Annotated in this window: 48 protein-coding genes, 1 tRNA gene, 1 other RNA gene and 2 pseudogenes (1 of these 52 cut by a window edge); 34 read left to right on the forward strand and 18 right to left on the reverse strand. The window is 72.4% G+C overall.

Annotated elements, in window-relative coordinates:
* From ACYVJ0_RS03045 to ACYVJ0_RS03060, 4 genes are all read left to right on the forward strand, one after another.
* A protein-coding gene (locus ACYVJ0_RS03045; RefSeq protein WP_460815989.1) for a heavy metal translocating P-type ATPase crosses the window boundary here: on the forward strand, window positions 1-405 show its end. 1,539 nt of this gene lie to the left of the window's left edge; 405 of the gene's 1,944 nt are visible here — the last part of the coding sequence; its start codon lies beyond the left edge, outside the window; its stop codon occupies window positions 403-405.
* A gap of 43 nt (window positions 406-448) precedes the next feature.
* Window positions 449-910: a DUF6153 family protein gene (locus ACYVJ0_RS03050; protein WP_460815912.1), complete on the forward strand. Its 462-nt coding sequence runs from the start codon at window positions 449-451 to the stop codon at window positions 908-910.
* Between the two features lie 69 nt (window positions 911-979).
* Entirely contained in the window at window positions 980-1,588 is a 609-nt protein-coding gene (locus ACYVJ0_RS03055) for a DUF305 domain-containing protein (RefSeq protein WP_460815914.1), read from the forward strand.
* Window positions 1,585-2,565, forward strand: coding sequence for a F510_1955 family glycosylhydrolase (locus tag ACYVJ0_RS03060; RefSeq protein ID WP_460815916.1), 981 nt, complete (start codon window positions 1,585-1,587; stop codon window positions 2,563-2,565). The genes ACYVJ0_RS03055 and ACYVJ0_RS03060 overlap by 4 nt, the downstream gene beginning before the upstream one ends.
* A gap of 32 nt (window positions 2,566-2,597) precedes the next feature.
* Here ACYVJ0_RS03060 and ACYVJ0_RS03065 read toward each other — a convergent pair.
* Window positions 2,598-2,705, reverse strand: a pseudogene (locus tag ACYVJ0_RS03065) (ATP-dependent DNA ligase); the annotation flags it as partial.
* 50 nt (window positions 2,706-2,755) lie between these two features.
* Window positions 2,756-3,982: an acyl-CoA dehydrogenase family protein gene (locus tag ACYVJ0_RS03070; protein WP_449853473.1), complete on the reverse strand. Its 1,227-nt coding sequence runs from the start codon at window positions 3,980-3,982 to the stop codon at window positions 2,756-2,758.
* Window positions 3,983-4,146: 164 nt separating this feature from the next.
* On the opposite strand from ACYVJ0_RS03070, the gene ACYVJ0_RS03075 reads away from it, so the two are divergent.
* The 3 genes from ACYVJ0_RS03075 (at window position 4,147) to sucD (ending at window position 6,601) form a co-directional block, all read left to right on the forward strand.
* Window positions 4,147-4,314, forward strand: a complete 168-nt coding sequence (locus ACYVJ0_RS03075) for a hypothetical protein (RefSeq protein ID WP_449853472.1) — start codon at window positions 4,147-4,149, stop codon at window positions 4,312-4,314.
* Window positions 4,315-4,504: 190 nt separating this feature from the next.
* Window positions 4,505-5,671 carry an ADP-forming succinate--CoA ligase subunit beta gene (gene sucC, locus ACYVJ0_RS03080; RefSeq protein WP_460815918.1) on the forward strand — a complete coding sequence of 389 codons (1,167 nt, stop codon included), beginning with the start codon at window positions 4,505-4,507 and terminating at the stop codon, window positions 5,669-5,671.
* Between the two features lie 27 nt (window positions 5,672-5,698).
* Window positions 5,699-6,601, forward strand: a complete 903-nt coding sequence (sucD, locus tag ACYVJ0_RS03085; protein ID WP_449853470.1) for a succinate--CoA ligase subunit alpha — start codon at window positions 5,699-5,701, stop codon at window positions 6,599-6,601.
* On the opposite strand, the gene ACYVJ0_RS03090 is transcribed toward sucD, so the two are convergent.
* The gene (locus ACYVJ0_RS03090) at window positions 6,585-7,124 is read right to left on the reverse strand and encodes a nitroreductase family deazaflavin-dependent oxidoreductase (protein WP_460815920.1); all 540 of its coding nucleotides are present in this window, start codon (window positions 7,122-7,124) and stop codon (window positions 6,585-6,587) included. The two genes, sucD and ACYVJ0_RS03090, sit on opposite strands and share 17 nt — an antisense overlap.
* 69 nt (window positions 7,125-7,193) lie before the next feature.
* Here ACYVJ0_RS03090 and ACYVJ0_RS03095 point away from each other — a divergent pair, with 69 nt between their 5' ends.
* Both ACYVJ0_RS03095 and ACYVJ0_RS03100 read left to right on the forward strand, forming a co-directional pair.
* The gene (locus tag ACYVJ0_RS03095; RefSeq protein ID WP_460815921.1) at window positions 7,194-7,634 is read left to right on the forward strand and encodes a nitroreductase family deazaflavin-dependent oxidoreductase; all 441 of its coding nucleotides are present in this window, start codon (window positions 7,194-7,196) and stop codon (window positions 7,632-7,634) included.
* A 71-nt stretch (window positions 7,635-7,705) separates the two neighbouring features.
* Window positions 7,706-9,007, forward strand: coding sequence for a cell division protein PerM (locus ACYVJ0_RS03100; RefSeq protein ID WP_449853467.1), 1,302 nt, complete (start codon window positions 7,706-7,708; stop codon window positions 9,005-9,007).
* Here ACYVJ0_RS03100 and ACYVJ0_RS03105 read toward each other — a convergent pair.
* Window positions 8,959-10,335, reverse strand: a complete 1,377-nt coding sequence (locus ACYVJ0_RS03105; protein ID WP_460815923.1) for an aminotransferase-like domain-containing protein — start codon at window positions 10,333-10,335, stop codon at window positions 8,959-8,961. The genes ACYVJ0_RS03100 and ACYVJ0_RS03105 overlap by 49 nt on opposite strands.
* Window positions 10,336-10,487: 152 nt before the next feature.
* On the opposite strand from ACYVJ0_RS03105, the gene ACYVJ0_RS03110 reads away from it, so the two are divergent.
* From ACYVJ0_RS03110 to ACYVJ0_RS03170, 13 genes are all read left to right on the forward strand, one after another.
* Window positions 10,488-11,336, forward strand: coding sequence for a nitrilase-related carbon-nitrogen hydrolase (locus ACYVJ0_RS03110; protein WP_460815925.1), 849 nt, complete (start codon window positions 10,488-10,490; stop codon window positions 11,334-11,336).
* Window positions 11,337-11,377: 41 nt separating this feature from the next.
* Window positions 11,378-12,814: a dihydropyrimidinase gene (gene hydA, locus ACYVJ0_RS03115; RefSeq protein WP_460815927.1), complete on the forward strand. Its 1,437-nt coding sequence runs from the start codon at window positions 11,378-11,380 to the stop codon at window positions 12,812-12,814.
* Between the two features lie 15 nt (window positions 12,815-12,829).
* A complete protein-coding gene (locus tag ACYVJ0_RS03120) occupies window positions 12,830-13,846 on the forward strand; it encodes a TIGR03842 family LLM class F420-dependent oxidoreductase (RefSeq protein ID WP_460815929.1) in 1,017 nt (338 codons plus the stop codon).
* On the forward strand, window positions 13,843-14,754 hold the full coding sequence (locus ACYVJ0_RS03125; RefSeq protein ID WP_449853462.1) for an ABC transporter permease: 912 nt from the start codon (window positions 13,843-13,845) through the stop codon (window positions 14,752-14,754). The genes ACYVJ0_RS03120 and ACYVJ0_RS03125 overlap by 4 nt, the downstream gene beginning before the upstream one ends.
* Window positions 14,751-15,584 (forward strand): ABC transporter ATP-binding protein, encoded by an 834-nt coding sequence (locus ACYVJ0_RS03130; protein WP_449853461.1) that lies wholly within the window; start codon window positions 14,751-14,753, stop codon window positions 15,582-15,584. Before ACYVJ0_RS03125 ends, ACYVJ0_RS03130 begins: the two co-directional genes overlap by 4 nt.
* Window positions 15,581-16,381 carry an ABC transporter permease gene (locus ACYVJ0_RS03135; protein ID WP_460815930.1) on the forward strand — a complete coding sequence of 267 codons (801 nt, stop codon included), beginning with the start codon at window positions 15,581-15,583 and terminating at the stop codon, window positions 16,379-16,381. Before ACYVJ0_RS03130 ends, ACYVJ0_RS03135 begins: the two co-directional genes overlap by 4 nt.
* An 83-nt stretch (window positions 16,382-16,464) precedes the next feature.
* Window positions 16,465-17,640, forward strand: a complete 1,176-nt coding sequence (locus tag ACYVJ0_RS03140; protein ID WP_460815932.1) for an ABC transporter substrate-binding protein — start codon at window positions 16,465-16,467, stop codon at window positions 17,638-17,640.
* Window positions 17,637-18,971, forward strand: coding sequence for an aminotransferase class III-fold pyridoxal phosphate-dependent enzyme (locus ACYVJ0_RS03145; RefSeq protein WP_460815934.1), 1,335 nt, complete (start codon window positions 17,637-17,639; stop codon window positions 18,969-18,971). Before ACYVJ0_RS03140 ends, ACYVJ0_RS03145 begins: the two co-directional genes overlap by 4 nt.
* A gap of 56 nt (window positions 18,972-19,027) precedes the next feature.
* On the forward strand, window positions 19,028-19,786 hold the full coding sequence (locus ACYVJ0_RS03150; protein WP_460815935.1) for an SDR family oxidoreductase: 759 nt from the start codon (window positions 19,028-19,030) through the stop codon (window positions 19,784-19,786).
* Window positions 19,787-19,842: 56 nt separating this feature from the next.
* Window positions 19,843-20,436: a phosphoribosylglycinamide formyltransferase gene (gene purN, locus ACYVJ0_RS03155; protein ID WP_460815937.1), complete on the forward strand. Its 594-nt coding sequence runs from the start codon at window positions 19,843-19,845 to the stop codon at window positions 20,434-20,436.
* Window positions 20,437-20,452: 16 nt separating this feature from the next.
* Window positions 20,453-22,060 (forward strand): bifunctional phosphoribosylaminoimidazolecarboxamide formyltransferase/IMP cyclohydrolase, encoded by a 1,608-nt coding sequence (gene purH, locus ACYVJ0_RS03160; RefSeq protein WP_460815939.1) that lies wholly within the window; start codon window positions 20,453-20,455, stop codon window positions 22,058-22,060.
* A 381-nt stretch (window positions 22,061-22,441) separates the two neighbouring features.
* Window positions 22,442-23,947, forward strand: coding sequence for an AlkA N-terminal domain-containing protein (locus tag ACYVJ0_RS03165; protein ID WP_460815941.1), 1,506 nt, complete (start codon window positions 22,442-22,444; stop codon window positions 23,945-23,947).
* Window positions 23,940-24,434, forward strand: a complete 495-nt coding sequence (locus ACYVJ0_RS03170) for a methylated-DNA--[protein]-cysteine S-methyltransferase (RefSeq protein ID WP_460815943.1) — start codon at window positions 23,940-23,942, stop codon at window positions 24,432-24,434. The genes ACYVJ0_RS03165 and ACYVJ0_RS03170 overlap by 8 nt, the downstream gene beginning before the upstream one ends.
* Before the next feature lie 16 nt (window positions 24,435-24,450).
* Here ACYVJ0_RS03170 and ACYVJ0_RS03175 read toward each other — a convergent pair whose 3' ends face one another.
* On the reverse strand, window positions 24,451-26,220 hold the full coding sequence (locus ACYVJ0_RS03175) for a gamma-glutamyltransferase family protein (protein ID WP_460815991.1): 1,770 nt from the start codon (window positions 26,218-26,220) through the stop codon (window positions 24,451-24,453).
* Between the two features lie 274 nt (window positions 26,221-26,494).
* Between ACYVJ0_RS03175 and ACYVJ0_RS03180 the strand changes: the two genes are divergently transcribed.
* Window positions 26,495-28,399: an ABC transporter ATP-binding protein gene (locus ACYVJ0_RS03180; RefSeq protein ID WP_460815944.1), complete on the forward strand. Its 1,905-nt coding sequence runs from the start codon at window positions 26,495-26,497 to the stop codon at window positions 28,397-28,399.
* The gene (locus ACYVJ0_RS03185) at window positions 28,396-30,210 is read left to right on the forward strand and encodes an ABC transporter ATP-binding protein (RefSeq protein WP_460815946.1); all 1,815 of its coding nucleotides are present in this window, start codon (window positions 28,396-28,398) and stop codon (window positions 30,208-30,210) included. Before ACYVJ0_RS03180 ends, ACYVJ0_RS03185 begins: the two co-directional genes overlap by 4 nt.
* A gap of 119 nt (window positions 30,211-30,329) precedes the next feature.
* On the opposite strand, the gene ACYVJ0_RS03190 is transcribed toward ACYVJ0_RS03185, so the two are convergent.
* The 5 genes and pseudogenes from ACYVJ0_RS03190 to ACYVJ0_RS03210 all read right to left on the reverse strand — a co-directional run bounded on the left by ACYVJ0_RS03190 (window position 30,330) and on the right by ACYVJ0_RS03210 (window position 34,838).
* On the reverse strand, window positions 30,330-30,782 hold the full coding sequence (locus ACYVJ0_RS03190) for a GNAT family N-acetyltransferase (protein ID WP_460815948.1): 453 nt from the start codon (window positions 30,780-30,782) through the stop codon (window positions 30,330-30,332).
* Between the two features lie 53 nt (window positions 30,783-30,835).
* The gene (locus ACYVJ0_RS03195) at window positions 30,836-32,296 is read right to left on the reverse strand and encodes a L,D-transpeptidase family protein (protein WP_460815949.1); all 1,461 of its coding nucleotides are present in this window, start codon (window positions 32,294-32,296) and stop codon (window positions 30,836-30,838) included.
* 163 nt (window positions 32,297-32,459) lie between these two features.
* Window positions 32,460-32,978, reverse strand: a pseudogene (locus ACYVJ0_RS03200) (glucosamine-6-phosphate deaminase); the annotation flags it as partial.
* 113 nt (window positions 32,979-33,091) lie between these two features.
* Window positions 33,092-34,453 carry an FAD-binding oxidoreductase gene (locus ACYVJ0_RS03205; protein WP_460815950.1) on the reverse strand — a complete coding sequence of 454 codons (1,362 nt, stop codon included), beginning with the start codon at window positions 34,451-34,453 and terminating at the stop codon, window positions 33,092-33,094.
* A gap of 10 nt (window positions 34,454-34,463) precedes the next feature.
* Complete coding sequence (locus ACYVJ0_RS03210; RefSeq protein ID WP_460815952.1) at window positions 34,464-34,838, reverse strand: YrdB family protein; 375 nt, start codon at window positions 34,836-34,838, stop codon at window positions 34,464-34,466.
* An 86-nt stretch (window positions 34,839-34,924) separates the two neighbouring features.
* On the opposite strand from ACYVJ0_RS03210, the gene ACYVJ0_RS03215 reads away from it, so the two are divergent.
* On the forward strand, window positions 34,925-35,413 hold the full coding sequence (locus ACYVJ0_RS03215) for a hypothetical protein (protein ID WP_460815954.1): 489 nt from the start codon (window positions 34,925-34,927) through the stop codon (window positions 35,411-35,413).
* Window positions 35,414-35,447: 34 nt separating this feature from the next.
* Here the strand turns inward: ACYVJ0_RS03215 and ACYVJ0_RS03220 are convergent, their stop codons facing one another.
* Complete coding sequence (locus tag ACYVJ0_RS03220) at window positions 35,448-35,744, reverse strand: hypothetical protein (RefSeq protein ID WP_460815956.1); 297 nt, start codon at window positions 35,742-35,744, stop codon at window positions 35,448-35,450.
* Between the two features lie 293 nt (window positions 35,745-36,037).
* Between ACYVJ0_RS03220 and ACYVJ0_RS03225 the strand changes: the two genes are divergently transcribed.
* A complete protein-coding gene (locus ACYVJ0_RS03225) occupies window positions 36,038-36,346 on the forward strand; it encodes a hypothetical protein (RefSeq protein ID WP_460815958.1) in 309 nt (102 codons plus the stop codon).
* A gap of 108 nt (window positions 36,347-36,454) precedes the next feature.
* Entirely contained in the window at window positions 36,455-38,533 is a 2,079-nt protein-coding gene (locus tag ACYVJ0_RS03230) for an intein-containing Rv2578c family radical SAM protein (protein WP_460815960.1), read from the forward strand.
* A gap of 121 nt (window positions 38,534-38,654) precedes the next feature.
* Here ACYVJ0_RS03230 and ACYVJ0_RS03235 read toward each other — a convergent pair.
* The 4 genes from ACYVJ0_RS03235 to ACYVJ0_RS03250 all read right to left on the reverse strand — a co-directional run bounded on the left by ACYVJ0_RS03235 (window position 38,655) and on the right by ACYVJ0_RS03250 (window position 43,329).
* Window positions 38,655-38,739 (reverse strand) — tRNA-Ser (locus ACYVJ0_RS03235).
* A gap of 29 nt (window positions 38,740-38,768) precedes the next feature.
* The gene (locus tag ACYVJ0_RS03240; protein ID WP_460815961.1) at window positions 38,769-41,081 is read right to left on the reverse strand and encodes a transglutaminase family protein; all 2,313 of its coding nucleotides are present in this window, start codon (window positions 41,079-41,081) and stop codon (window positions 38,769-38,771) included.
* Window positions 41,068-42,261, reverse strand: coding sequence for a DUF58 domain-containing protein (locus tag ACYVJ0_RS03245; protein ID WP_460815963.1), 1,194 nt, complete (start codon window positions 42,259-42,261; stop codon window positions 41,068-41,070). Before ACYVJ0_RS03245 ends, ACYVJ0_RS03240 begins: the two co-directional genes overlap by 14 nt.
* Window positions 42,262-42,321: 60 nt before the next feature.
* A complete protein-coding gene (locus tag ACYVJ0_RS03250; RefSeq protein WP_460815964.1) occupies window positions 42,322-43,329 on the reverse strand; it encodes an AAA family ATPase in 1,008 nt (335 codons plus the stop codon).
* 150 nt (window positions 43,330-43,479) lie between these two features.
* On the opposite strand from ACYVJ0_RS03250, the gene ffs reads away from it, so the two are divergent.
* Window positions 43,480-43,576, forward strand: an RNA gene (gene ffs / locus ACYVJ0_RS03255) — signal recognition particle sRNA small type.
* 21 nt (window positions 43,577-43,597) lie between these two features.
* Here the strand turns inward: ffs and ACYVJ0_RS03260 are convergent.
* The gene (locus ACYVJ0_RS03260; RefSeq protein ID WP_460815966.1) at window positions 43,598-44,395 is read right to left on the reverse strand and encodes an LLM class flavin-dependent oxidoreductase; all 798 of its coding nucleotides are present in this window, start codon (window positions 44,393-44,395) and stop codon (window positions 43,598-43,600) included.
* 49 nt (window positions 44,396-44,444) lie between these two features.
* Between ACYVJ0_RS03260 and ACYVJ0_RS03265 the strand changes: the two genes are divergently transcribed.
* Window positions 44,445-44,756, forward strand: a complete 312-nt coding sequence (locus ACYVJ0_RS03265) for a TfoX/Sxy family protein (protein WP_449854891.1) — start codon at window positions 44,445-44,447, stop codon at window positions 44,754-44,756.
* A gap of 19 nt (window positions 44,757-44,775) precedes the next feature.
* On the opposite strand, the gene ACYVJ0_RS03270 is transcribed toward ACYVJ0_RS03265, so the two are convergent.
* Window positions 44,776-45,378: a DedA family protein gene (locus tag ACYVJ0_RS03270; RefSeq protein WP_460815967.1), complete on the reverse strand. Its 603-nt coding sequence runs from the start codon at window positions 45,376-45,378 to the stop codon at window positions 44,776-44,778.
* Window positions 45,379-45,440: 62 nt separating this feature from the next.
* Window positions 45,441-45,743: a hypothetical protein gene (locus tag ACYVJ0_RS03275; protein ID WP_449854893.1), complete on the reverse strand. Its 303-nt coding sequence runs from the start codon at window positions 45,741-45,743 to the stop codon at window positions 45,441-45,443.
* A 119-nt stretch (window positions 45,744-45,862) separates the two neighbouring features.
* Between ACYVJ0_RS03275 and pta the strand changes: the two genes are divergently transcribed.
* The 5 genes from pta to ACYVJ0_RS03300 form a co-directional block, all read left to right on the forward strand.
* A complete protein-coding gene (gene pta / locus ACYVJ0_RS03280; protein ID WP_460815969.1) occupies window positions 45,863-47,986 on the forward strand; it encodes a phosphate acetyltransferase in 2,124 nt (707 codons plus the stop codon).
* Window position 47,987: 1 nt separating this feature from the next.
* Window positions 47,988-49,259, forward strand: a complete 1,272-nt coding sequence (locus ACYVJ0_RS03285; RefSeq protein WP_460815971.1) for an acetate/propionate family kinase — start codon at window positions 47,988-47,990, stop codon at window positions 49,257-49,259.
* 5 nt (window positions 49,260-49,264) lie between these two features.
* Window positions 49,265-49,990 (forward strand): HAD family hydrolase, encoded by a 726-nt coding sequence (locus ACYVJ0_RS03290; RefSeq protein WP_460815993.1) that lies wholly within the window; start codon window positions 49,265-49,267, stop codon window positions 49,988-49,990.
* 57 nt (window positions 49,991-50,047) lie between these two features.
* Window positions 50,048-52,579 (forward strand): glycoside hydrolase family 65 protein, encoded by a 2,532-nt coding sequence (locus ACYVJ0_RS03295; RefSeq protein WP_460815973.1) that lies wholly within the window; start codon window positions 50,048-50,050, stop codon window positions 52,577-52,579.
* A gap of 186 nt (window positions 52,580-52,765) precedes the next feature.
* Window positions 52,766-54,007, forward strand: a 1,242-nt coding sequence (locus tag ACYVJ0_RS03300) for a DNA polymerase III subunit gamma and tau (RefSeq protein ID WP_460815975.1), incomplete at its 3' end; no start/stop codon positions are given.

The following is a 54,007-nucleotide window of genomic DNA, read 5'->3' on the forward strand; positions in this document are numbered from 1 at the left end:
GAGGGTCGCAAGGTCGTGATGGTCGGCGACGGCGTCAACGACGCTCCCGCCCTCGCCCAGGCCGACGTGGGTGTAGCGATCGGTGCGGGCACCGACGTCGCGATCGCCTCCGCCGGTGTCATCCTCGCCAGCGACGACCCGCGATCGGTGCTGTCGGTGATGGAGCTGTCGCGGGCAAGCTACCGGAAGATGAAGCAGAACCTGTGGTGGGCTGCCGGTTACAACCTGATCGCCGTCCCGCTCGCCGCCGGGGTGCTCGCCCCGTTCGGGTTCGTGCTCCCGATGTCGGTCGGGGCGATCCTGATGTCGCTGTCGACGATCGTCGTCGCGCTGAACGCGCAGCTGTTGCGCCGGCTGGACATGCGCCCCGAGATCACCGCTGCAGCGGTCTTGCGTGGTGCCTGACAGGCGGGTTTCGTAGATTGTGAGCGGGAAGGGAGGTGCGCTGATGAGCGTGATGACGCTGCGCCAGGCGATGCATCCGAGCGCCACACTGGCGCGCACCTTCCTACTCACCGCCGCGGCCGTCATCGGGGTGCTGATTGGCCTCGTCGGCATGCACGTGCTCAGCAGCGGCAGCACCCACCACGCTCCCGTGGTGATCAGCGAGAGCGCGCACCATGGCGGTGAGCCCGCGATGGTTGACGTCGCGAGCCCGGACGCGGCTACAGCCGGTGATCATTCCGCGGCGGATCCCTGCGCTGAGGGCGACTGCGGGGGCGGCATGGACGCGATGGCGTTCATGGCGTGCGTGCTCGCCCTCCTCGCCGTCAGCATCGTCCTCGCCATTCGCCCCGGCCGGGTCGTCACCATTGCGCGCGCTCAGGCGCCGCCACATGCCACGGCGACGCTCACGGAGGCGCCGCCGGTTCCTCCCGATCTGAACGTCCTCTCCATCAGTCGCACCTGAGGGTCATCTGCTGTCGCAGATCCCGTGCTTCGGCACGCCCCTCAACAACGACTTAGGAGACAGACCCTCATGAAGATCCGCACGATTGCATTCCACGCCGGCATCCTCGCGACCGCGCTCGTCCTGACCGGTTGCAGCGACACCGGTGGCTCCGATATGGAAGGCATGGACCACGGCAACGGCACCAGCAGCTCGCCCAGCGCCTCCGCTGAGGCCAGTGGCGCGGTGTTCAACGACGCGGACGTGACGTTCGCGATGGAGATGGTCATGCACCACCAGCAGGCCATAGAGATGTCCGACACTCTGCTGGCCAAGGACGGGGTTCACCCGGACGTCGTCGCGCTTGCCGAGCGCATCAAGGCCGCTCAGGGCCCGGAGATCGAGACCATGAACCAGTGGCTCGAAGACTGGGGCCAGGACACCGACATGGGTGGGATGGACCACGGCGGCGGCATGATGTCCGAAGAGGACATGGCCGCCCTCGAGGAAGCCGACGGCGAAAGCGCATCGAGCCTGTTCCTGGAGCAGATGATCATGCACCACCAGGGCGCGATCGACATGGCTCAGGCCCAGATCGACAACGGCCAGAACCCCGACGCCGTCGCCCTCGCGCAGAAGATTGTCGAGGACCAGACCGCCGAGATCACCGAGATGCAGGAGCTGCTCGCCCAGCTGTGAGCACCCGCCGCGCCGGTGGCCACCCCGTCCGGGTGGTCACCGGCTTCGCCCTGCCCAAACCATTCCGGAGATCTCCCATGCCTTTCACCCCCGCCATTCCCCGACGGCGCCTGGCCGCCTTCGCCGCCCTCGCCCTGACTGCGCCCCTCTTCACCGGCTGCGCTCTGATCCGAGCCGAGGACCCCGACCACGACACCAAGGTGGCCCTCGAGCACATCCACGGGCTCGCCTCCGACCCCGAGACGGGCGGTCTGCTCATCGCCAGCCACGGCGGCATCTACCAACTCGACGCCCTCACCCGCTCGGCGGAGCTCAGCGGACCGGTCGCCGGCAACGACTTCGACGCCATGGGGTTCACCGCCGTCGACGGTCAGCTCTATGCCTCCGGACACCCCGGGCCGAACAGCCCCGACCACTTCGCCGGCCAGAATCTCGGCCTCATCCGCTCCGACGACAACGCCCGCACCTGGACGAACGTCGCATTCACCGGTGAGGCCGACTTCCACGACCTCGCCATCAGCGAATCCGATCCGAATCGCATCTACGCGAACAACTTCGGCATCGTCTACCGCTCCGACGACGGCGGGCGCACCTGGAACGACGGAGTCGGCGTCGACGCACGCGACATGCTCGCCGACCCCGACGATTCCGACACCGTCTACGCGACCACTCCCGAAGGGCTCTATGTCAGCCGTGACGCGGGTGCGACGTTCGAGCTCGACGAGACTGCGCCGCGGATGGTTCTGATCGCGACGAACAGCCTGGGGCTACTGGTCGGCACCAGCTTCGATAACACACTCGTCTACCAGCTCCCCAGCGGCGAGTGGGCCACCGGAGGCGAGTACGAAGGTGTCGCCCAGGCCCTCACCGTCACGCCGGGCGACGAGATCGCCCTCGTCGACCAACGTGGCGTGGTCACGACACGTGACTTCGGTACCACCTGGGAAGAGATCTTCCGCCCGGAGCCGCACACTTGACGTCCAACCGGGCCTTCCCGGGTTCAGTGAAGGAACCCGTCCCACTTCGGCTCGAACAGCAGGCCGCCGGGGGGCTTCGCCGGATCCGGGATCGCCGGCACGGCCTTGGCGAGCATCGGCGCGGGGATGTCGTGGAGCATGCGCCCATCCTGCCGCCGGCGATGCCCCGTGACCAGGGGCGCCGGGTCGGTCAGGCGAAGGCGCCCATGCCCGTGAGGTCGCGGCCGATCAGCAGGGCCTGCACGCTCTCGGTGCCCTCGTAGGTGTGGATCGCCTCGATGTCGGCCATGTGCTGGATGACGCGGTTCTCGAGCAGGATGCCGTTGCCGCCCAGCACGTCGCGGGCGGTCTGCGCGATCCGGCGCGCAGCGCGGGTGTTGTGGTACTTCGCCAGCGACGCCTGGGTGGGCCGCAGGGCGCCGGACGCCTCGACGTCGGCCAGGCGGCGGCAGTACAGCTGCATGGCCGTGAGCTCGGCCAGCATCTGCGTGAGGCGCTCCTGCACCATCTGGAACCGCGCGAGCGGCTTGCCGAACTGCTCGCGCTGCGTCGAGTACGCCAGCGCGGCCTCGAAGCACGCCGTGGCGTGGCCGAGCGCCGACCAGGCCACGCCGGATCGGGTGGCGAACAGCACGCGCGAGGTGTCCTTGAACGAGTGCGCACCGGGCAGGCGGGCATCGCCCGGCACCCGCACGCCGTCGAGGCGGATGTGCGCCTGGTGGATCGCGCGCAGCGAGACCTTGCCCTCGATCACCGTGCCGGTGTAGCCGGGCGCGTCCTGCTCCACGAGGAAGCAGCCGACCTGGCCGTGGTCGGTATCGGTCTCGTCGTCGATCCGCGCCCACACGAACGTGATGCCGCCCGAGGCGCCGTTGCCGATCCACTTCTTCGCGCCCGAGATCACCCAGTCGCCGCCGTCGCGTCGCGCCACCGTCTCGAGCGACGTGGAGTCGGATCCGTGCACCGGCTCGGTGAGCGCGAAGGACCCGAGCACCCCTCCGGTGGCCAGCGGGCGCAGCCAGCGGTCCTTCTGCACGTCGCTGCCGTAGAAGACGAGGGTGCGCAGGGCCAGGCCGCCCTGCACCGCGAGGATCGTGCCGAGCGAGCCGTCGCCGCGCGAGAGCTCCATGTTCACCAGGCCGGCCGCGAGCGGCGACATCGGCGTGAGGTCGGGGTGCTCCACGCCGTCGCCGAGCAGGTGCAGCTCGCCCATCCGCGGCAGCACCTCCACGGGGTACTCGGCGCGGTCCCACGCCTGCGCCATCCGATCCGAGTACTCGCCGACGAGCGTGCGCGCGCGCTCCCACGCGTCGCGATCCGCGCCGGAGACGTCGGCGAAGACGGCGTAGTAGTCGGTGTCGAGGGGAGAGGTGACGTCGTACGGCTCGGTACGGTCGCCGGGAAGCTCGGTGGCCACGTTGCTCACTCCGTTCGGTCGGTGCCGGGCATTCCGCCCGTCGCAGGCATGCCCACACGGTAGGGCGCGGCGTGGGCGCGCGCACGCCGTTTGTGCGAATCCGACAGCCGGATGCCCCTGCGCGCGCACGGTAGGATCGTCGGAGACTTCCAGAAAGGCGCGCGATGTTCCTGATCAGCTGCATCCTCTTCCTCGCCGGCTTCGCGGCGTTCGCCGTCGCGTTCATGGTGCCCTCGTTCCAGGCCGTCGTCTTCGCGCTCGGCATCCTGCTCGTGTGCGCCGCCATGGCGCTGCCCATCCACGCGCGCTCCGGCGCCAAGGAACAGCGCTGACGCAGACCCTCCGAACGCACCCGCGCCCCACGGGGACGGGTGCGTTCGTCGTGTCGCCGCGGTGTCTGCGGCTGGTTCGCGGGTTCGGGCGCGTCGCGGCGGGATAGTACGCTGGGGTCTTGGTCGAGTTCGCTCGACGTCGAGACGTTTTCCACGCCTCTGGCCCTGTCGCCCACATAAGGATTGCAACGTGGATCTCTACGAGTACCAGGCTCGAGACCTTTTCGAGAAGTACGAGGTGCCGGTGCTCGCCGGCATCGTCGCCGACACCCCCGAGGAGGTGAAGGCAGCGGCGGAGAAGATCGGCGGAGTGGTCGTCGTCAAGGCCCAGGTGAAGACCGGCGGTCGCGGCAAGGCGGGCGGCGTCAAGGTCGCGAAGACCCCCGATGAGGCGTACGAGGCGGCCAAGGCGATCCTCGGCCTCGACATCAAGGGCCACGTCGTCAAGCGCGTCATGGTCGCCCAGGGCGCCGACATCGCCGAGGAGTTCTACTTCTCGGTGCTGCTGGACCGCGCGAACCGCTCGTACCTGTCGCTGTGCAGCGTCGAGGGCGGCATGGAGATCGAGCAGCTCGCCGTCGAGAAGCCCGAGGCGCTCGCGCGGGTCGAGGTCGACCCGCTGCAGGGCATCGACAAGGCCAAGGCCGTCGAGATCGCCCGCGCCGCGGACTTCCCCGAGGACCTCGTCGAGAAGGTCTCGGACGTCTTCGTCAAGCTCTACGACGTGTACAAGGGCGAGGACGCCACGCTCGTCGAGGTGAACCCGCTCGTCCGCACCGGCGCCGGCGACATCATCGCCCTCGACGGCAAGGTCACCCTCGACGACAACGGCACCGAGGTGCGCCACCCCGAGCACGAGGAGCTCGAGGACAAGGGCGCCGCCGATCCGCTCGAGGCCAAGGCCAAGGCGAACGGCCTCAACTACGTCAAGCTCGACGGCCAGGTGGGCATCATCGGCAACGGCGCGGGCCTGGTCATGTCGACCCTCGACGTCGTCGCCTACGCGGGCGAGAAGCACGGCGGCGTGAAGCCGGCCAACTTCCTCGACATCGGCGGCGGCGCGAACGCGCAGGTCATGGCCAACGGCCTCGACGTCATCCTCGGCGACGAGCAGGTCAAGAGCGTGTTCGTGAACGTCTTCGGCGGCATCACCTCGTGCGTGGCCGTCGCGGAGGGCATCGTGAAGGCCCTCGAGATCCTCGGCGACGCGGCCACCAAGCCGCTCGTCGTGCGCCTCGACGGCAACCAGGTCGAGGAGGGCCGCGCCATCCTCGCCGCCGCGAACCACCCGCTCGTCACCCTCGCCGCAGGCATGGACGAGGGCGCCGACAAGGCCGCCGAGCTGGCGAACGCCTGAGCCCCCGGATCGAAAAGGACTAGACAGATGTCGATCTACCTCAACAAGGACTCCAAGGTCATCGTCCAGGGCATCACCGGCGGCGAGGGCACCAAGCACACGGCGCTCATGCTCAAGGCGGGCACCAACATCGTCGGCGGCGTGAACGCGCGCAAGGCCGGCACCACCGTGACGCACGAGAAGCCGGGCGTCGGCGAGGTCGAGCTGCCGGTCTTCGGATCGGTCAAGGAGGCCATGGAGCAGACGGGCGCCGACGTGTCGGTCGCCTTCGTGCCGCCGGCCTTCACGAAGGCCGCGATGATCGAGGCCATCGACGCCGAGATCCCGCTGCTCGTCGTCATCACCGAGGGCGTGCCCGTCGGCGACACCGCCGAGGCCTGGGCGCACGCCAAGGCCAAGGGCAACAAGACGCGCATCATCGGGCCGAACTGCCCCGGCATCATCACGCCGGGCGAGGCGCTCGCGGGCATCACGCCGGCCAACATCACGGGCAAGGGCCCCATCGGCCTCGTGTCGAAGTCGGGCACGCTGACCTACCAGATGATGTTCGAGCTGAAGGACTTCGGCTTCTCGACCGCCATCGGCATCGGCGGCGACCCGGTCATCGGCACGACGCACATCGACGCGCTCGAGGCGTTCGAGAACGACCCCGAGACCAAGGCGATCGTCATGATCGGCGAGATCGGCGGCGACGCCGAGGAGCGCGCGGCCGAGTACATCAAGGCCAACGTCACCAAGCCGGTCGTCGGCTACGTCGCGGGCTTCACGGCCCCCGAGGGCAAGACGATGGGCCACGCCGGCGCGATCGTCTCGGGCTCGGCCGGTACCGCCGCCGCGAAGAAGGAGGCCCTCGAGGCCGCCGGCGTCAAGGTCGGCAAGACCCCCAGCGAGACCGCCGCGCTCATGCGCGAGATCATGCAGTCGCTGTAAGTCTCACTCGCACGAAGGCCTCGCCCGATCCGGGCGGGGCCTTCGTCGCGTCCGGGGGCGGTGCCCGCGCTCGCGCTCGCGCCGGGTCAGCCGACGGGCGTGATCGCGAACACCGGGTGAGCCGGCGCGATCGCCTCGAACGCCGCGAGGTCGGCGTCCGGGCCCGCCGCCACGTCGGGCGGACGATCGGCACCTGGCGCACGTACGCCTTCAGCACGGGGGCCGCGGCGCGGGTGTCGAGCTCCTCGGCGCGGACGCGCTCGACGCGCGAGCCGCGGTGCAGCGTCGCCTCCCCGGCCGCGCGCAGGTTGTGGACCCACCCGACCGGTCCGTACGGCGCGACGAGGTACCGGCGCCCGTTCACGAGGATCGGCGTCACGGGCACGGTGCGCGGCTCGCCCGTGGCGCGGCCGGCGACGGTGAGCGATGCCACGCCACCGGGCGCGAGTCCGCGCCGCCCGAGCGCGGCCATGATCCGGTCGATCCGTCGCCGCAGGGGAGTGAGCCGATAGGTGCCCGTCATGAGGTCAGGCTGGGGCCTCCGTCCGGCGGGGAGGAATCGGGTGCCTCGCATTCGTCCTACGCTGGAGTCATGCCGCTGAAGGGTGAGTACCTGCCGAGCACCGCCGAATGGGCTCGCACGCAGGCCGAGACATACGAAGCGACGAACGGTGCCGAGGCGAACACGCTGCGCGGGGTGCCGGTCATCGTGCTGACGACCGTGGGTGCCACGAGCGGCGGCCTGCGCAAGACCGCGCTCATGCGGGTCGAGCACGAGGGCCGCTACGCCGTCGTGGCGTCGAAGGGCGGGGCCCCGGAGCCGCCGCAGTGGTACTTCAACCTGCGCGCGAACCCGCACGTCGAGCTGCAGGACGGCGCGGTCAAGCGCGACTACCTCGCGCGCGAGCTCGACGGCGCCGAGTACGACGAGTGGTGGGAGCGCGCGGTCGCCGTGTGGCCCGACTACGCCGAGTACCAGAAGAAGACGGATCGCAGGATCGCCGTCTTCTTGCTCGAGCCCACCGAGGACTGACACCGGCCCGGACCGTTCCCGGCATGGGCGCAGGGGATCGGAGGCCGGGCGACCTAGGCTCGGTAGCGCCCATGCATCGCCTCCTCGTCGCCCTGCTCGCCGCGATCGACGCCGCCGTCGCGGCGGCCGTCGCCGTCGGCGTCGTGCTCGCGCCCCTCACGCTCCTGTGGATCTTCTCGTTCGGCGGCGGCGCCGACTGGCAGGCGCTGTGGCCGGCGACCGCGCGCATCTGGCAGCTGGGCATGCTCGTGCCCGTCGAGCTGACCCTCGGCGACGAGTTCCTCGCCGCCGCGTCGCTGCCGCAGGAGGCCGCGTCGTTCGCGGTCTCGCTCGCGCCCCTCGCCTTCGCCGGGTTCGTCGTGCTCTTCGCCGCCCGCTCGGGGGGCCGCGCGGTGGCGGCGGGCGCCTGGATCACCGGCACGGTCGCGGGGGCGGCGACCACGGCGCTCATCGCGGCGATCGTGCTGCTCACCTCCGACAACCCCGTGGCGGTCGTGCACCCGGCCCCCGCGGTGCTCTGGCCCACGCTGCTCTACGCCGCCGGCGCGCTCGGCGGCGTCATCGCCGAGGCCTGGCGGGAGGGCGACGGCGGACCGATCGATCGCGTGCACGACGTGCTGGACGGGCTCGCCGTGGCGTGGCGCGAGGTGCCCGCGCTCGCGGTCCGCGGGGCGGCGATCGTCGTCGTGGGGCTCCTCGGTGCCGCCGGTGTCGCGCTGGCACTGTCGGTCGTTCTCCGTGGCGGCGAGGTGGTCTCGCTCTTCGAGGCGGCGCACGTGGACGCGCTCGGTGCCACGGGCCTCACCCTCGCCCACCTCGCCTACCTGCCGACGGCGCTCGTCTGGGCGGCGTCCTGGATCGCCGGGCCCGGCTTCGCGGTCGGCGCCGGCACGACCGTCTCTCCCGTGAGCACGGATCTCGGTGTCGTCCCCGCGCTGCCGATCTTCGGGCTGCTGCCCGAGCACGGCGCGGCGCCGCTGCTGCTCGCCGCCCTCATCCCCGTGGCGCTCGGCGCGATCGCGGGATGGGCGGCTCGCGCACGCTTCGTCGTCGAGCTCGACGCCGCCGCGGCCGAGGAGGGCGGCGCCGGAGCGCGCGCCCCCGAGCCCGTGCTGCCGCGCCTGGTCGTGGCGCTCGGGATCGCGGTGCTGTCGGGGGCGGCCGCCGCGGCGCTGGCCGCGGCCGCGTCCGGCGCCATGGGCCCGGGGCGCCTGGCGGAGGCGGGACCGGAGCCGGGTGCCCTCGCGCTCGCCGTGGGCCTCGAGGCCGCGGTGGGCGCCGGGATCCTGCTGCTCGGCCCCCGACCCGAGCGGTGGCACGGCGACTACGACGAGGTCGCGGGCGCCGAGGCCGACGCCCTCGACACCGCCTGAGCGACCGCCTCGACGTCGGTCGTGATCATCCCCACGGTGACGCGGATGCGGTCACGGCCGTCGGTCGTCGTCGTGATCTGGTCGCGGAAGAACGCGCTTCCCGCCGCGACGCGAATGCCCTGCGCGGCGAGGCCGACGATCGCGGCCCTCTCGTCGTCGACGGGCACCCACGCATTGATGCCGTCGGCGATGGTCGTCCGCCCGACATCGCCCAGCGCGTCCGCGAAGCGCCGCTGCCGTGAGGCGTACGCGGACCGTGCCCGCGCGACCTCCGCGATCGACTCGCCATCCGTGAGCAGCTCGGCGAGCGCATGCTGGATGAGGCGCGGCACCCACCAGGGGCCGAGCGTGCGACGGCCCTCGATGCGGGCGATCAGCGCGGCCGGCCCGCTCAGCGCCGCGATGCGCAGATCGGGCCCGTGCGACTTCGAGAACGATCGCACGAGCACGGTCTGATCGGGCAGATGCCGGCCGAGCGTCACGGACTCCGCCTGCGCGATCGAGCCCGAATGATCGTCCTCGATCACCGTGATGTTCCGTCCCCGCGGGGAACGACGGATGACCTCCGCGAGCTCCTGGGCGCGATCGGCGGTCATGGACACGCCGGTGGGGTTGTGCGCACGGGGCTGCAGCAGGAGCACGCGGGGCCCGACCGACATCGCGTCGGCGAGCGCCGCCGGCACCACACCCTGCTCGTCGACCGCGACCGGCACGATCCCCAGATCGTGTGCGTCGAGCAGGTCGTAGAACGGCGGGAACGTCGGCTGCTCGACGACCACCCGGTCGCCGAAGCGCGTCAGCTGCTGCAGCGAGCGGTCGATGCCGTCGAGAGCGCCGCTGACGACGGTCAGCGCGTGCCCCTCGATCGGCCACCGCTCGCGCAGCAGGCGCTCGAGCCGTGGCAGCAGCGGGACGTCGTGGTAGCTGGCGGTCACCGCCTGCGGTGCGGCACGCGTGAAGGCGCGAGCGAGCTGCGGCAGCAGCAGCGGGTCGGGCGTGCCCCGCGAGAGATCGAGCCGCGTGGCGTGGACGTGTCCGGCGAGGCGGCGCGTGTGCGGGGCGACCTCGCGCGCGGTCGTGGCACGGATGAAGGTCCCCGCGCGCCCGCGGGAGACGATCGTTCCCGCCCCCGAGAGGGCGCGCCACGCGGTCGACACGGTCGCCGGGCTCACTCCCAGCGACCTCGCGACCTCGCGCACCGTCGGCAGGCGGTCGCCGGGGGCGAGCGTGCCGTCCGCGACGAGCCGCGCGAGCGAGGCGGCGATCCCGGACGGCGTGGGGCTCTCGATGCGCTGCGCGAGCGTTCCTGCCGTGGCGACGGGTGTCATGTGTCGATCCTGCAGCGGCACGCGGCCACGCTGCACGGGCAGGACCGCGAATTTACGGGGGAGGTGGAAAGCGAAATCTCAGAGAAATGTCCAAGCGCGACAGTGACGCAATCACGAGCCGGCAGACGGCGTCACACCGCGGAGGAGCCGAGATGACCACAGTTCGCGTCGCGATCAGCCAGACCACCTGGACGGGCGACAAGGCGTCCATGCTCGACAAGCACGAGCAGTTCGCTCGCGACGCCGCTGCCCAGGGCGCGCAGGCGATCGGCTTCCAGGAGCTGTTCTACGGTCCGTACTTCGGCATCACGCAGGATCAGAAGTACTACCGCTACGCCGAGTCCGCCGACGGGCCGATCGTGCAGCGCTTCGCGGATCTGGCCAAGGAGCTCGGCATCGTGACGGTCCTGCCGATCTACGAAGAGGCCATGGCCGGCGTGTACTACAACACGAGCGTTCTGGTCGACGCCGACGGGACGGTGCTCGGCAAATACCGCAAGCACCACATCCCGCACGTCGAGAAGTTCTGGGAGAAGTTCTACTTCCGTCCCGGCAACCTCGGCTACCCGGTCTTCGAGACGGCCATCGGCAAGGTCGGCATGTACATCTGCTACGACCGCCACTTCCCCGAGGGATGGCGGGAGCTGGGCCTGAACGGCGCCGACATCGTGTTCAACCCCAACGCGACCAAGCCGGGCCTGTCGAACCGGCTGTGGGAGATCGAGCAGCCGGCCGCCGCGGCCGCGAACGGCTACTTCGTGGCGGCGCCGAACCGCGTCGGTCGCGAGGACAACGAGTACGGCGACCTCGCCGTCGACTTCTACGGCAGGAGCCAGTTCGTCGACCCGCGTGGCAACCTCGTGGGCGACTACGGATCGTCCGAGCACGAGGAGCTGCTCGTGCGCGACCTGGACTTCGGGCTCATCCGCGAGGCGCGCGACAGCTGGCAGTTCTACCGCGACCGCCGCCCCGACTCGTACACCGCGATCCCCGCTCCCTGAGAGCCGCGGGCCAGGCAGCCGACACCTGACAGGAGCAACGCATGAGCACGACACTCATCACCGGTGGAACGGTGGTCAGCGCCACCGGCCGCGGCCTCGCCGACGTGCTGGTCGACGGCGAGCGGATCGTCGCGGTGCTGGAGCCCGGGTCTCAGATCGTCGGGGCGGATCTGACGCGCACGGTCGACAGGGTCATCGACGCGACGGGCAAGTACGTCATCCCCGGCGGGATCGACGCACACACGCACATGGAGATGCCCTTCGGCGGCACCTTCGCGAGCGACACGTTCGAGACCGGCACGCGTGCGGCGGCATGGGGAGGGACGACGAGCATCGTCGACTTCGTCGTGCAGTACCCCGACCAGAACATCCTCGATCAGTACCAGGCGTGGCAGGAGAAGGCCGCGGGGGAGTGCGCGATCGACTACGGCTTCCATCAGATCCTCTCCGACGTGCAGACGTCCTCGCTGCACGCCATGGACGAGCTGGTGGCCGAGGGCGTGACGAGCTTCAAGCTGTTCACGGCCTACAAGGGCGTGTTCCTCTCGGACGACGGCCAGATCCTCCGCGCGTTCCAGAAGGGCGCCGAGAACGGCGCCATGATGATGATGCACGCGGAGAACGGCTCGATCATCGACGTGCTGCAGCAGCAGGCGCTCGAGGCCGGGCACACCGGACCCGAGTGGCACGGCCTCACTCGTCCCTGGGAGACGGAGGAGGAGGCGACGCACCGCGTGATCATGATCTCGCGGCTCACCGGCGCGCCACTGTACGTCGTCCACGTGAGCGCGAAGCAGGCCGTGGAGCAGATCGCCGCGGCGCGGGACGCGGGCTACAACGTGTTCGGCGAGACCTGCCCTCAGTACCTCTACCTGTCGCTCGAGGAGCAGCTGGCCGCGAAGAGCGCGGAGTGGGGGGAGCTGGAGGGCGCCAAGTGGGTGTGCTCCACCCCGTTGCGGTCGCACCACGACGGCCACCAGGACGCCATGTGGCGCAGCCTGCGCACGAACGACATCCAGATGGTCTCGACCGACCACTGCCCGTTCTGCATGAAGGAGCAGAAGGAGATGGGGATCGGGAACTTCGCGAAGATCCCGAACGGCATCGGAAGCGTCGAGCACCGCATGGACCTGATGTACCAGGGCGTCGTGGAGGGGCGGATCACGCTGGAGCGCTGGGTCGAGATCACCTCGACCACGCCGGCGCGGATGTTCGGGATGTACGGGCGCAAGGGCGTCATCCAGCCCGGCGCCGACGCCGACATCGTCGTCTACGACCCCGATGGCCACACCTCGATCGGCGTGGGCAAGACGCACCACATGAACATGGACTACTCGGCCTGGGAGGGCTTCGAGATCGACGGCCATGTGGACCTCGTCATGTCGCGCGGCCAGGTGATCGTCGATGACAGGGGCTACATCGGCCGCAAGGGTCACGGCCGGTACATCAAGCGCGGCCTGAGCCAGTACCTGAGCTGAGCGGAGGCGACACACATGGATTTCGGAATCGTCCTGCAGAACGACCCGCCCGCGTCGCGCGTGGTCGACCTCGCCGTCCAGGCGGAGAACCACGGCTTCAGCCACGTCTGGACCTTCGACTCCCACCTGCTGTGGCAGGAGCCCTACGTCGTGTTCAGCCAGATCCTGGCCGCCACGCGCAAGGTGAAGGTGGGGCCCTTCGTCACCAACCCCGCCACCCGCGACTGGACGGTGACGGCCTCCCTCTACGCGACCCTCAACGAGATGTTCGGCAACCGCACGGTGTGCGGCATCGGGCGGGGCGACAGTGCGGTGCGCGTGCTGAACGGGCGGCCCTCCTCGCTGCAGGAGCTGCGCGAGGCGATCCACGTCATCCGCGAGCTCGCGAGCTCCCGCGCGGTGCAGCACAACGGCGCGACGCTGCGCTTCCCATGGTCCGTCGGCAGCGAGCTCGAGATGTGGGTCGCCGCGTACGGGCCCAAGGCGCTGCAGCTGACCGGCGAGGTGGGAGACGGGTACATCCTGCAGCTGGCCGACGTCGACATCGCGAAGTGGATGATCACGGCGGTGCGGGAGGCGGCCGAGCGGGCAGGCCGCGATCCCGACGCGATCACCTTCTGCGTCGCCGCGCCGTTCTACATCGGCGACGACATCGAGCACATGCGCAACCAGACCCGCTGGTTCGGCGGGATGGTCGGCAATCATGTGGCCGAGGTGGTGCGCCGCTACGGCGCCGACGGGGCCGTGCCGCAGGCGCTGACCGACTACATCGACAAGCGCGAGGGATACGACTACAACTCGCACGGCAGGGCCGGCAACGACCACGTCGACTTCGTGCCCGACGAGATCGTCGACCGATTCTGCGTGCTGGGCACGCCGGAGCAGCACATCGAGAAGCTCGAGCAGCTCCGCGAGGTCGGCGTGCACCAGTTCGCCGGATACCTCCAGCACGACAACAAGGAGGAGACGATCCGGGCCTACGGCGAGACGGTGATCCCGGCCATGCGGGAGAGGGTGCTGGCCAAGGTATGAGCGCCGTGTCGACGAGTTCTGCGCGTGTCCACCGCGGGCGCGGCGCCCGCGCGTGGGCGTGGGGCGCGGGCGGGATCATCCTGCTTGCCGCGCTGTGGGAGCTCTACCGGCTGACCGGGCCGGAAGACGGCGTCGTGATCGGCGGCGTGCGGGTGCTGCCGCGGGCGATCGACCTCGCGATGCCCCACGTGTGGGACATGGTGGCGCGACTGTTCGCCGGCGAGACGCGGGCCGCCACGGCCGACGCGCTGTGGTGGGCGGTCGCGCAGGCGTCGTTCGTGACGCTCGGCACCGCGGCCGCTGGTCTTGCCGTCGGCGTCGTGGTCGGCATGGGCTTCGCGCTGCTGATGCTCGCCTTCCGCGTGGCGCGCTGGGCGCTGCTGCCGTGGATCGTGCTCAGCCAGACGGTTCCCCTCATCGCCTTCGCGCCGCTCGTGCGTGCGTGGGGCTCGCGCATCGAGATCGGCGCGTTCGAGTGGCAGGACTGGATGAGCGTGGCCCTCATCGCGAGCTATCTGGCGTTCTTCCCGGTGGCCGTGGGGGCGCTGAGCGGGCTCGACGCCCCCGACCGGATCCATCTCGAGCTGATGCGGACATACGGCGTCGGGTGGTGGCGCACGCTGCTCGCGCTGCGCCTGCCCGCCGCCGTCCCGCACCTGCTCACGGCGCTGCGCCTCGCGGCGGCGAACGCCATCGTGGGGGCCGTCGTCGCCGAGGTCTCGACCGGCGCGCGCGACGGCATCGGCCGCATGGTGGTCCAGTTCGCGGGTCAGGCCTCGTCCGATCCGCCCAAGGCCTGGGCACCCATCTTCGGTGCCGTGGCACTGGGCCTCCTCGCCGCCGGCTCGGTCGCGCTCGCCGGCTGGCTCCTCAAGGACTATCGACGCGTGGAGGTGTCGTCCCGATGACGACCGAACAGCACCCTGGGACGTCGGCGGTCGCGATCGCCGGCGTCGACAAGATCTTCGCCACCCGCTCGGGCACGGTGCACGCACTCAGCGGGGTGGACCTCGCCATCGCGCCGGGCGAGTTCGTCTCGCTGATCGGGCCATCGGGATGCGGCAAGTCCACGCTGCTGCGGCTGATCGCCGATCTCGATCAGCCCACGAACGGATCCGTGGAGCTGTTCGGCAAGCCGGCGGCGAGGGCTCGCATCGATCAGGACTACGGCATCGCGTTCCAGCAGGCGGGCCTGCTGCCGTGGCGCACCGTCGCCGACAACATCGGACTGCCGCTGCAGCTGCACGGCTGGAGCGCATCGGACCGCCGCGAGCGTGTCGCGGAACTGCTCGAGATGGTCGGCCTGGCGGACTTCGCCGACCGCCACCCCGACCAGCTCTCCGGCGGCATGCAGCAGCGCGTGGCGATCGCCCGCGCGCTCGCCGAGAAGCCGCGGCTGCTGCTCATGGACGAGCCCTTCGGGGCGCTCGACGAGATGACCCGCGAGCGCATGCAGTCGGAGCTGCTGCGCATCTGCGCCGAGACGGGCGCGGCCGTGGTGTTCGTGACGCACTCGATCCCCGAGGCGGTGTACCTTTCCGACCGCGTCGTGGTGATGTCGCCTCGCCCCGGCCGCATCAGCGACGTCGTCTCGATGCGGCTGGTCGGCACGTCCGACCGCACCGAAGAGCTGCGCGAGGACGAGGGCTACTTCGAGATGATCACCGCCGTGCGCGAGGCGCTGCACGCGGGTGAGGGGCGCCCCGGTGCCCTGGCGCGCGGAGTGGAGACGCGATGACGGCATCCGTGATCGACGCGCCCCGGATCCGGGCGGCGGGCGGCGCCGCTCGGTGGGGTGTGGTCGCCGCTCCCGTGGCGCTGGGGCTGGCCGTGCTCGGCGTGTGGCAGCTGCTCGTCAGCGTCGTGGGCGTCGACGACTACCTGCTGCCCAGCCCCGGAGCCATCGCGGGCGAGTTCGTCGCGTTCCTGCCCTCGGTGCTCGAGGGCGCGCGCGTCACGGGGCTGAACGCGCTGCTCGGCCTCGTCGCCGGCTCGCTCGTGGCCGTGCTGCTGGCCGCCCTGGCCGCGGCCAGCCGCGCGATAGACGGCATGACGGCGCCCCTCGTGGCCGCTCTCGCGGTCGTGCCGATCGTCGCGCTGGCGCCGGTCCTGAACACCATGTTCGGCGCCGACAGTCAGCTGGGGCGCCAGGTGATCGCGGGCATCGCCGCGTTCACACCCGTGTTCCTGGGGACCCTGCGCGGGCTGCGGCAGGCGCTTCCGCTGCACCGCGACCTGATGCACGTCTTCGCCGCCACACCCGTGCAGGCCTTCCGCACGGTGACGCTGCCGACCGCGACCCCGCACATCCTCACCGGACTGCGCGTCGCGAGCTCGCTGTCCGTGATCTCGGCGCTCGTCGCCGAGTACTTCGGAGGCCCGCGCGGCGGCCTCGGCGGCCTCATCTCGACCTACGCCGCGCAGAGCGCGTACGCGCGGAGCTGGGCATTCGTCGTCGGCGCCATCCTGCTGGGCGTGCTGTTCTATCTCGTCACGAGCGGCCTCGAACGGCTCGCGCGCCGTCACCGGCACTGAATCTTCGCCACCGGCGAAAGCACCACCGCACCAACCGAGCATCACCCGCCTCTCTCGCAGAGAACCATCTCGGAAGGAACACCATGAACCACAGCACACCCGCTTCCCACAGAGCCTCGACCCGACGTCGTCTGCTCGCCTTCGCCTCGATCGGTGCGGCCGCATCGCTCATCCTCTCCGGCTGCGCGTCGGGGCCGGATGAGGCCGCTGGCGGGGGCGACGGCGAGGAGCTGACGCCCGTGACCCTGCAGCTGCAGTGGCTCGCGCAGGCGCAGTTCGCCGGCTACTACGCCGCGCTCGAGCAGGGCTTCTTCGAAGAGGAGGGCCTCGACGTCGAGATCGTCGAGTCGGGCGGCGACATCGTTCCGCAGGACGCGCTCGTCGCCGGCGACGTCGACTACGCGATCGCGTGGGTGCCGAAGGTGCTCGGATCCATCGAGCAGGGCGCCGATGTCACCAACGTCGCGCAGATCTTCCAGCGCTCGGGCACCCTCCAGGTCGCGTGGGCGGACTCCGGCATCGACTCCGTCGCCGACTTCGAGGGCCGCCGCATCGGCTCCTGGGGCTTCGGCAACGAATGGGAGATCTTCGCGGCGATGGCGGCCGAGGGGCTCGATGCGTCGAGCGTCGAGATCATCACCCAGTCCTTCGACATGAACGCGTTCCTGCAGGGCGACATCGACGCCGCGCAGGCGATGACCTACAACGAGTACGCGCTGCTCCTCGAGACGGTGAACCCGGACACGGGGGAGCTCTACCAGCCCGAGGACTTCAACGTCATCGCGTACGAGGACACCGAGGGAGCGATGCTGCAGGACGCGATCTGGGCAGACACCGAGCGGCTCGAGAACGACGAGGAGTACGCCGAGACGACGGTCGCCTTCCTGCGCGCCGTGATCAAGGGCTGGGCCTACGCCCGCGACAACGCCGAGGAGGCGGCGCAGCTCACCGTGGACGCCGGCTCCGCCTGGCCGATCGGGCACGAGACGTGGATGGCGAACGAGACGAACAAGCTGATCTGGCCCGCCGAGAACGGCATCGGATACATCGATCCGGCCGCGTGGGACGCGACGGTGGAGGGAGCCCTCCGTGCCGTCAATGAGCAGGGTGCCCGCCTCATCACGGAGGAGCCGCCCGCGACGGCCTATGACAACACCTACATCGAGCAGGCGATCGCCGAGCTCGAGGAGGAGGGGATCGACGTGCGCGGCGAGTCGTACACGCCGCTCGAGGTGACCCCGACCGAGGGCGGCGAATGAGCAACGGCATCACCGAGGTCGCGGGCTCGCTCACGCAGCGAGCCCGCGACCTGGACCAGGGCGTCTTCCACTCCTGGGCGGCACAGGCGGCCTCGCCCGGCTTCGTGGTCGCGGGCGGCGAGGGCACGAGGGTCTGGGATCACGACGGCAACGAGTACCTCGACTTCTCCAGCCAGCTGGTGAACGTCAACATCGGCTACGGGCACCCGAAGGTCGTCGCGGCGATCCAGCGGCAGGCCGAGACCCTCGCGACGATCGGGCCCGCGACGGTCAACCTCACGCGCGGCGAGGCCGCGGCGCGGATCCTCGAGAAGGCCGGAGGCTCGTTCGAGAAGGTGTTCTTCACGAACGGGGGCGCCGACGCCAACGAGAACGCCATCAGGATGGCACGGCTGTTCACCGGACGCGACAAAGTGCTGAGCCGCTATCGCAGCTATCACGGCAACACGGGAGCGGCGATCGTGGCGACGGGCGACTGGCGGCGGGTGCCCAACGAGTACGCGCGGGGCCACGTGCACTTCTTCGGCCCGTACGCGTACCGCAGTGAGTTCTGGGCCGATACCGAGGGGCAGGAGTGCGAGCGGGCGCTGCACCACCTCGAGCGCGTGATCCAGCTGGAGGGCGCCGACTCGATCGCGGCGATCCTGCTCGAGGGCATCCCCGGCACGGCGGGGGTGCTCGTGCCCCCGCCCGGCTACCTCGCCGGCGTGAGGGAGCTGTGCGACCGCTACGGCATCGTGATGATCCTCGACGAGGTGATGTCGGGCTTCGGCCGGGCCGGAGAGTGGCTCTCGTGGCACAGCGAGCGCACCAACCCGACGGGCGTCACCCCCGACATCGTGACCTTCGCCAAGGGTGTCAACTCCGGCTACGTCCCTGTCGGCGGGGTGCTGCCCAGCCCGCGCATCGCGCACCACTTCGACGAGCGCGTCTTCCCCGGCGGCCTGACCTACTCCGGCCACCCGCTCGCGGCGGCGTCGATCGTCGCCGCGATCGACGCGATGACAGAGGAGCGGGTCATCGAGAACGCCCGCTGGGTCGGCGAGGCGCACATCGGGCCGGGGCTGGCGGCGCTCGCCGCGAAGCACGCCGTCATCGGCGAGGTGCGCGGCCTGGGCGTCTTCTGGGCCGTCGAGCTCGTCGCCGACGCCGCGACGCGCGAGCCGGTGAGCGCCGGGGTCATGGCGGCGGTGAAGGCCGGGCTCCTCGCGCGCGGCGTCATCGGCTTCTTCGCCGACAATCGTGTCCACGTCGTCCCGCCGTGCACCGTGCGGCCCGAGGAGGTCGGGCGGTACCTCGCCGCGCTCGACGAGACCCTCACCGCGCTCTGATCCGCCCGCCGAAGCCCCTCTCCGTTTCCCCACCGCACCTTCCGGAAAGGCCTGCCGTGACCACCAGCACCACCACACACCCCCTCCGCGCCCTCGTCACGGGCGCCTCCAGCGGAATCGGCGCCGCCACCGTCCGCCGCCTGCGGGCGGAGGGGTGGGACGTCATCGCGTCGGCACGCCGCCGGGAGCGCCTCGAGGCGCTCGCGGCGGAGACGGGCTGCGACATCGTCGTCGCCGATCAGACCGACCAGGCCTCGATCGATGCGCTGCGCGATCACGTCGTGGGCGGTGGGGCTCTGCACGCTCTCGTCAACAACGCCGGCAACGCGTTCGGGCTCGAGCCCGTCGAAACCGGTGAGCTCGACAAGTGGCGCCGGATGTACGAGCTGAACGTCCTCGGCACGCTGCGCGTGACGCAGGCACTGCTCCCGGCTCTGCGCGCCTCCGGACGGGGCGATCTGCTGACGATCACATCGACCGCCGCGCACGGCGAGTACCCGGGCGGAGCCGGATACACGGGTGCCAAGCACGCCGAGCGGCAGATGGTGAAGACCCTCCGGCTCGAGCTCGCGGGCGAACCGATCCGCGTGATCGAGATCGCCCCGGGCAACGTGGAGACGGAGTTCTCGCTCGTCCGCTTCGACGGTGACGTCGATCGGGCGGCCGCGGTGTACTCCGGGTACGACCCGCTCGTCGCGGACGACATCGCCGACGCGGTTGCGTGGACGCTGACGCGCCCGCACCACGTCAATGTGGACACCATGATCATCCGCCCCCGCGCGCAGGTCTCCACGACGCAGATCGCGCGCATCTGACGGTGCCCACGACGTCCCGGATCGGGCGATCCGCGCCGTCGCACTAGACTCGGAGGGTGCTCACGGTCGCCGTCCTCATCTCGGGCACCGGGTCGAATCTCAGGGCCCTGCTGGAGGCCGCGAGCGAGCCCGACTACCCGGCCCGCGTCGTCGTGGTCGGCGCCGACCGACCCGCCGACGGTCTGGAGCACGCCGCCGACTTCGGCATCCCCACCTTCACGGTGCCGTTCCGCGCGTTCGAGTCCCGCGAGGAGTGGGGTGCCGAGCTCGCCGCGCAGCTGCGGGCGTGGAAGCCCGACCTTGTCGTGCTGAGCGGCCTCATGCGGCTGCTGCCGGCCGCCGTCGTGGCCGAGTTCGCCCCGAACGTCATCAACACGCACCCCGCCTACCTGCCCGAGTTCCCCGGCGCCCACGGCGTGCGCGACGCGCTCGCCGCCGGGGCGGAGCAGACCGGCGCGAGCGTGATCGTCGTCGACGAGGGCGTCGACAGCGGCCCGATCCTCGCCCAGGAGCGCGTGCCCGTGCTGCCGGGCGACACCGAGGCGTCGCTGCACGATCGCATCAAGCCCGTCGAGCGCCGCCTGCTCATCGACGTCGTCCGCCGCATCGCCACCGGCGAGCTGGACCTCCGCACCCCCGCCTCGTCCTGATCCGAAGGAGCACCTCATGGCCGGCCCCCGTCACGACCCCTCGCTCTACCGCGAACGCGATGTGGTCCCCATCCGCCGGGCCCTCGTGTCGGTCAGCGACAAGACCGGCCTGATCGAGCTGGCCGCCGCGCTCGCCGAGGCGGGCGTCGAGATCGTGTCCACCGGATCGACCGCGGCCATGATCCGCGACGCCGGTCACGAGGTCACCGACGCGGCCACCGTGACGGGCTTCCCGGAGATGCTCGACGGGCGCGTCAAGACGCTGCACCCCCACGTGCACGGCGGCCTGCTGGCCGACCTGCGCCTCGAGCACCACGAGACGCAGCTGGCCGAGTTCGGCATCGCGCCGTTCGAGCTCGTCGTCGTGAACCTGTACCCGTTCGTCCAGACCGTCGCCTCCGGCGCGCAGGGCGACGACGTCGTCGAGCAGATCGACATCGGCGGCCCCGCCATGGTGCGCGCGTCGGCGAAGAACTTCGCCAACGTCGCGATCGTCGTAGGCCCGGAGGCGTACCCCTCGATCATCGAGGCGCTCGGCCGCGGCGGCACCACGCTGAGCGAGCGTCGGGAGCTCGCCGCCCGAGCCTTCGCCCACACCGCGACCTACGACACGGCCGTGGCGCAGTGGTTCGCCGAGGAGACGATGTCGGGCCAGAACGAGCTGCCCGAGCACCTCACGATCCAGGTCGAGAAGATCAGCGACCTGCGCTACGGCGAGAACTCCCACCAGCGCGCTGCCATCTACTCCCGCGCCGACGGCCACGGCATCGCCCAGGCCACGCAGCTGCAGGGCAAGGAGATGTCGTACAACAACTACGTCGACGCCGACGCCGCCCTGCGCGCCGCGTACGACATGGTCAAGCCCGCCGTGGCCATCATGAAGCACGCCAACCCGTGCGGCCTGGCGATCGCCGATCCGAAGGCCATCGACGCCATCGCCTCGGCCCACCTGCGCGCGCACGAGTGCGACCCGCTCTCGGCGTTCGGCGGCGTCATCGCCGCCAACCGCCCCGTCACGCTGAAGATGGCCGAGAACCTGCGCGACATCTTCACCGAGGTCATCGTCGCGCCCGGCTTCGAGCCCGCGGCCCTCGAGGTGTTCAAGGAGAAGAAGAACCTGCGCCTGCTGCAGCTGCCGGAGGACTGGTCGCAGGAGCGGATGGACGTGCGCCTCGTCTCGGGCGGCCTGCTGCTGCAGGACGCCGACCTGTTCGATCGCGACATCGCGTCGATCGCCGAGCGCTGGGAGCTCGTTGCGGGCGAGCGACCGGACGACATCCCGGTCGACGACCTCGTGTTCGCCTGGAAGGCGTGCCGCGCCGTCAAGTCGAACGCGATCGTGCTCGCCCAGAACGCCGCCACCGTCGGCATCGGCATGGGTCAGGTGAACCGCGTCGACTCGTGCAAGCTCGCGGTCGAGCGCGCGGGCGACCGCGCCGCCGGATCGATCGCCGCGTCCGACGCCTTCTTCCCGTTCTCGGACGGGCCCGAGGTGCTCATGAACGCCGGCGTGCGCGTCATCATCCAGCCGGGCGGATCGGTCCGCGACGAGGAGACGATCGCGCTGGCCAAGGAGCGCGGCGTCGCCATGTACTTCACGGGCGAGCGGCACTTCTTCCACTGAATTTTTCAGAAGCGTCTGCGCCGCTCGGGCAGTTCTTTTCAGAAGCGTCTGCGCGCGCTCGGGCACCCGCTGCGCGGGTGCCGCTCGCGTGCTCGCACCGGCGCTCGCGCGCCGGCGGGGCGGCGCTTCGCGCCGCGGTGCGGCCGCATGAGCGGCCGCACGCTCGCGCTTCGCGCTCGCACAGAGATCGGTTGCTGGAGGGGCTTGCTGACTGGTTGAACTCACCGGTTGAAGTCATCGGTTGACCCCATCCGTTGAACCCATCGGTTGCTGAGCGGAGCGGCGGAGCCGCGGAGATGAAGCGACCACCGCAGCCCGGGCTCCGGCGGCCGTGGCCGATTTCCGCTAGGGGCGGTTCAGTGGGCGTGACAGGCTGGGGGCATGGCACTGGCGATGACCTTCGATGAGCGGTACCGCGCGATCGACGCGCGCGACGCGCGCTTCGACGGCCAGTTCGTCACCGCGGTGCGCTCCACCGGCATCTACTGCCGCCCGAGCTGCCCCGCGCGCACCCCGAAGCCGGGCAACGTCACGTTCTACCCGACGAGCGCCGCCGCGCACGAGGCGGGCTACCGGGCGTGCAAGCGCTGCCTGCCCGAGGCCGCGCCCGGGTCGCCCGAGTGGAACCTGCGCGGCGACGTCGCCGCCCGCGCCATGCGGCTCATCGCCGACGGCGTCGTGGAGCGCGAGGGCGTCGCGGGGCTCGCGGCGCGGCTGGGCTACTCGAGCCGCCACCTCTCGCGGCTGCTGACCGCCGAGCTCGGCGCGGGCCCGCTCGCCCTGGCCCGCGCCCACCGCGCCCACACCGCGCGGCTGCTGCTCGTGGGCACCGACCTGTCGGCCACCGCTGTGGCGTTCTCGGCCGGATTCGCGAGCGTGCGGCAGTTCAACGACACGATCCGCGAGGTGTTCGCGATGACGCCGCTCGAGCTGCGCGCCCGCCGCCGCGGACCGGCGGCCGCGGGCATCGACCTCGCCCTGCCGCTGCGCGAGCCGTTCGATGCCGCGGGGCTGTTCGCGTGGATGCGCGTGCGCGCGCTGCCCGGCATGGAGGAGGCCGACGAGGCGTCCTTCGCCAGGGCCGTGCGCCTGCCCGGCGGCGCCGCCTGGTTCCGGCTGCGCATGGACGGGCCGCGGCTGCGGCTGCACGCCCGGCTGCAGCACCCGGGCGATCTCGCCGCGCTCGTGGCGCGCGTGCGGCGGCTGTTCGACCTCGACGCCGACCCGCAGGCCGTGGACGCCGCGCTCGCCGCGCATCCCGAGCTGGCCGCGCACGTCGCGGCCGTCCCGGGCATCCGGCTGCCCGGCGTCGCGGACCCGCACGAGCTGCTCATCCGCGCCATGATCGGCCAGCAGATCTCCGTTGCCGCCGCGCGCACTCACCTCACGCGGCTCGTCGACGCGCTGGGGGAGCGCGTGGAGCTCGGGGGCGAGACGCGCCTGCTGTTCCCGTCGATGGCGGCGATCGCCGAGCGCGGGCACGAGGTGCTGCGCGGTCCGGCGGCCCGCATCCGCGCGATCACGGGGGCCGCCGCGGCGCTGGCCTCGGGCGACCTGCGGGTGGGCGCCGCCGACGACGCGGCCGAGCAGCGGGCGGCGCTGCTCGCTCTGCCGGGCGTCGGGCCCTGGACGGCGGACTACGTGCGGATGCGCGTCACGGGCGACCCCGACGTGCTGCTGCCCGGCGACGTCGCCCTCCGCGCCGGGGCGGCCGCCGCGGGCCTTCCCGCCGATCCCGCCGGGCTCGTCGCGTGGGGATCGCGTGCCGCGCCCTGGCGCTCGTACCTGTCCATGCACCTGTGGCGTCTCGCCGCCGCCGCGAGCCCCGTCGCCGCGGCGCGGGCGACGCCCGATCCCGCCCTCCCGAAGGAGCCCGCCCATGCCTGACGCCCTGCTCGAGACGATCGAGACGCCCGACGGCCCGTTCACCATCGTCGCCGATGCCGACGGCGCGATCCTCGCCTCCGGATGGACGCCGGATGCCACGGCCGTCCTGGATCGGATCCACGCGGCGCTGCGACCGGCGACGGTGCGCGATGCCGAGACCGCGGCGGGCGACGCCGTGCGCGCGTACTACGACGGCGACCTGGCCGCGATCGACGAGGTCGCCGTGCGCCAGCGCGGCACCGCCCTGCAGGGACGGGGGTGGGACGCGCTGCGGCGGGTCCGGCCGGGTGAGCCGCTGAGCTACACGGCCTTCGCAACCGCCCTCGGCTCGCCGACCGCCGTGCGCGCCGCCGCCTCGATCTGCGCGCGCAACGCACCGGCGCTGTTCGTGCCGTGCCACCGGGTGCTGCGCGGCGACGGCTCCCTCGGCGGCTTCGCGTGGGGCCTGGAGGTGAAGCGCCGCCTGCTCGCCCGCGAGGCCGCCTGACGCCCGAGGGAACCCACTACCTCCCCACGGCGTAGCCGTAGCCGCCGCGCGGATTGGCGGCCGCGCCCAGCAGGCCCGTGGCCGGGTCGCGCGTGACGGCGGAGAGCCGGCCCTGGGTCCAGGGGCCCGTGACGGTCACGCGGTGCCCGCGGGCCTCGAGCGCGGCGATCGCCTCGGCGCCCAGGCGCTCCTCCACCACGGCGCCCGCCGGCTCCCACGTGCGCGGCCAGAACGATCCGTGGAACGACGTCGAGTGGATCGCGGGGGCGTCGATCGCCTGCTGCGGCGTGTACCCGCCCACGATCGTGCGCAGCAGATACAGCAGCTGCCACTGATCCTGCTGGTCGCCGCCCGGCGAGCCGAGCGCGGTCACGGCCGCGCCGTCGCGCAGCACGAGCGTGGGCGTGAGGGTGGTGCGCGGGCGTGCGCCGGGGCGCAACGTGGACGGCAGGCCCTCCTCGAGCCACGTCATCTGCAGGCGTGTGCCCAGGCAGAAGCCGAGGCCGGGGATCGTGGGCGACGACTGCAGCCAGCCGCCGGACGGCGTGGCCGAGACGATGTTGCCCCAGCGGTCGACGACGTCGATGTGGCACGTGTCGCCGCGCGTCTCGCCCGTGGGCGACACGTGCGGCTCGCCCGCGCGATCCTGCGCCATGGTCGGCTCGCCGAACGCGCCCTCCGCGCGCCCGGTGGGCGGCGTGTACGTCTCGCGCAGCGGCGGGATCGCCGGGGCCTCGTCGAGTCCGGGCCGCACCTCGCCCGAGGCGGCCTCGCCGATGAGCGCGCGGCGCTCGGCGGCGTACTCGGCCGACAGCAGCGTCCGCAGCCGCTCGGCCTCGATGCCGTCCCCGAAGTGCGCGTCGCGGTCGGCGAAGGCGAGCTTGGTCGCCTCGAGGATCGTGTGCGCCCCGTCCGGGTTCGAGGGGTCGAGCAGCTCGTCGTCGAGCGGCTCCAGGATGTTCAGGATCTGCAGCAGCGCCGGCCCCTGCGTCCACGGCCCGGCCTTCGCGATCGTGTGCCCGCGGAACGACCCGGTCACGGCCTCCTCGTACGAGGCCGAGAACGCCGCCATGTCGTCGGCGGTGAGCACGCCCGCGTGGTCGGTGCCGGGGGAGTGGCGGTGCGGCGTGCGCACGAACTCGTCGATCGCCCGGGCGACGAAGCCCTCCCTCCACTCGCGCCGGACCGCGTCGATCCGCTCCTCGCGGGTCGCGGCGCCCGCGCCCGCCGCCACGAGGCGCTCGAGTACGCCGGCCCACGCCGGGTTGCGCACGATCGCCCCCGCCGCGGGCACCTCGCCGTCGGGCAGCCACAGCTCGGCCGACGAGGGCCAGTGCTCGCGGAACAGGCCCTCGACGGTGGCGATCGCCGCCGCCGCGCCCTTGGCGAGCGGGTGCCCGTCGCGCGCGTAGTCGATGGCGAAGGCCAGCACGTCGGCCGCCTCCCACGTGCCGTGGTCGCGCAGCAGGAGCAGCCACGCATCGACCGCGCCGGGCACGGCGGCGGCCAGCGCGCCGGCTCCCGGCACCAGCTCCAGGCCCTCGGAGAGGAAGTGCTCGCGCGTGGCGCCCGCGGGCGCGGGGCCCTGCCCCATGAGCACGACGGGGTGGCCGGGCTCTTCCCCGGTCGCGAACATCGCCACGAGGTCGCCGCCGGGGCCGTTCAGGTGGGGCTCGACCACGTGCAGCACGAAGGCGCCGGCCACCGCGGCGTCGAAGGCGTTGCCGCCGCGCTCCAGCACCGCCATCGCGGCCGAGCTGGCGAGGTAGTGCGTCGACCCCACCATCCCGAAGCTCCCCGCCAGATCCGGGCGGGTGGTGAACGGCGACGGCGCGGTATAGGTCACTTCGGCTCCCTTCGGTCGCGGCGTGCGACACATGGATCCACCCTACGGTCGGCCCGGCGGCCCCGATCCCGGTCCCGTTCGGCGGCGCGGTGGCCGAGTGTTGCAGTCGCCGATCGCGAGGTCATAGTCTGAAGGGCTGTCGCAATCGCGACCCGGGTGCCGCCCTTCACGGGCGGCCCGTCTCGCGCCCCCGGCGCCTCTCACCTCGAGGATCATGTCTTCCACGCCTTCCCCCGAGCGCATCTCCACGCCGCGCGCCCTGGCGCGCCTGCTCACCTTCGCCAAGCCGGTGCTGCCGCGTCTGGGCCTCGGCGCGCTCAGCGCGCTGGGCGCCGCGGTCGCCGCCCTGATGATCCCGCTCGTGCTGGAGTGGGTCGTGGGCGGCCCGATCGCCTCGGGCGAGGTGAGCGCCATCGTGTTCGGCGCATCGCTCGTGCTGGGGCTCGGCCTCACCGAGGCCGCGCTCGTCTACCTGCGGCGCTGGCTCGTGCTCGGGCCGGCCACCTCCGTGGAGTTCTCCATGCGGCGCTCGTTCTACGACCGGCTGCAGCGCCTGCCGGTGGAGTTCCACGACCGCTGGCAGGGCGGGCAGCTGCTCAGCCGCATGATGCAGGATCTCGGACTCATCCGCCGTTGGATGGCGTTCGGGCTCATCATGCTCGTGGTCAACCTGCTGACGATCGTCATCGGCTACGTCCTGCTGTTCCAGTGGCACTGGATGCTCGGCGCGGTGTTCATCGTGACCGCGATCCCCATGTGGATCCAGGGGTTCCTCTTCGAGCGCACGTACGGATCGCTGTCGCGGCAGAGCCAGGACCAGCAGGGCGACCTCGCCACGAGCGTCGAGGAGAGCGTGCACGGCATCCGCGTGCTGAAGGCGTTCGGCCGCGGCGCGCACGCGCTGCGCAGCTTCACGCGGCAGGCCGAGAGCCTGCGCCAGACCGAGATGCGCAAGGCGCGCTCGATCGGCGTGATCGACTTCTGGCTCGTGCTCATGCCGGAGCTGTCGTTCGCCGCGAGCCTGCTCATCGGCATCTGGCTGGCCGCCGACGGGCAGGTCACGGTGCCGCAGCTCGTGGCGTTCTTCGCGATGGCCGCCACGCTGCGCTGGCCGCTCGAGTCGATCGGGTTCCTCTTCTCGTTCCTGCTCGATGCGCGCACCGCCACCGATCGCATCTTCGAGGTGTTCGACGCCCGCAACACGATCACCGATCCCGAGCAGCCGAAGACCATCGAGCGGGCACGCGGCGCCCTCGCGTTCGAGGGCGTGCACTTCCGGTACCAGGACGCCGGCGACGCCGAGCGCGACCTGCTGGACGGCATCGACCTGGCCCTCGAGCCCGGCGAGACGATGGCGCTCGTGGGGCTCACCGGTTCGGGCAAGACCACGCTCACGACGCTGCCGACCCGGCTCTACGACGTCACCGGCGGTCGCGTGACGCTCGACGGCGTCGACGTGCGCGAGCTGCGCCTCGCGGAGCTGCGCACCCACATCGCCACGGCGTTCGAAGACGCCACGCTCTTCTCGGCCACGGTGCGCGAGAACGTGCTGCTCGGCCGCGACGACCTCGACCCGGCCTCACCCGAGGCGGATGCCGTGCTGCGCGAGGCGCTGCAGGTGGCGCAGGCGTCGTTCGTCGACGACCTGCCCGAGGGCGTCGAGACGCAGATCGGCGAGGAGGGCCTCAGCCTCTCGGGCGGTCAGCGCCAGCGCCTCGCCCTGGCCCGCGCCGTCGCCGCCCGCCCCGCCGTGCTCGTGATGGACGATCCGCTGTCGGCGCTCGACGTCGAGACCGAGGAGCGCGTCCAGTCCGGGCTGCGTACCGTGCTCGACACGACGACGGCCCTCATCGTGGCGCACCGGCCCTCCACCGTCGCGCTCGCGGACCGCGTGGCGCTGCTCGAGGGCGGGCGCATCACGGCCGTCGGCACGCACTCCGAGCTGATGGCGCGCAGCGCGCACTACCGCTCCGTCATCTCGAGCTTCGAGCGCGAGGAGCGGGAGGAGCGGGAGCTCATGATGTCGCCCAACCCCACCTCGGAGCTCGACCTCATGGCCGTGCAGGAGGCGCTGTCCGAGCGAGAAGCCGGCGTGCCGGAGAAGGGAACCGAGCGATGAGCGCCACCGTGCACGGCGTCGGCGGCGAGGACCGCACCGACTACACCCGCGAGGAGTCCCGCGCCATCCGCCGCCGCTCGCTGCGGCTGCTGGGCTCGCTGCTCGCGCCGCTGAAGTGGCGCGTCGTCGGCGTCGCCGTCGTCGTGATCGCGCAGACGGCGCTGCGCGTGCTGGGCCCGGCGCTGCTGGGGCTCGGCGTGAGCACGGCACTGCCGGCCGTCACCGGCGAGGGCGACTGGACCGCGGCCTGGGCGATCGTCGGGCTGTATGTCGTCACGGCGGTCGCGGGCGCCGCGTTGCTCATGTGGTACGACGTGCTGACCGCGCGGGTGACGCAGAACGTGCTGCTCGACCTGCGCACGCGCATGTTCCGGCACACGCAGCTGCTCAGCCTGGAGTTCCACGAGACGTACACGTCGGGCCGGATCATCTCGCGGCAGACGAGCGATCTCGACACCATCCGCGAGCTGCTGGGAGGGGGCCTCACCGACCTCATCAACGGCGTGCTGTTCGGGCTGTTCACCTTCATCGCGCTGGCCGTCTTCGACTGGCAGTCCGGGATCATCCTGCTGATCGCGGGGATCCCGCTCGCGTTCCTGATGCGCTGGTTCTACCGGCGCTCGCAGGAGGCCTACCGGTACTCGCGCGTGGCCAGCGCCAAGCTCATCGTCAAGTTCGTCGAGACGATGACGGGCATCCGCGCCGGCAAGGCGTTCCGCGCCGAGGACCGCAACGAGGGGGAGTTCGGACGCCTGGCGGGCGACTACCGCGACGTGAACATGCGCTCGATCCGCCTGTTCGGCACGTTCGAGCCGGGCCTCATGGCCATCTCGGCCTTCGCCATCGCGCTCGTGGTGCTGTGGGGCGGGGTGCGCATCACGTGGGACCAGTTCAGCGTCGGAGCGCTGCTGACAGTCGTGCTCTACACGCGCAACTTCTTCCTGCCGCTGCAGGGCGTGGCGATGTTCCTGAACTCGTTCCAGTCGGCCGCGGCGGCGCTCGAGAAGGTGTCGGGCGTGCTCGAGGTGGAGCCGACCGTGCCCGATCCCGAGAACCCGCGCGCCCTCGAGCGCGCGCGGGGGCACCTGCTGCTCGACGACGTGACGTTCGCGTACGCGAACGGCCGCACGGTCCTGCCCGAGTTCACCCTCGACATCCCCGCCGGGCAGACCGTCGCGCTCGTCGGCACGACGGGCGCGGGCAAGTCGACGCTGGCGAAGCTCGTCTCGCGCTTCTACGACCCCAGCGCGGGGCGCATCACCCTCGACGGCATCGACCTGCGCGAGCTGGATCAGCGCGACCTGCGCCGCGCGATCGTCATGGTCACGCAGGAGGCGTACCTGTTCAGCGGCACGGTCGCCGACAACATCGCGCTCGGGCGGCCGGAGGCCTCGCTCGACGAGATCGTCGCGGCGGCCGAGGCGGTGGGAGCCGACGCGTTCATCCGCTCCCTGCCCGACGGCTACCACACGGACGTCAACAAGCGCGGCGGGCGCGTGTCGGCGGGGCAGCGTCAGCTCATCTCCTTCGCGCGCGCATTCCTCGCCGATCCGGCGGTGCTGATCCTCGATGAGGCGACCGCCTCGCTCGACATCCCGTCGGAGCGGATGATCCAGGACGCGCTGCAGACGCTGCTCGCCGACCGCACGGCCATCATCATCGCGCACCGGCTGTCGACCGTCGCGATCGCCGACCGCGTGCTCGTCATGGAGCACGGCCGGATCATCGAGGACGACACCCCGGACGACCTCATCGCGGGCACGGGCAAGTTCGCCCAGCTCCACGCGGCCTGGAAGCAGTCCCTGGTCTAGAACGGCGACGGAGTCTCGTGGGGGGAGGGGGATACGAGACCCCGCCGCCGGCTGGTGCCAGGGCGCGCGTCAGCGAGCGACCTGAAGCGGGATGGTGCGGAGAGGGGCGTCCGTGAGGCTCAGAAGCGGATCTCCGCGACCACCTCACCGTACTCGGTCTCGCCGACGGGGGAGAATCCGACACGGTGGAAGAAGGCCTCCGGCCCGCCCTCACCGGGCTCGTAGATCACGTTGATGTGGCTGAGGCCCCGGGAGCGCGCCTCGTCGATGAGCGACTCGACCGCGAAGCGGCCGATGCCGCGCCCCTGGTCGTCCGCGTCGACGTTGATGCGCCACAGCACCGAGTCGAAGTGGTCGACGGGCGCGTCGGGGTCGAAGTTGGCGCTGATGAAGCCCACGACCTCGTCGCCGTCGAGCACGACGCGCTGCCATGTCGTCCGCGGATCGAGCACCGTGGCGGCGATCCCGTACGAGACCGGCGCGAGGAACTGCTCCTGGCCCGGTCGCAGCGACAGGTTGTTGACCGCCACGATGGTCGCGGCGGAGAGCTCTTCGAGACGCAGGTCCGACATAACGACAGGCTAGGGCACGAACGACGGCCGCGGGTCGATGAGTTCGCTGGAAGTCAGTTCTGGACGGTGACCGGGGTGCCGACCTGCGCGAAGCGGTACATGTGCTCGGCGGCCGCGACCGTCATGTTGACGCAGCCGTGGCTCATGCGGGCGCCCGGCCCGAAGTTGCTGTGCCAGTACGTGCCGTGGAAGCCCTGGTCTCCGTTGTAGTAGGTGACCCACGGCACGTTGCCGGTGCAGTAGTCGAAGCGCCCGCCCGGCACGAAGTTGCCCTGGCTGTCGCACGATCCCATGTGCTGGATCGTGAGCTGCGCGTAGACGGAGTAGGTGCCGGTCTGCGTCTCGTAGGGTCCGCCCGTGCCGAGGGCGATGGGATAGGACGCCACGAGCTGGTCGTTCTCGTACAGGTAGGTCATGCCGTCGCTCTTGTCGACGAGGACGCGGCGGAACAGCTCCTGCGTCTGGAACGGCACGACCTCGCCCTGCAGCTCGAACGAGAGGTCGCCCTGCTCGAGCGAGGCGGCGATCTGCTCGGGCAGCCCGTCGGTGCTCGCGATCCCGAAGCCGTCCTGTCCCTCCTGGATCACGCGGAGGGCCTCGCCGGCGCCGTCGGTGACGACCTTCGCGTCGACGACGTCGCGGTTGACGCGGGCGGGGAGGTCGGCGATGGCCGCCTCGATCGCCGCCGTGTCGGCCTTGAGGACGAAGCCGCCGGTCTCCGGGTCGGCGTCGGGGACCACCCAGCTCGCGATCGTCGCCAGCGGGAGCTCCTCGGCGCGCGTCTCCTCGAGGTAGAAGCCCGCCGTCGCCGCCTGCTCGTTGAGCGATCCGGCGAACTCCTCGGCCGCCTCGGTCGTGACGGGCGCCGGCACCTCGGCGGCCTCGACCGAGACGGCGATCTGCTCGTCGCCGGAGGCGAGGGCGGCGGTGAGGTCCTCGGCGAGCGCGTCGAGGTCGGGGCCGGTGCCCGGCTCGGCGGGCACGGCGACGAAGGCCGCGCCGTCGAAGCTCACCTGCGCGTTGACCGGATCGGCGAACATCTCGGGCGCGACGCCCCTGAGGGCGTCGGCCGCGGCGTCGGCGTCGATCACGACGGCCGCGTCGGTCGGCTCGGGGTTCCAGGCGCCGACGTTCCACAGCGGGTGGTCGGCGAACGCCTGCTCGGCGGAGGCCTTCGCGTCGATCGAGGCGCCGACCTCGGCGCCGGTGAGCGTGACGCCCTCGACGGTGATCTCGGCGTCGGACACGCGCTTGGCGATGGCGTCGGCGGCCATGCCCACCGTGTGGAAGCCCACGGGGGCGCCGGCCACGACCACGCCGGGCGCGATGAGGATCGCGGCGGCGAACGCGGCGGCCGCGACGAGCAGACCGGCCGGGATGCCGATGCCGAGCCAGAGGCCCTTGCGGCTGCGGCGTGTCTGGGAATCGGTCGCGTCGTCCGAGACGCCGTCGATCGGCTGCTCGGCGTCGAGCGGCTGCTCGCTGTCGATCGGCTTGGTCGCCAGGTCGGTCATGTGTCCCCCTCGTGGTCCGCCGCCGCGCGTGGCGCGCGGAAGTGCACCGGTGGATCCATGGTAGGGCGGCATGTCTGCGCGACGGCAGGGGAAGGGATCACGAAATCGCGTCGATCCGGGCGTTCGGGCGCCCCGTACCCCGGACTGCCCGGGGGTCCGGTGGTCAGATGTGCTGCCACTCCGGCTTGTGGGCGTACGTGTAGCGGTAGTAGTCCGCGTGCCGCAGGCGGGAGGCGGCGGCCTCGTCGATCACGACGGTGGCGCGCGGGTGCAGCTGGATGGTCGAACCGGGCAGCGATGCCGTCAGCGGCCCCTCCACCGCCCCGGCGACGGCCTCCGCCTTGCCCTCGCCGAAGGCGAGCAGCACGAGCTGGCGTGCCTCGAGGATGGTGCCGAGCCCCTGCGTGATGCAGTGCGTCGGCACGTCGTCGATCGTGTCGAAGAAGCGCGCGTTGTCTTCGCGGGTCTGCTGCGTGAGCGTCTTCACGCGCGTGCGCGAGGCGAAGGACGATCCGGGCTCGTTGAACCCGATGTGCCCGTCGGTGCCGATGCCGAGCAGCTGCAGCTCGATTCCGCCCGCCGCCGCGATCGCCGCCTCGTATCGCTCCCCGGCGGTCTCGATGCCCTCGAGGGCGCCGCTGGGCACCTGCACGAGGGCGGGGTCGAGGCCCAGGGGCTCGACGCCAGCCGGCCTGAAGCGACCAGAGCATCTCTCTCGATGACGGCTGCGGTGGTCGCTTCATCTCCGCGTCCTTCGGCCGCTGAAGTTCAGCAACCGATCGGTGCGACGGAGAACTACCGCGTGAAGACCTTCCCGGGGTTGAGGATGCCCTGGGGGTCGAAGACGCGGGCGATCCCGCGCTGCAGCTCCCACTGATCCTCGCCCAGCTCGTCGGCCAGCCAGCGGGACTTCAGCACGCCGATGCCGTGCTCGCCCGTGAGGGTGCCGCCCAGGCGCAGCGCGGCGCGGAAGAGCTCGTCGGCCGCCCGCCAGATGAGGTCGGGCACCTGCGCGCCGGCGAAGACGAAGTTGGGGTGCAGGTTGCCGTCGCCCGCGTGCGCGACGGTGGGGATCGTGATGCCGTAGGCGCGCTCGATCCGCCCGATCTCCTCGAACATCTCGGGCAGGCGGCTGCGCGGCACGCAGACGTCCTCGATGAGGGTCGTGCCCATCGCGGCGAGCGAGGGGTGGAACGCGCGGCGGATCGCGAGCAGGCGCTCGCCCTCCGCGCGGTCGTGCGTGACGGCCACCGTGCCCCCGGCGCCGCGCAGCACCTCGGCGATCGCGTCGGCCTCGGCGCGCGCGGCCGGACCGTCGGTCTGCACGGTGAGCTGCGAGGCCCCGGGTGTGGGGCGCGGCAGGCCGAGGTGGGCGTGGATCGCCTCGAGCGAGGCGGCGTCGAGCAGCTCCATGATCGCCGGCTGGATGCCCGCCGACGTGACGGCCGACGAGCCCGCGGCGGCGGAGCGCACGTCCGGGAACGTCGCCGCGACCGTGCACACATCGCCGGGGACGAGGCGGCGCAGCTTGAGCGTCGCGCGGACGATGACGCCGAGCGTGCCCTCCGAGCCGATCAGCAGCGACGTGAGGTCGAGCCCGGTCACGCCCTTCACGCTGCGGTGGCCCATCGAGACGAGCCGGCCGTCGGCGAGGACGACGTCGAGCCCCAGCACCGCGTCGCGCACGACGCCGTACTTGGCGCACAGCAGACCGCCGGCGCCCGTGGCGATGTTGCCGCCGACCGTCGCGATGTCGCGGCTGGCCGGGTCGGGCGCCCACCACAGGCCGTGCTCGGCGAGCGCGGCGTTCAGCTCGGCGTTGAGGACGCCCGGCTCGACCACGGCGAGCAGGTCGTCGGGGCGCACCTCGACGATGCGCGTCATGTTCCGCACCGAGAGCGCGATCTCGCCCGCTCCGGCGTTCGCGGCGCCGGCCAGCCCCGTGCGGGCGCCCTGCGTCACGACGGGCGTGCCGGTCGCGGACGCGATCCGCAGCGTCGCCTGCACGTCCTCCGTCGAGGTGGCGTGGACGACGGCGAGCGGGCGGTCGGGAGCGGCGTGACCGGACCGGTCGGCCCTGGCCGCCTCGAGCGACGCCTCGGTCGTGTCGACCCGATCGCCCAGCTCGGCGCGCAGCAGCGCGACGACGTCGCTCATGCCCCCTCGCTCATGCGAGCGCGCGGCGACCGTGCAGCAGGCCGATCACCACGGCGATCACGCCGAAGCCGAGGCCGACCCAGCCGAGCCCCAGATCCCACATCGCCATGGTCGCCGAGACGAAGACGAGCAGCTCCACGAGCGCGCGCACGAACGGGTGCACCGCGAACACCGCCCTGGGCGAGACGAACAGCGCCCAGGCGAGGATCGCGAGGGCCGGGGCGAGCAGCCCGAAGAGGATGTTCCAGGCGACCGGCCACGCCAGGAGGCCCCATACGAGCAGGATCGCGAACGCGGCGAGCTCGGAGAGCAGGCGGAGCACGTCGAGCGCGGTGATGCGCGCAGCGGTGGCGCCGCCGCCGGGGGGCGAAGCAGGGGCGGACATGCGCTCCAGTCTACGTGGCGCGCTTCCGGGCGATCCGCGGTACTCCGCGCCAGCCGCCGCCCAGGCCCCATCGCTACGCTGGAGGGGTGACGCGATCTCCCGAACCGGCCGACTCCACCCGCAAGAAGGAGGGCCGCGCGACGCGCTACGCCTCGCTCGAGGAGGCGTTCCAGAGGCACGGCACGCCCGCCGCGAACCGTGAACTGATCCGGCGCATCGTCGACGGCATCGACGCCGCCGGCTTCGTCGGCTACTCGACCCACTTCCGCATCGAGCGGCGCGGCGGCTCGCCCGCGCTCGAGGTGCACCCCGGCTACACCAATGGCTTCCGCACCGAGCAGGAGATCGTGCGCCGCCTCGGCGACGACGTCGAGCGCTGGCCGAGCCGCCGCTTCCACGGTGCGTGGGGCGTGACGCACCCGGTCGCCGCCCCGGCGCCGGCCGCGAAGCCGGCGCGAGCGCCGCGCGCCGCGTCGCCGCGTGCCGCATCGGCACCCGAGGAGCCGCCGACGGTGTGCCCGACGTGCTTCATGGTGCTGCCCATGAGCGGCGTCTGCCAGAACTGCGACGCCTGATCGGCGCCCGCTGATCCGGACCCGCTGATCCGGGTCAGTTCTGCTCGACTCCGGGATCGGTGACGTCCACGTCGTCGGACTCCACCCGGGCGACGAGGTCGTCCATGGTCGGCGGATCAACCTCGATGCCGGCGTCCGACAGGCGGCGCTCGAGCGTGCTGCGCACGTCGCCGTGCAGCGTGTCGATCAGCATGTCGGCTCGCGTCTGGGCGACGATGCCGCCGATCCGCTCGTCGTCGTTCGTGTCGTGCGTGTCCTCGAGGGGCGCGTCCTGCGTGCCGTGGCCGCCCGGGCCGCGCTCCTCGTCCGCGCCCTCACCAGCCATCGGCATGCTCGTCCTCCTCGAATTCGTCCATCATCGCCTGCAACAGGGGATCGTCCAGCGGGGCGACGGGCGGAACCGTTCCGTTCGACATGCGGGCACTCCTCTCGTCCCCTCGGCGGACTCGCGCTCGCGCCGAGGTGCCGCCAGCTTCGGCGACCGTCTCATGATCGCCCGGTATCCCGGTCGGCACACGGGGCTTGACATCGCCGCGGGGCGACGCCCCGCACCCGGCGCGCGAGTATCCGGCGGCCGAGAGGGTGTCAACCCCCTGGAACCGCCGGCGCGGCCGGGCGACAGTGATGTCGGAGGTCGACATGGATACGGTTCATCAGCTGGATCTCGTTCCGCTCGGCGAGGATGCCTGGCGGCTCTGCGACCGCAGCGTCGATTCGTGCGACGCGACGAGCGTCGTGGCGTACGTGGAGCGACGGGATGACGGCTACGAGGTGGTGTGGGTCTCGACGCATCGGGGCGTCGAGCGGTTCACGACGATGGGGGACGCGCTGGAGCGCGCGGCGGAGGTGCTCTCCGCGGTGACGCCGCCGGGAGCGACGCGTCCGATCCCCATCCCGCATTTCGCACCGCGACCGGCAGCGCTCGCGGGGTGACAGGCGGGGGCGGCGGCCCGGGGTGCTCGACGGAGCGCGTCCCGGGCCGCCGGTCTGTGCGCACGATGCCTGCTTGACATCCGGTAGTACGGATGTTCGACTGGAGGCATGAGGTGGAGCGGGCAGCAGGTGAACGGATCTGCGGATCCGGCGCTCATCGGCCTGCAGGGCCTCGTCCGCTCCGTGCGCACGCCGGAGTTCGCGGGCATCACGTTCCACGAGGTCGCCGCGAAGTCGGCCCTCAACCGCGTGCCCGCGCAGAGCCCGATGCCGTTCTCGTGGACCGTGAACCCCTATCGGGGCTGCTCACATGCCTGTCTCTACTGCGTGCACCCGGACACCCTCGTGCTGATGGCCGACGGCCGCCAGCGAGCCATCCGCGAACTGCGCGTCGGCGACGAGATCGTCGGAACGCGCGTCGACGGCGCCTATCGGCGGTACGTGAAGACGGAAGTCCACGCCAAGTGGGCGAGCCGGAAGCGCGCGTACCGAATTGTGCTCGCCGATGGCACGGAGCTCATCGCCAGCGGTGATCACCGCTTCCTCACCGATCGCGGATGGAAGCACGTCATCGGCGCGACGAGCGGCGGCGAGCGGCGTCCTCACCTCACGATCCGCAACGCACTGCAGGGCTTCGGCCTCGGCGGTGCGGCGACAGCGGAGGGTCGCTGGACGTCGGCGGCGTTCCGGCGGGGGTATCTGACGGGGATGATCCGTGGCGATGGGATGATCTTCCACGGGCGGTACCGATACCCGCATCGCACGACGGAGCAGCATGCTTTCCGCCTCGCGCTGGCCGACACCGAGGCGCTCGACCGAACGAGGGAGTTCCTCGCTGCCGAGGGGATCGAGACGCGGACGCGTCCGTTCACCTCGGCCTCCGCACGTCCGATGCTCGCTCTTCACACGGGAAAGCGCGCGGACGTCGCCGCGCTCGAGGGCCTCATCCAGATGCCCGAGGGTCCCGATCATGACTGGCACGCGGGATTCCTCTCGGGGATCTTCGATGCGGAGGGAAGCTGCTCCGGCGGGATCCTGCGAATCAGCAACAAGGACGAGGGCATCCTCTCGGCCATGGTCGCCGCCTGCGACGCGCTCGGCATCCGATCGGTGAGGGAGCCGGTGGCGGCGAACGGCGTCAGCGTCATCCGTGTGGTGGGGGGCCTGCCGGCGCGTCGGAGATTCTTCGAGGCGACCCGGCCGGCGATCACCCGCAAGCTGGCGATTGCAGGCGATGCGGTGAAGACCGTGGCGGACCTCCGAATCGTGGCGGTCGAGGACCTCGGCGTGGAGATGGAGATGGTCGACATCACCACGGGGACCGGCGACTTCATCGCGAACGGCGTCATCAGCCACAACTGCTTCGCCCGCCGCACGCACACGTACCTCGAGCTGGATGCCGGGGCCGACTTCGACAGCCAGGTCGTCGTGAAGGTGAACGCGGCCGAGGTGCTGTCGGCCGAGGTGTCGCGCCGGTCGTGGAAGCGCGAGCTCGTGGCGCTCGGCACGAACACCGATCCGTATCAGCGCGCCGAGGGCCGCTACGCGCTCATGCCGGGGATCATCGCCGCGCTCGCCGAGAGCGGCACGCCCCTGTCGATCCTCACGAAGGGCACGCTGCTGCGGCGCGACCTGCCGCTGCTCGCGCGGGCCGCCGAGCAGGTGCCCGTCGACCTGGCGATGTCGATCGCGATCTTCGACGACGAGCTGCAGAAGGCCGTCGAACCGGGCACCCCGACGGCGGCGGCGCGGCTCGCCACCGTGCGCGCGGCGGCGGACCTCGGCTTCCGCGTCACCGTGTTCGTGATGCCGATCCTGCCCTGGCTCACCGACTCCGTCGAGCACCTCGACGATGCGCTGGCGCAGATCGCCGCCTCCGGTGCGCACCGGGTGGTGTTCGGGGCCCTGCACCTGCGCCCGGGAGCGCGCGAGTGGTTCTTCCAATGGCTCGCGCGGGAGCATCCGAGGCTCGTCCCCGTGTACCGGCGCCTGTACGGCGGGTCGTCGTACGCGTCGAAGGAGTACCGCACGTGGCTCGCGCGCCGCGTGCGCCCGCTCATCCGGCGCCACGGACTCGACGCCCGCGAGGACGACGACGCGCCGGACGCCTGGCGCGGCGCGCGCATGGTCGCGGCGCCGGCCACATCGCTGGGCCTGCCCGCCGAGACCGCGCCGACGCTGTTCTGAAGCCGTTCAGCGGAGGATAGGGGACCCCGTCGCGCGGCTGACGCCGCGCTCCTCCTCGAATCGCTCTGCCCAATGAACGAGATACGGGTGCGTCCTGGCGGACGCACCCGTATCTCGTTCGCGGAGGATAGGGGATTCGAACCCCTGAGGGCTTGCACCCAACACGCTTTCCAAGCGTGCGCCATAGGCCACTAGGCGAATCCTCCAGCGGCCCCCGAAAGGGCCTCGGAACATCCTACCCGGCGCCGCCGGGGCGGCCGAACCGCCCGAGCTCGAGCAGCCGGGGCGGGCTCAGCAGCGATCTGGGCGCGACGAGGGCGGCCGCGCGGGCGAGCGGCGACGGAAGGATCGCGCGGCGGACGGCGCGCAGCGGCGCGGACAGATCAGGCGTGGAGCGCGCTCCCGGCGGGCCGTAGCTGGCGGCCTCGATGCCGTCGACGAGGGGATCCAGCACCTCGGTCGAGAGCCCGGGGGCGGCGGCCACCCGCGCCGCCAGGGCGCGCGGGCTGTCGTGCGCGTGCACCTCCTCGCCGGCGTCGACGAGGGTGTCGGTGAGCTCGCGCCAGGCGGCGGGCGCGTCGCCCCGCGCGGCGGCGCGCAGCCGGCGTCCGCGGAGCACCGCGCGCGCCAGCCCCGGCACCGCGAGCAGCGCCGCGATGCCCGCCGCCCAGCCGACCGGGACGAGCCAGCCCCAGTCGTAGGCGGTCGATCCGTCGCCCGATCCGCCCGGCACATCCTCCGGCGGCAGCGACGGCGCGGCGCTCGTCGTGGGCGTCGGCAGGGCCGGCGCGACCGGCGTCGGCTGCGCGCCGGCGCCGTCGCCGGCGATGGCCTCGGGCAGGAACGACGTCGCATCCCCCAGCCCCGGCGTCGGCTCGAACGGCACCCAGCCGATACCGCGGAAGTACACCTCGGGCCAGGCGTGCAGCTGCGAGGCGCGCACCGTGTACACCGCCTCCTGCCCCAGCCACTCGCCGCCGCGCACGCCGGGGAGGTAGCCGACGACGACCCGCGAGGGCATGCCGAGCGTGCGTGCCATCACGGCGAACGTCGACGCGAAGTGCACGCAGTAGCCCTCCTGCCGATCCAGGAACGAGGCCATCGCGTCGAGGTCCGAGCCGTCGAAGCCGTCGTCCACGGGGGCGTCGAGCGAGTACGCGAACTCGCCGCCGCGGAACCAGCTCTGCAGCGCCACCAGCCGGTCGTAGTCGTTCTCCTCGCCGGCGACGACGCCGGCCGCGGCATCGGCGATGCGACCGAGCAGCGGGCTGCGGGGCAGCGAGAGCGTGTCTCCCGCGAGCCCCTCGAGGCCGGGGGAGGGGATCGTCGCCGTCGTCGCCTGCGCCGCCTCCCGCGTCGGACGCGGCACGACCGCGGCCGCGGTGTACGTCTCGCCCGCGGCCTCGCCGCCCGTCACGGTGCCGTTGGCATCCGCGAGCCGCCAGTCCCGCGAGACCCCGTCGAGCGCCGCGAGCGGATAGGGGACCGGCAGCAGCGGCCCCTCGAGGTTCAGCACCTCGATGTCGAGCGAGACGAGCTCCGAGCCCTCCGGCGCCTCGGCGTCGAGCGCGGCGGGCATCGCGTCGCCGACCGGCAGGGTCGCGCCCTCGTCGGGCTCCCATCCGGCCCCGCTGAACGACGACAGCGTCGCGACGCGGAGGTACGGCGCCGCCTCGCCCTCGTTCAGGACGTAGCGCAGCACGTCGGCGTCGCCGACGCGGCGCAGGTCGTCGCCCAGATCGAGGGACGCGTCGATGCGGGTGGGGGCACCGGGGCCGCGCAGCGAGCCGGTCGGCTGCGGCAGCAGCGGTGTGACGACGAGCGCCGCCACCACGGCGAAGGCGGCGAGCGCGGCGCCTTGCACGGGGCGGGCGTCGCCCGGCGAGCGGCGGCGCCGATCGACGTACAGCAGCAGCAGCGCGGCGCCGAGGAGGATGAGGATCTGCGGCATGCCCGTGCCGATGCCGGTGATCGCGGGCGGCAGGATCCACACGGCGACGGCGGCCGCGATCGCCGCCACGGGCAGCCGCACGGCGACCGCGAGCACGTCGAGCACGAGCGCGAGCAGTCCCGCCGCGGCGATGAGGACGAAGATCAGCGGGGCGCCGGGATCCACCGGGGCCGCGCTCTCGGTGAGCTGCGTCGTCGCCGCCGACAGCAGCGGCGGCATGTCGGTGAGCAGCCTCGGCGTCGGCACGACACCCAGCAGCGACGACGGACCGGGGAGCCTCCCCACCGCCGCGAAGAGGGTGTGGATCCCGGTCGTCGCGGCGATCCACGCCACCGCCTGGATCAGCGGGGCGAAGCGCGCCACGGGGCGAGCCGCGCGCGTGAGGGCACCCGCGGCCCACACGGCGAGCATGCACACGAGCGCACCGGTGAGCCAGGCCGGCAGGATGACCCCGGACAGCGGCAGCATCGCGGCCACGGCGAGCAGCAGGGATGCCAGGGATGCCGCCAGGCCACGGTCCCGCCGCGGGCGCGCCGTCGGCGGGGTCCGCGGCGCCGCGGGCGCGGGCGCGGCCGCGAGCAGCTCATCGATCGACACGGTCGCCTCCCGGTGCCGCCGAGAGGCGGTCGAAGGCCGCCGCCCAGGAGGCGGTCACGTCGTCTCCGAGGCGCGCGGCCGCCCAGCCGCCGTCGCGCAGGCGATCGAGGGCGTCGCGCTGCGGCGTCGGCGTGAGCAGCACGGGAAGCGACGAGTGACGGCCGAGGGCGTCGAGGTCGGCGGCCAGGCGATCGTCGGTCGACCCGCACACGACGACGAGCGGACCCGTCGAGGCCGGCAGCGCGAATCCGGCGCCGTGGCCGTCCCCGCCCGCGTCCGCGCGATCGGGCATCACGGTCGCGAAGGCGCGCTCCAGCGACTCGAGCACCGATCCGTCGGGAGCGGCGAGATCCGCGAGTGGCCGGCCGGCATGGTCCGTCACACGCACCGCGAACCCGTCGGTCACGAGGCGCCACGCGGCCGAGACGCAGGCCGTCACCGCCGCCTCGAACCCGGCGTCCTCACCCGAGCGCGCCTCGGCGGGCCAGCGCGGCGCCGCGAGGTCGAGCACGACGGTGGCCGACGGCACGGTCTGCTCCTCCTCGTCGCGCACCATGAACGATCCGCGGTGTGCGGAGGCGCGCCAGTGGATCCGCCGCATGGAGTCGCCGGGGGCGTAGGGGCGCGGAATGAGGTTGTCGCTGCCGCGACCGCGACGCTCCTCGGACGCGCCGCCGTCGCCGGCATCGCCGTGCGAGCGCGGCAGCGGCTCGAGCCAGCGCGCGCGGGGCACGACGAGCACGGGCGTGGGCTCGCCCAGCGACGCCGTGCGCCGCCACAGCCCGAACGGGTCGGTGGCCTCGAGCTCGAGCGGGCCGACGGGGTGCCGCCCGCGGCGCACCCCGGTCACCGCGTACGCGACGCGCGTCTGCGGGCCCTCGCCGCGCGGGAGCGAGCCCGAGGCGTCGCCGGTCAGTCCGGGCGGCAGGACGTCGCGCCACCGCCCGCGCGGCGCGCGTTGCGGCGGCTCCACGGAGACCCCCAGCTCGATCGTCGTCTCCGATCCGACCTCGACGGAGTCCTCGGACAGGCGCCTCGCGACCTGCACGCCGGGGCGCGCGTTCCTCGCGGCGAACCAGCACGCGGCCAGCAGCGACAGCAGCGCGACGCCGACGTACTGTGCCTCCGACGCCCCGAGGATCGAGGCGAGCGGCAGGCACGCGATCCCGACCGCCAGCACCGCCCACCCGCGCGGGGTCAGCGGCGACCCCGCCCGAGCCCCCCGACGTGTCGCCAAGGCTCAGCCCGCCACGGGCACCGGCACGGTCGCGGCGATCCGGTCGAGGATCGCCGGCACGGAGTCGGCCGCGCGGCGCGACTGCGTCGCGGAGCGCGCGGGGATGAGGCGGTGCGCCAGCACCGGGTTCAGCAGCTCCGTCACGTCGTCCGGCAGCACGTAGCCGCGGCCCTCGAGCGCGGCATTGACCTTCGCCGCGCGCACGAGCTGCAGCGTGGCGCGCGGGCTCGCGCCGAGGCGCAGCTCGGGGTGCGCGCGCGTGGCCTGGGCGAGGGCGACGGCGTAGTCCTCGATGGCGGGCGCGACGTGCACGGACCGCGCCCACGCGATGAGCGAGCGCACCTGGTCCGTCGTGACGACGGGGCGCAGCTCGTCGAGCGGATTGGCGGCGTCGCGCTGGCGCAGCATGAGCGCCTCGGCACGCGCATCCGGGTACCCCATCGAGATGCGCATCATGAAGCGGTCGCGCTGCGCCTCGGGGAGCGCGTACGTGCCCTCCATCTCGAGGGGGTTCTGGGTCGCGACGACGAGGAACGGATCGGGCAGCCCGTGCGTGGCCCCGTCGACCGTCACCTGGCGCTCCTCCATCGCCTCGAGGAGCGCCGACTGCGTCTTCGGGGACGAGCGGTTGATCTCGTCCGCGATGACGATGTTCGCGAACACCGCGCCGGCCTTGAACTCGAACTCGCGCACGACCGGATCGAACACCGACACGCCCGTGACGTCGCTCGGCAGCAGGTCGGGGGTGAACTGCACGCGGCGCACGTCCGCGGCGATCGACGCCGCCAGCGACCGCGCGAGCATCGTCTTGCCGACGCCCGGGACGTCCTCGATCAGCAGGTGGCCCTCGGCCAGCAGCACGATGAGCGCGGCGCGCACGGCCTCGGGCTTGCCGTCGATGACGCGCTCGATGGAGGCCGCGATGAGGTCGGTCGCCTGGCGGAACGCGGCGGCGCCGTCGCCGCCGACCGGGCCGGGGGCCGCGGGGCGGACGGTCGTGGACTCGGACATGCGTCCTCCCTCACGGGTCGGGAGTCTTTCGGATGACGGGCGTCGCTGTGGGCCACAGCCTAGTGTCCGCGAGGCGCGCGATGGTCGTTCCCCGGGGACCTCACGGCGGCCGCTCCGGATCCGCGGCGCCGCACGTCGGGTAGACTTGTCGGCAGCTCTCCGCGTGACGGCATCCAGGCCAACTCCCCCAGGACGGAAACGTAGCAAGGGTAACCGGGCTCTGCCGGGTGCGCGGAGAGTCTTTACTTTTCCGCCGCGGACGAAGGCGTCAGCGCGGCAGGGACTCCAGTAGGACGCGCGGGTCGGGGGCGTCGGCCGGTGCCTGGATCGCGATCGCATCCGCCCCCGCGTCCGCCAGCTCGCCGATCCGGTCGGCGATCCGCTGCTCCAGCGCGCCGCCGCGGGGATCGATCTCCGCGAACGCGCGCACCACCGGCCGCCCCGGTCGTCCCGCCGCGGCCCAGCCCTCCTCGACCACGGCGCGCGCGGCGCGCACGGCCGCGGCGTCGTTGGCCGCGTCGAGCAGCACGCTGTCGCCGAGCTCGCCGGCCAACCGCAGCGTCTTCGGCCGCGTCGCCCCGACGGCGATCTCCGGCGCCGCTTCGGGCGGCCAGCCGAGCGCGACGTCGGCGAGCGACACGTACCGCCCGTCGACGTCGACCGTCTGGCCCTCGAGCAGCGCGCGCACCGCCGTGACGTACTCGCGCAGCAGCGTGAGCGGCGAGGCCACGCGGGCGCCGACCTGCCCCATCCAGTCGAGCACGCCGTGCCCGAACCCCGCGACGAGCCGGCCGGGCGCGAGGCGCTCGAGCGTGGCGATCTCCATGGCGGCCAGAGCGGGATTGCGCAGCGGCACGGGCAGCAGGCCGATGCCCACCCGCACGCGGTCCGTCGAGACGAGCGCGGCGGTGGCGGCCGTCAGCCCGCCCTCGAGGAAGCAGTCCTCCCACAGCCACAGCTCCGCGACGTCGGCCTCATCCGCCGTCCGCGCGATCGCGCGCAGCTGCTCGGGCGGCGACTGCGGACGGAACACGACGCCGACGACCGGGGGCGCTGTCTCTGTCATGGCCTCATCGTGCCATCCGCCGCTGACACCGCGTGGGTACCATCGCCCCATGGCCTACAACGCCGAGCTCGCCGATCGGGTGCGCGCCCTCATCGAGGCCGCGGGAGACGTGGACGAGAAGCGCATGATGGGCTCGCTCGCGTTCATGGTGAACGGGCGGATGGCCGTGGGCGTCTCGGGCGACGAGGTCTTCTTTCCCGTCGGCGGCGGCGAGGCGCTGGAGGCGGCCCTGCAGCAGGGCGCGCATCGACTCCACCTGCGCAGCGGGCGCCAGGTGCCCTTCGCGGCGCTCACAGACCCCGACGACGACACCCTCGCCGACTGGATCGCCGAGGCCGTCGAGCGCGCGACGAACGGCTGAGGCCGCTCGCCCGCTGAGGTCAGCGGCCGCCGGCGCGGGGCGCGACGCGCGCGATGAGCGCGTCGGTGACCCAGCCCAGCAGCAGGGCCGCGGCGATCGAGACGATGACGGCGGTGATGGTGCCGCCGGGCAGCAGCGTGGCGATGGTCGCGCCGACGAGCGCCTGGTACGCGGCCCAGAGCGTGGCGGAGATCGCCGCGACGGGCAGGTAGCGCGTGGCGCGGATGCCCGTGGCGCCGGCGGTGAGGTTGACGACGAGGCGGGCGAACGGGATGAAGCGCACGGTGAACACGGCCATGGCCACGTGGCTGCGCAGGCGCGTCTTCGCCCACTCGTGCGCGCTCTGGAAGCGCGGGTGGTTCGCGAAGAACCGCCGGCGCTCGGGGTGCAGCAGTCGGCCGATCAGGTAGCAGCAGGCGTCGCCGCAGAACGCGGCCAGCGCGGCGACGGCGATGACGGCGCACAGGGGCGGCACGCCGCTGCCGGCCGAGATCGACCCGAGCACCGTCACGGCGATCTCGCCCGGGATCACGACGAGGAACGAGTCGGCGAAGACCAGCGCGAACAGCACGGCCAGCGCCCACGGATCGGCGGCGATCCCCGCCAGCCACGCATCGGTCACGCGCTCACTCTTCCGCCGTCAGGTGAACGGCAGGGATACGGCGGCTTCCGGCCGGCTGGGAGTCACTCGCGCCGCAGGCGCCGCGCCGACGCGTCCTGCTGCGCGAGGCGGCGCAGGGCGAGCAGCAGCGGCTCGGTGAGGATGGTCCCGAGCACGGCGTATCGCACGGCCGCCGCCCGCTCGCCGGGCAGCCGGGGCTCGCCGGAGCGCCGGCCGCGGGTCGTGAGCGTCAGCGATCCCCAGCCCCGCTTGTCCTCGGTCGTCCACAGGCCGCGGCCGGGTCCGCGGCGCGCGATCGCGCGATGCACGCGCCACGCCGTCGTCACGAACCAGCGCGGCGGCACGAACGGCGTCCTCTCGCCCATGGCGATCCTCTCGTCGGATGTGCGATCAGGATCCCACCGAGGGCGGACGCGACGCACGGGGGAGAACCCGACTCGCGCGGCCGTATCCCGCCCCGCCGGTCGCGCATAGGGTGGAAGACGTGGCGAGGAGCATCTACATCACGTCGGCGGAGGGGCACGCGGGCAAGTCGACGGTGGCGCTCGGAACGCTCGACGCGCTCAGCCGCGTCGCGCCCCGCGTGGGCGTCTTCCGCACCATCGCGCGGTCCACGCGCGAGCGCGACTACGTGCTCGAGATGCTGCTCGACCACGACGGCGTGGACCTCGACTACGACGAGTGCGTCGGCGTGACGTACGAGGACGTGCGCAGCGATCCGGATCGGGCGCTCGCCACGATCGTCGCCCGGTTCCGCGCCGTCGAGGACAAGTGCGACGCGGTGGTGGTGCTCGGCAGCGACTACACCGACGTGGGCACGCCCGCCGAGCTCGGGTACAACGCCCGCATCGCCGCGAACCTCGGCACGCCCGTGCTGCTCGTGCTGAGCGGGCGCCAGTCGCACGGAACGCCCGAGAGTCTGGGCTTCACGGAGGCGCGCGCGCCGGAGCGGATCGGCGACGACGCCGCGGTCGCGCTCGGGGAGCTCGCGAACGGCAACGCCGAGCTCGCGGCGACGATCGTGAACCGCGCCGACGGCGAGCGCGCCGAGCAGATCGTCGCCGCCGTGCGGCAGCACACGCCCGACACCCCCGTGTGGGCCATCCCGGAGGACCGGCTGCTCGTCGCCCCGACGATGGGCGATGTGCTGCGCGCGGTCGACGGGGAGCTCGTGAAGGGCGACGAGGCGCTGCTCAGCCGCGAGGCGCTCGGCGTGGTGGTCGCCGCCATGTCGATGACGAACATGCTGCCGCGCCTCACCGAGGGCGCCGTCGTGATCATCCCGGCGGACCGCACCGACGCGCTGCTGGCCGCGCTCACCGCGAACAACTCGGCGAACTTCCCCTCGCTGGCGGGCATCGTGCTGAACGGCCCGTTCGAGATCCCCGACGCCATGCAGCACCTCGTCGAGGGACTCGGCTCGGCGATCCCCATCATCCGCTGCCAGGGCGACACCTACTCCACGGCCGTGCGCATCATGCACACGCGCGGGCGCCTCGCCGCCTCGTCGGCGCAGCGCTACAACCGCGCGCTGTCGCTGTTCGAGCGCAACGTCGACACCGCCGAGCTGACGCACGTGCTGGGCGTGGCGCGCACCGACGTCGTGACGCCGCTGATGTTCGAGTACGACCTGCTCGAGCGCGCCCGCGCCGACATCAAGCACATCGTGCTGCCCGAGGGCGACGACGACCGCATCCTGCGCGCCGCGGCCGTGCTGCTCGAGCGCGGCGTGGCGAAGCTGACGATCCTCGGCGAGCCGTTCGAGGTGCGGGCACGGGCGATCGAGCTCGGCCTCGACATCTCGGCCGCCGAGGTGCTGAGCCCGTTCGATCCGGTCTTCGTCGACAAGTTCGCCACCGAGTACGCGCGGCTGCGCGCGCACAAGGGGATGACGTACGAGCGCGCCGCCGACACCGTCACGGACGTGTCCTACTTCGGCACGATGATGGTGCACCTCGGCTACGCCGACGGCATGGTCTCGGGAGCCGCGCACACGACCGCGCACACGATCCGCCCGTCGTTCGAGATCATCAAGACCAAGCCGGGCGTCTCGGTCGTCTCCAGCGTCTTCCTCATGGCGCTCGCCGACCGCGTGCTCGTCTACGGCGACTGCGCCGTGATCCCGGACCCCACGAGCGAGCAGCTCGCCGACATCGCCGTGTCGTCGGCCGCGACGGCGCGCCAGTTCGGCATCGAGCCGCGCGTGGCGATGCTGTCGTACTCGACGGGCGAGTCCGGATCGGGCGCCGACGTCGACAAGGTGCGCGCCGCCACGCGGCTGGCGCGCGAGCGGGCGCCGGAGCTGCCGATCGAGGGGCCGATCCAGTACGACGCCGCGAGCGACGCGGCCGTCGCGAAGGCCAAGCTGCCCGAGTCGACGGTGGCCGGCCGGGCGACGGTGTTCATCTTCCCCGACCTCAACACGGGCAACAACACGTACAAGGCCGTGCAGCGCGCCGCCGGGGCCGTGGCGATCGGGCCCGTGCTGCAGGGGCTCAACAAGCCCGTGAACGACCTCTCGCGGGGCGCGCTCGTGGGCGACATCGTCAACACGGTCGCCCTCACCGCGGTGCAGGCGCAGGCGGCCTCTGCCGAGGGCGGGAGCTGACATGACCGTGGTGCTCGTCGTCAACAGCGGCTCGTCGTCCTTCAAGTACCAGCTGCTCGACGTGCGGCCCGGCGGCGAGGGCCGCCGGCTCGCCTCCGGCCTCGTGGAGCGGATCGGCGAGGCCACGGGACGGGCCACGCACCGCCTCTTCTTCCCCACCGAGCCGGGGGTGCCCTCCGTCGCCGCGCACGACGTGGAGTCGGAGCGCGAGCTCGAGATCCCGGACCACACCGCTGGCTTCCGCGCGATGCTCGACGCGTTCGAGGAGCACGGACCCTCGCTCGCCGCGCACCCGCCCGTCGCCGTCGGCCACCGCGTGGTGCACGGCGGGGCGCGCTTCTTCGAGGCCACGGTGGTGACCGACCTCGTCGAGATCAACATCGACGACCTCTCGGTGCTCGCCCCGCTGCACAACCCGGGCGCCCTGCAGGGGATCCGGGCCGCGCGCCGCGCCTTCCGCGACATCCCGCATGTGGCGGTCTTCGACACGGCGTTCCACCAGACGCTGCCGCCGGCCGCCTACACCTACGCGATCGACCGCGAGGTGGCCGAGCGCCACCGCATCCGCCGTTACGGGTTCCACGGCACGAGCCACCAGTACGTCGCCGCCACGGTCGCCGCGCACCTCGGCCGCGATCTGCGCGAGCTGCGGCAGATCGTGTTCCACCTGGGCAACGGCGCCTCGGTGACGGCGATCGACGGCGGCCGCTCGGTGGACACGTCGATGGGCTTCACGCCGCTCGAGGGCCTCGTGATGGGCACGCGCTCGGGCGATCTCGATCCGGCCGTGCTGCTGCAGCTGCAGCGGCGGGCCGGCATGGACGCCGGCGCGCTCGACGACCTGCTCAACAAACGCAGCGGCATCCTCGGGCTCGCGGGGGTGTCGGACATGCGCGATCTCGCGGCGCGGCGTGCGGCCGGCGACGAGGACGCGCGACTCGCCTTCGACGTGTACGTGCACCGGCTGCGCGCCTACGCGGGCGCCTATCTCGCCCAGCTCGGCGGCGCCGACGTCATCTCGTTCACGGCGGGCGTCGGCGAGAACGATCCGGAGGTGCGCGAGGCGGCGCTGGCGACGCTCGGCTTCGCGGGCGTGCGCGTCGACGCCGAGCGCAATCGCGCCGCCCGCCGCGGCGAGGTGGCGCGGATCTCCGCCGACGACTCGGCCGTGACGGTGCTCGTGGTGCCGACCGACGAGGAGCTGGAGATCGCGCGGCAGACCCTCGCCGTGTCCGTGCCCGATCCAGCCGAGCCGACTACGCTGGCGCCGTGAGCCCGATGCCCGACCTGACGGCGTACGACGCCGTGCTCTTCGACCTCGACGGAGTGATCACTCCCACCGCCGAGGTGCACATGCACGCCTGGCGCGCGATGTTCGAGGAGCTGTTCGCCCGGTGGGGCGTGGAGCCCCCGTACTCGGACGACGACTACTTCGACCACCTCGACGGCAAGAAGCGGTACGACGGCGTCGCCTCGGTGCTGCGCAGCCGCGACGTGGAGCTGCCGTGGGGCGATCCGTCCGATCCCGCCGAGGCCGACACCGTGTGCGGCGTGGGCAACCGCAAGAATGCGGTGTTCTCGCGCATCCTCGCCGAGGAGGGGATCCGTCCCTATCCCGGATCGATGGCGCTGCTCGACGAGCTGTCCGCCGCCGGCACGCCGGTGGCCATCGTCTCGAGCTCGAAGAACGCGCGCGACGTGCTCACGGCCGCGGGCGTGCTCGACCGGTTCCCCGTGATCATGGACGGCGTGATCGCCGAGCGCGAGCACCTGCCGTCCAAGCCGGCTCCCGACGTCTTCCTCGAGGGCGCCCGCATGCTGGGCGTCGACCCGGCGCGCGCCGCCGCGGTGGAGGACGCCATCTCCGGCGTGGAGTCGGCCGCGGCCGGCGGCTTCGGACTCATCGTCGGGGTCGACCGCGGCGCCGGCGCGCACGCGCTCACCTCCGCGGGCGCCCACCTCGTCGTCGCCGACCTCGCAGAACTGGCGTCGCCGTCGCGCTGAGCGGCGCCGCCCACAGACCTCCCGCACCTTGAGACCCGATTCGGAGCAGGATCGCACATGATCGACCGAGACCGCTTCCCCGTCGACCCCTGGCGTCTGGTGGAGACCCGCTTCTCCGAGGAGGACACGGGCCTGACCGAGACCGTCTTCTCGGTCGGGAACGGCTACATCGGCCTGCGCGGCAACCACCCGGAGGGCCGCCACGGGTCGGAGCACGGCACCTTCATCAACGGCTTCCACGAGACCTGGCCCATCCGCCACGCCGAGCGCGCGTACGGCTTCGCCGAGGTGGGGCAGACGATCGTCAACGTGCCCGACGCCAAGGTGATGCGCGTCTACGTGGACGACGAGCCGCTGGCGCTGGACATCGCCGACGTGCGCGCGTACGAGCGCTCGCTCGACTTCCGCGACGGCGCGCACCGCCGCCACATCCGCTGGGTGACCCCCTCGGGCAAGGAGGTGGTGATCGACACGGAGCGGATCGTCTCGTTCGAGGAGCGGCACCTCGTCGCGCAGCGCGTGACGGTGACGGTGCTCAACGCCGACGCCGCCGTGACCGTCAGCTGCCAGCTCATCAACCGCCAGGACGGCGAGGACGTGTACGGCGGCACGGCCCCCGTGGCCACGAGCGGCGCGAAGGCCTTCGATCCCCGCAAGGCCGAGGAGATCGAGGACCGCGTGCTGCTGCCGCAGGAGTACTGGCAGGACGGCGAGCGTTCGGCGCTGTCGTACCGCGTCGCCAACTCCGGCATGACGCTCGGCCTCGTGGCCGACCACCTCATCGAGACCGAGAACGCGTACACGCGCCGCGGGCAGGTCGAGCCCGACATCGCCAAGACCGTGTACCGCGTCGACGCGAAGGCCGGCGTGCCGACCACGGTCACCAAGCTCGCGGCCTATCACACCTCCCGCGGCGTGCCGCCGCGGGAGCTCATCGACCGGTGCCGCCGCACGCTCGACCGCGTGGGGCACCTGGGCTACGGCGAGGTGCAGCGCGCGCAGCGGGCCTTCATGGACCGGTTCTGGGAGCGCTCGGACGTGCGCATCGCCGGGCACGACGACCTGCAGCAGGCCACGCGCTGGTGCCTGTTCCAGGTGGCGCAGGCGGCGGCCCGCGCCGACGGCTGGGGCGTGCCGGCCAAGGGTCTCACCGGCTCCGGCTACAGCGGCCACTACTTCTGGGACACGGAGATCTACGTGCTCCCGTTCCTCACGTACACGACGCCGCTGTGGGCGCGCAACGCCCTGCGGATGCGCACCATGATGCTGCCGGCGGCCCGAAAGCGCGCGGCGCAGCTGAACGAGGCCGGCGCGCTGTTCCCGTGGCGCACGATCAACGGCGAGGAGGCGTCGGCGTACTACGCCGCCGGCACCGCGCAGTACCACATCAACGCCGACGTGAGCTTCGCGCTCGGCAAGTACGTGCGCGCCACGGGCGACCTCGACTTCATGGCGCGCGAGGGCGTCGACGTGCTCGTCGAGACGGCGCGGCTGTGGGCGACGCTCGGGTTCTGGCGCGTCTCGGACGGCGACGAGACGTTCCACATCCACGGCGTCACGGGGCCGGACGAGTACACCACCGTCGTGAACGACAACCTCTACACGAACGTGATGGCGCGCTACAACCTGCGCGCCGCCAGCCGCGTGGTGCGCGAGATGGCGGCCGTCGCGCCCGAGGCGTACCGAGCGCTCGTGGACCGCGTGAACCTCGACCCCGGCGAGCCGGAGGCCTGGGAGCGCGCGGCCGACGCCATGGTCATCCCGTTCAACGAGGCCTTCGGCATCCACCCGCAGGACTCCCTGTTCCTGCAGCGCGAGGTCTGGGACCTCGAGCACACCCCCGCGTCGCAGCGCCCGCTGCTGCTGCACTTCCACCCGCTCGTCATCTACCGCTTCCAGGTGCTCAAGCAGGCCGACGTCGTGCTGGCCCTGTTCCTGCAGGGCAACCACTTCTCGCCCGAGCAGAAGCTGGCCGACTTCGACTACTACGACCCGCTGACGACCGGCGACTCCACGCTGTCGGCCGTCGTGCAGTCGATCCTGGCCGCCGAGGTCGGCTACCGCGACCTGGCGTACGAGTACTTCCAGCACGCGCTGTTCGTCGACCTCGCCGACCTGCACCACAACGCCTCGGACGGCGTGCACGTGGCGTCGGCGGGCGGCGTGTGGACGGCGCTCGTGAGCGGGTTCGGCGGCATGCGCGACCACTATGGCGAGCTGAGCTTCGACCCGCGCCTGCCCGCCGACTGGCCGGAGCTGTCGTTCCCGATCACGTGGCAGGGATCGCGCCTGCGGGTGTCGGTGCGCCAGGACGGCCTGCGCGCCGAGGTGGAGGAGGGCGACGCCGTCACGTTCAGCGTGCGCGGCGAGCGGTACACGGTCGCGCCGGGCGAGAGCGTGGACGTGCCCCTCGAGGACCAGGGCCCGGTGCGCCCCGGCCGCCCCACGCTCAAGAAGTTCTCGGAGATGCGCCGCGAGGACGGCACGACGCTCGACCCCGTGCTGCCGGCCGGTCACGACGAGACGGTGCCCGTGGTGACCAGCGCGATCCCGATCATCCACGATCCCTCCAACGGCCAGCCCGCCTGACGCCCGGGTACGGACCGGGTCGGTTCGGTTCGGTTCGGGACGGATCGGGAGGAGATCTCGGTTCGGGAGGTCGTTTCGGACCGGATCGGTCCTCGTGAACGGGGATCTCCTCGCGAACGGTCCGGTGGGGGAGCGGTCGGGGCCGTCGGCCGGACCGATGTCGGCGGCACGCCGTAGGCTGGACGGGTGACGACCGCCCTGTACCGCCGCTACCGGCCCGAGACCTTCGCGGAGATGATCGGGCAGTCGCAGGTCACCGAGCCGCTCATGACGGCGCTGCGCGGCGACCGGATCGGCCATGCCTACCTGTTCTCCGGCCCGCGCGGCTGCGGCAAGACCACCTCGGCGCGCATCCTCGCGCGCTGCCTGAACTGCGCCGAGGGCCCGACCGACACCCCGTGCGGCACGTGCGACAGCTGCGTCGAGCTCTCGCGGGCCGGCGGCGGCTCGCTCGACGTCATCGAGATCGACGCGGCCAGCCACAACGGCGTCGACGACGCGCGCGATCTGCGCGAGCGCGCCATCTTCGCGCCGTCGCGCGACCGCTTCAAGATCTTCATCCTCGACGAGGCGCACATGGTCACCCCGCAGGGCTTCAACGCCCTGCTCAAGCTCGTCGAGGAGCCGCCGGCCCACGTGAAGTTCATCTTCGCGACGACCGAGCCCGACAAGGTGATCGGCACGATCCGCTCGCGCACGCACCACTACCCGTTCCGGCTCGTGCCGCCCGGGCCCATGCTCGGGTACGTCGAGAAGCTGTGCGCGCAGGAGGGCGTGCCGGTCGAGCCGGGCGTGCTCCCGCTCGTCGTCCGCGCCGGGGGCGGCTCGCCGCGCGACACGCTGTCGATCCTCGATCAGCTGATCGCGGGCTCCGAGGCGGGCGGCGTCGGGTACGAGCGCGCCGTGGCGCTGCTCGGCTACACGCACGGCGAGCTGCTCGACGGCGTGATCGACGCCTTCTCCGCCGGCGATGCGGCCGCCGCCTTCGCGGCCGTGGATCGCGTGGTGCAGACGGGGCAGGACCCCCGTCGCTTCGTGGACGACCTGCTGGAGCGACTGCGCGACCTCATCGTGATCGCCGCGACCGGCCCCGCCGCCTCGGCCGTGCTGCGCGGGGTGCCGGCCGACGACCTCGAGCGCATGGCGAAGCAGGCCGAGGTCTTCGGCGCCGACCGGCTCTCGCGCACGGCCGACATCGTGAGCGCGGCCCTCGACGACATGTCGGGCGCCACCTCGCCGCGCCTGCACCTCGAGCTGCTCGTGGCGCGCGTCCTGACCGCCGCACGCGGGGGAACGACCTCGCGCGCCGCCGGCCCCGCCGCGGAGGCGCCCGGACAGACGCCGGCACCGCAGGGCGGCCCGGCGCAGGCGGCGGCCCAGGCTCCCGTGCAGGGCGGCCCGGCCGCGCCCGCCGCGGCTCCGCCGGTC

This window comes from Microbacterium petrolearium (assembly GCF_054782875.1).

Excerpts from the sequence above, each read along its gene's own strand:
- ACYVJ0_RS03050 (WP_460815912.1), top strand. The coding sequence starts at position 449 with ATGAGCGTGATGACGCTGCGCCAGGCGATGCATCCGAGCGCCACACTG.
- ACYVJ0_RS03055 (WP_460815914.1), top strand. The coding sequence starts at position 980 with ATGAAGATCCGCACGATTGCATTCCACGCCGGCATCCTCGCGACCGCG.
- ACYVJ0_RS03075 (WP_449853472.1), top strand. The coding sequence starts at position 4,147 with ATGTTCCTGATCAGCTGCATCCTCTTCCTCGCCGGCTTCGCGGCGTTC.
- sucD (WP_449853470.1), top strand. The coding sequence starts at position 5,699 with ATGTCGATCTACCTCAACAAGGACTCCAAGGTCATCGTCCAGGGCATC.
- ACYVJ0_RS03090 (WP_460815920.1), bottom strand. The coding sequence starts at position 7,124 with ATGACGGGCACCTATCGGCTCACTCCCCTGCGGCGACGGATCGACCGG.
- ACYVJ0_RS03095 (WP_460815921.1), top strand. The coding sequence starts at position 7,194 with ATGCCGCTGAAGGGTGAGTACCTGCCGAGCACCGCCGAATGGGCTCGC.
- ACYVJ0_RS03100 (WP_449853467.1), top strand. The coding sequence starts at position 7,706 with ATGCATCGCCTCCTCGTCGCCCTGCTCGCCGCGATCGACGCCGCCGTC.
- ACYVJ0_RS03105 (WP_460815923.1), bottom strand. The coding sequence starts at position 10,335 with ATGACACCCGTCGCCACGGCAGGAACGCTCGCGCAGCGCATCGAGAGC.
- ACYVJ0_RS03110 (WP_460815925.1), top strand. The coding sequence starts at position 10,488 with ATGACCACAGTTCGCGTCGCGATCAGCCAGACCACCTGGACGGGCGAC.
- hydA (WP_460815927.1), top strand. The coding sequence starts at position 11,378 with ATGAGCACGACACTCATCACCGGTGGAACGGTGGTCAGCGCCACCGGC.
- ACYVJ0_RS03120 (WP_460815929.1), top strand. The coding sequence starts at position 12,830 with ATGGATTTCGGAATCGTCCTGCAGAACGACCCGCCCGCGTCGCGCGTG.
- ACYVJ0_RS03125 (WP_449853462.1), top strand. The coding sequence starts at position 13,843 with ATGAGCGCCGTGTCGACGAGTTCTGCGCGTGTCCACCGCGGGCGCGGC.
- ACYVJ0_RS03130 (WP_449853461.1), top strand. The coding sequence starts at position 14,751 with ATGACGACCGAACAGCACCCTGGGACGTCGGCGGTCGCGATCGCCGGC.
- ACYVJ0_RS03135 (WP_460815930.1), top strand. The coding sequence starts at position 15,581 with ATGACGGCATCCGTGATCGACGCGCCCCGGATCCGGGCGGCGGGCGGC.
- ACYVJ0_RS03140 (WP_460815932.1), top strand. The coding sequence starts at position 16,465 with ATGAACCACAGCACACCCGCTTCCCACAGAGCCTCGACCCGACGTCGT.
- ACYVJ0_RS03145 (WP_460815934.1), top strand. The coding sequence starts at position 17,637 with ATGAGCAACGGCATCACCGAGGTCGCGGGCTCGCTCACGCAGCGAGCC.
- purH (WP_460815939.1), top strand. The coding sequence starts at position 20,453 with ATGGCCGGCCCCCGTCACGACCCCTCGCTCTACCGCGAACGCGATGTG.
- ACYVJ0_RS03165 (WP_460815941.1), top strand. The coding sequence starts at position 22,442 with ATGGCACTGGCGATGACCTTCGATGAGCGGTACCGCGCGATCGACGCG.
- ACYVJ0_RS03170 (WP_460815943.1), top strand. The coding sequence starts at position 23,940 with ATGCCTGACGCCCTGCTCGAGACGATCGAGACGCCCGACGGCCCGTTC.
- ACYVJ0_RS03175 (WP_460815991.1), bottom strand. The coding sequence starts at position 26,220 with ATGGTGGGGTCGACGCACTACCTCGCCAGCTCGGCCGCGATGGCGGTG.
- ACYVJ0_RS03180 (WP_460815944.1), top strand. The coding sequence starts at position 26,495 with ATGTCTTCCACGCCTTCCCCCGAGCGCATCTCCACGCCGCGCGCCCTG.
- ACYVJ0_RS03185 (WP_460815946.1), top strand. The coding sequence starts at position 28,396 with ATGAGCGCCACCGTGCACGGCGTCGGCGGCGAGGACCGCACCGACTAC.
- ACYVJ0_RS03190 (WP_460815948.1), bottom strand. The coding sequence starts at position 30,782 with ATGTCGGACCTGCGTCTCGAAGAGCTCTCCGCCGCGACCATCGTGGCG.
- ACYVJ0_RS03195 (WP_460815949.1), bottom strand. The coding sequence starts at position 32,296 with ATGACCGACCTGGCGACCAAGCCGATCGACAGCGAGCAGCCGCTCGAC.
- ACYVJ0_RS03205 (WP_460815950.1), bottom strand. The coding sequence starts at position 34,453 with ATGAGCGACGTCGTCGCGCTGCTGCGCGCCGAGCTGGGCGATCGGGTC.
- ACYVJ0_RS03210 (WP_460815952.1), bottom strand. The coding sequence starts at position 34,838 with ATGTCCGCCCCTGCTTCGCCCCCCGGCGGCGGCGCCACCGCTGCGCGC.
- ACYVJ0_RS03220 (WP_460815956.1), bottom strand. The coding sequence starts at position 35,744 with ATGCCGATGGCTGGTGAGGGCGCGGACGAGGAGCGCGGCCCGGGCGGC.
- ACYVJ0_RS03225 (WP_460815958.1), top strand. The coding sequence starts at position 36,038 with ATGTCGGAGGTCGACATGGATACGGTTCATCAGCTGGATCTCGTTCCG.
- ACYVJ0_RS03230 (WP_460815960.1), top strand. The coding sequence starts at position 36,455 with ATGAGGTGGAGCGGGCAGCAGGTGAACGGATCTGCGGATCCGGCGCTC.
- ACYVJ0_RS03250 (WP_460815964.1), bottom strand. The coding sequence starts at position 43,329 with ATGTCCGAGTCCACGACCGTCCGCCCCGCGGCCCCCGGCCCGGTCGGC.
- ACYVJ0_RS03260 (WP_460815966.1), bottom strand. The coding sequence starts at position 44,395 with ATGACAGAGACAGCGCCCCCGGTCGTCGGCGTCGTGTTCCGTCCGCAG.
- ACYVJ0_RS03265 (WP_449854891.1), top strand. The coding sequence starts at position 44,445 with ATGGCCTACAACGCCGAGCTCGCCGATCGGGTGCGCGCCCTCATCGAG.
- ACYVJ0_RS03275 (WP_449854893.1), bottom strand. The coding sequence starts at position 45,743 with ATGGGCGAGAGGACGCCGTTCGTGCCGCCGCGCTGGTTCGTGACGACG.
- ACYVJ0_RS03285 (WP_460815971.1), top strand. The coding sequence starts at position 47,988 with ATGACCGTGGTGCTCGTCGTCAACAGCGGCTCGTCGTCCTTCAAGTAC.
- ACYVJ0_RS03290 (WP_460815993.1), top strand. The coding sequence starts at position 49,265 with ATGCCCGACCTGACGGCGTACGACGCCGTGCTCTTCGACCTCGACGGA.
- ACYVJ0_RS03295 (WP_460815973.1), top strand. The coding sequence starts at position 50,048 with ATGATCGACCGAGACCGCTTCCCCGTCGACCCCTGGCGTCTGGTGGAG.